This window comes from Duganella fentianensis, assembly GCF_009857835.1.
In the GTDB taxonomy this organism is placed as follows: Bacteria; Pseudomonadota; Gammaproteobacteria; order Burkholderiales; family Burkholderiaceae_D; genus Rugamonas; species Rugamonas fentianensis.
Genome location: NZ_WWCL01000001.1, coordinates 800,039 through 855,903 on the forward strand (window position 1 = coordinate 800,039; position 55,865 = coordinate 855,903).

Consider the following 55,865-nt stretch of genomic DNA (forward strand, 5'->3'; position numbering starts at 1 on the left):
AGGCTGGCGTGATCGTGAGCGACCGTGGTTTCATTCCGGTCGACAGCCAGATGCGCACCAACGTGCCTAACATCTTCGCCATCGGCGATCTGGTGGGCCAGCCTATGCTGGCACACAAGGCTGTGCACGAAGCGCACGTGGCAGCGGAAGCTGCTGCGGGCCAGAAGTCGCACTTCGATGTGAAGGTGATTCCGTCGGTGGCCTACACCGATCCGGAAGTGGCATGGGCCGGCATTACCGAAGACGAAGCCAAAGCCAAGGGCATCAAGGTCGAGAAGGGCCACTTCCCCTGGGCAGCTAGCGGCCGCGCTGTGGCCAATGGCCGCGCCGAAGGCTTCACCAAGGTATTGTTCGACGCTGAAACCCACCGCATCATCGGCGGCACCATCGTTGGTACCCATGCGGGCGACATGATCGGTGAAATCGCACTGGCCATCGAAATGGGCTGCGACGGCACCGACATCGGCAAGACCATCCACCCGCACCCAACGCTGGGCGAGTCTATCGGTATGGCTGCCGAAGTGTACGAAGGTACTTGTACCGACCTGCCGCCACCGCGCAAGCGCTAAGCTCGCGTAACAGGAAGCAGATAGAAGCCGGGACTAGTTCCCGGCTTTTTTTATTTCTTCCATGCCGATGTCGGCAGGCGACACCACGCGTCCTGAAGCGGCGCGGATCTGCACGGGCGGAATCACGCTACCGTCCTGCAGGTCGATCAGGCGAGCGGGCTGCTGGCAGTCGGCAAACAGCCAGCGGTCGCCCCACTGGCGCAGCGCCACCAGCGTGGTGACCAGATCCAGCCCCATGGGGGTGAGTACATATTCGAGGCGCTTGGCGTTTTCGGCGATGGGCTGGCGGATCAAGACCCCGCCTTCCACCAGTTTCTTCAGACGGGTGGTGAGCAGATTGCGCGACATCTGCAGATTCTGCTGGAAGTCGTCGAAGCGGCGTACGCCGGCGAAGGCTTCACGCAATATCAGTATGCTGCCCCATTCGCCTATCAGATCCACGGCCCGCGCCATCGGACAATTCTCTTCGGCCCATACCTTGCGCTGCATAGTCGGTTTTCGTGCGAGTGAAAAATACGAACAGTACCATAGATGACAGCTGCCAGTCGTCATGCCGCTGGCAGCTGCGCACCGCTTGCTGGCAGCCGGCTAGCCTCGAGCGGTCTGGCGCTGATGCTGCTGGTAGCGGCGGATTCTGCGCTGGTCGTTCAGCACGTGGCTCAGCAGGGCGCTGCGCGCGCCATATTCTGGTGCGGGCGGCTGTCCGGCAGCCAGTGCTTCGATCTGGTGGTAGTACCACGCCGCCTGCGCCAGATTGTTCAGCGTGCGCCACAGGTGGGCGCGGCTGTTCGGCCCGAAATAGCCCTGTCCCAGCACTAGCCGTGCTTCCGGTATCGGCAAGGTCTCCATCCGGCCTGCGATCAGCTGGCTGGCCAGATCGGGTTGCAGGCAGTAAGGCCGTGCCAGCCCGATGAAATCGGTGGCGCCATCCTGCAGCGCCTGCACCATGCCGCTACGTGTGCGGAAGCCGCCCGTCAGCATCACCGGCATCTGCGCCACGCGCTTGATGGCACTGGCGTAGTCGAGGAAGGTGGCGATGCGCTGGCGTGTGCTGGCGCGAATCTGTTCGGCGGGCAGCGCGTCGAACATCACCAGATTTTCGTAGGTTCCGCCCGATACTTCCAGCACATCCACCTGACAGTCGTTGAGCCACTCGACTACTTGCAGGCATTCCTGCTGGGTGAAGCCGCCCTGCACGAAATCGGCCGAGTTAAGCTTGACGGCAACGCACATGGCCGGACCGACGCGCTGGCGTACCGCGCGCACCACGGCCAGCAGCAGGCGGGCACGATTGGCCAGCGAGCCACCCCATTCATCGCTGCGCTGGTTGGTGCGCGGGGAGAGGAATTGCGATAGCAGATAGCCATGCGCGGCGTGGATCTGCACGCCGTCGAATCCAGCTCGCTGCAGAATGGCTGCCGTATTGGCAAAGCGTTCGATAATGTCGTGCAGTTCGGCGCTGCTGGCGGCGCGGGGCTGGCCGAAGCTGTGTGCAAGATCGAGCCGGACTGCGGAGGCAGACAGCGGCTGGGCGCAGATCTGGCGCGGGCACTGGCGTCCCGGATGGCTGATCTGCCCCCACAGCAGGCTGCCGCCCGCATGGACCACATCGGCCCATGCGCGCAGCTTATCCAGGCCGCTGTTGTCCTCCACGATGACATTGCCGGCGCGTTCCAGATAGCGCCGGTCTATCATGATATTGCCGCTGATGTGGGCGGCACTGCCGCCCGCACCCCAGCGCCGGTAAAGCTCCAGATGCGCGTTGCCGGGCCATCCTTCGGGCGTAGCCAGACCTTCTGTCATGGCAGCTTTGATGAAGCGGTTCGCCAGTTGCTGGCCGCAGGCGAGGGTGTAGGGCTGCTCTATCATCTCAGGCTTCCTTCTGATCGTTGCGGCGCATGTACGCATAGGTGCACGGCTGTGCCATGGTAGCGTAGTTGCACTTCATTGTGCATGGCCCTGGCCGGACTGGCCGCTGATATCGATGACGATTTTGCCGCGCGTATGGCCGCCAGCGAGCGCGCTGTAGGCCGCCGCCAGCTGGTCGAGTGGATAGATCCGGTCCAGTACGGGCTTGAGACGGCCAGCTTCTACCAGTGCTGCCAGTTCGGCGAGCTGGGCGCCATCGGGACGGGTCAGCGGGCCGTGGAATTCGCCATCGCGGGCGGCGGCTTGATCGACGTAGCGCTGCACCCCGGCTGCGGCCGCGCGGGCGATCGCTTCGGGCAAGCCGATGGACATCAGGGCGCTGGTATCGGACAGGCCTACCAGCCCGACGTAGCGGCCGCCGGGCGCCAGACTGGCGATGCCGCGCTCCGTCAGCGCACCGCAAACAGCATCGTACACCACGTCGTAGGGACCGAAATCTTCGAAGCGCTGGCTGCTGTAATCGATGGCCTGATCGGCGCCCAGCTGGCGCAGCAAGGCCTGATTGGCGCTGCCGGCGGTGGCGCTGACGTGTGCGCCCAGATATTTGGCCAGCTGGATGGCGATACTACCCACGCCGCCGGCGCCGGCCTGTATCAGCAAACGTTCGCCCGGCTGCAAGCGGGCCCGTTCCCGCAAGGCCTGCCACGTGGTCAGGGCCACAGTTGGCAGGCTGGCGGCCTCGTAATGAGTAAGGCCGGCAGGTTTGCGTGCCAGCAGCGCGGGAGCGATAGCGACCCGTTCCGCATAGGCCCCGGCGCTGTGGCTGGGCAGGCGGGCATAGACTTCATCGCCGCGCTGGAAGCCGCTACCGGCCGGAGCGGTAAGCACCACGCCGGATATATCGAAGCCGGGAATATGGGGGAAGTTCAGCGGCATCAGCTGCTGGTAATGGCCGGCACGGATAGCCAGTTCCACCGGATTGATGCTGGCGGCATGGACTTCCACCATGACCTGATGTTCCTGCGCTGCCGGTTCGGGCAGGCTGCCATAGGCCACCACTGACTGATCACCATAGCCGCTTAGATATGCTGCACGCATGTTTGCTACTCCTTAGGTTGAGATTTTAAAATTAGTCTCGTATTTGAACTAATCTTCCGGCTATTTTATATTGTTAGTCTCTTTATTGAACTAATTTTTGAAATTGTTGAGTGATTTAGTCTGGTATATGCGCGCACCTGGGCGAGGGCGCTCGGGTGCCGCAAAAGAGGGGGAGGAGGGGAGAGTATGGCGGCCACGCAGATCCGGCCGCCATGCGGGAGCGGGGTTAGCGGGTCAGGCGGTACAGCAGCAAGGCAGTGCGGATGGTGGCCCGTTCGATCGAGCTGATTTCCAGTTCTTCGTCAGGCGAGTGGGTGCCGCTGCCGGTGGCACCCAGACCGTCGAGGCTATCGAGCATGGGGGCAACGAACTGGATGTCGCCGGCGCCGCGCTCCCCGGGCGGGAAGGCGGGAATCTCGCCCAGCCCTGCATCGGCGCTGGTCTGCGAATAGATTTTCAGCAGGGCCAGATTGCCGGCCGTTGGCGCCATCGGCGGATAGTGCTCGTGGAATTCGATGCTGGCGCTGGTGCCGGGCAGGCTGGCTGCGACTATCGCACGCATCTTGGCATGGGCACGGTCGCGCTGTTCGTAGTTCAGGTAGCGCAGATCGCCTTTGACGCTGGCGTTCGGGGCGATGATGTTGTTCTTGCCCGCCACCTGTGCGCGGCTGCCTTCGACGCTGACGCCGGTGCCGCCGGCAATCAGGCCCGGGTTGAAGGTCAGATCCGGTTCGATGACCTGCTGGCGGAAACCATCGAGTATGCGGGCCGCTTCGTAGATGGCGCCAAAGCCGGCACGCTCGCTGAACACGCCGCTCGAGTGTCCCTGTCTGCCCTGCACGGTGACTTCCCAGTCGGACGAGGCGCGCCGGCCTACGGTGCCGGTATCGCCGCCCTGTTTGTTGCGCGCAGTGTTTTCGAATGCCAGCGCCAGATCGCTGTGCTTGGCCAGCGCGAGCATGTCGGCCCGCGAGATTTCGACCGGATTGCCGGCATTTTCCTCGTCGCCCGTGAAGATGATGCTGATGCGGGTGTTATCGAGTGCGCCGGCGCGCTTGAGCGCATGCAGGGCCTGGATCAGGATGACGTCGCCGCCCTTCATGTCCGTTACGCCCTGTCCGCGTACCCGGTCGCCATTGCGCTGCCATAGCGCGACGGGGCTGTCCTTTTCGAACACGGTATCGAGGTGGCCGATCAGCAGCAAGCGCTTGCCCTGCTTGCCTTCACGCGTGGCGATCAGGTGGCCGGCACGCTGCACGCTGGCCGGCATTTCGGCCCAGCGGGTCTGGAAGCCCAGCTGCTCGAACTGGGCGCGGAATAGCGCTCCCACGGCGCGCACACCTGCGTGATTCATGGTGCCGCTGTTGATGCTGACGGCGCGCTCGAGCAGTTGCAGGCCCTGTTCGTTGTGGGCTTTTACGTCGGCGACGATGCGCTGTTCGATAGGGGAGAGAGTGGCCGCCTGCACGGTGGCATAGGCCAGCGTGAGGACGGCAAACGCGATCTGCTTCAGGCTCATGGGCGCTCCGTCAGGGTGTAGTGAAGGACGCCGTAGCATAGCACTGTCAACGTGCCATGTTGTAGCCAGAATGCAGTCGCAGGGGAGGGCTTAGTTGATGGTCTTAGTTGACGGTGAACTGGGCGGGAATCTCGATGCCGCCGCTGCGGGCTGCTTCTGCATAGGCCTGCAGTTCCGCGATCACGGCTTGCAGCTGTTCCTGGCCGGGGTTGGCCTGAAACGATTTAATACGCTCGTTCATGAGCGTTACCTGTCTACTCCAGTCCAGTCGATTCGCTTTGCTCATATATCTGCTCCATGTAAAAAAAGCAGTATAGACCAAATGATAAAATTTTACAGCGCCGGACGCTGCACGCCATGCAGGAACAGTTGCAGCCCCTGTTTCACGCGCGCCTGCCGCACTTCCAGCGACAGTGCCGATTCCTGCGGGAACAGCACGCTGCACATGCCGTCGCCCAGTACGCAGTTCAGCAGGTGGAAGGCCAGTACATCGCTGGAGAACTCGCTGCGCAGCTGCGCGCGTACGTCCGGACGGTCGAAGTAGCGCGCCAGTTCGACGCGGGTGCGCTTGGGACCCGCTTCGTAGAAGGTCTCGGCCAGCTCGGGCGAGGTGCGCGATTCACCTACTACCATGCGGTACAGCTGATAGGATTTGGGCTGCGACAGCAGCTCCAGAAAACGCAGCGCGAAATCGGACAGCACCTGTTCCATCGGGCGCATATCGGTTTCCATGCTCTGCATGCCTTCGAAGAAGTGGGCGCGGCGGCTGGCGATGACGGCGTTGAACAGGCCCACTTTGCCGCCGAACTTCACATAGATGGTGCGCACGGCCACATGCGCTTCGCGCGCAATCATTTCCAGACTGACGCTGCCATAGCCTTTGTCGAGGAATAAACGGCCAGCCGTCTGCAACAGGGCCTGCTGGCGCGCTTCCTTGTCGGCGGCGCGCGGGCGGCCGGCACTTTTGCCGGCGCAAGGGGCGGTGTCAGGCAGGCTGGTGATTTCCTCGGGGTAATCAGTTTCGTCGAGGTCGTGGGCATTCATGATCGTGAGTGTAGAGAGCTTGGATACCTTCATCGTAGTGGAAAATAAAATGAAATGCAATCGTTTCATTTCTTGACTTTGCCAAGAAATGGGCCATAATGCACCTCTCTCATTTCATTTTTTATTGGAGCAGCACATGTCCACTCAGCAAAATCAGGAACAGAAAGTGCTCAGCGCTGTCCCCGCCGCCCCGGCTGCGACGCCGCCTGCCAACCGCCGTGTAGTGGTGATTGCCGCCGTGATCGGGCTGGTCGCGCTGGCTCTGGGTGGCCGCATGTGGTACCGCAGCCATTACTACGTCGAGACGGAAAACGCCTACGTGGCTGGCCATGTGCACAATGTTTCGGCGCGCATTGCCGGTACCGTGACCAAGGTGCTGATCGACGATAACCAGATGGTGCATGCCGGTGATGTGATCGCAGAACTTGATCCATTTGATCAGCAAGTGAAAGTGGAGCAGATCCAGGCGCAGATCGGTTCGGTCGAGCAGCAGATCGCCCAGGCCGACGCCCAGATTGCGCAAGTGCAGGCGCAGGCCAGCGCTGCAACTGCGCAGGTGGCCCAGTCTGAAGCCCAGCTGGTACGGGCCAAGCAGGACGCCGAGCGTTTCGGCCAGCTGTATAACAGCCAGATGAAAGCCGTGTCGAAAGCAGAACTCGATGCTGCCGTGGCAGCCCGCGCCAGCGCGACGGCCGATGTGACGGCCCGCAAGGATAGCGCGGCCGCCGCCAAAGCCCAGATCAGCGCCGCCCATGCCGCGCGTGATGTGCTCAAGGCGCAGGCTTCGGTGCTGCGTGTGCAGCTCAAGGACGCCCAGCAGCAGCTGGCTTACAACCGCGTGCTGGCCCCGGTCGATGGCCGCATCGGCAAGCGTACGGTGGAAGTGGGCCAGCGCGTCACGGCCGGCCAGCAGCTGACGGCCATCGTGCAGGAAAACGTCTGGCTGACGGCCAACTTCAAGGAAACCCAGCTGGCTGAACTCAAGCCGGGCCTGGAAGTAAAAGTCAGCATCGATGCAATTCCTGGCAAGGAGCTGATCGGCAAAGTGGAGAGCTTCGCTCCGGCCTCCGGCGCCCAGTTCGCGCTGCTGCCAGCCGATAACGCCACCGGTAACTTCACCAAGATCGTCCAGCGCGTGCCGGTGAAAATCGTCTTCAAACCGGAAGATGTGAAAGCCCTCGCTGGCCGTCTGGTGCCGGGCATGTCGGCCATTGCCGAAGTCTCGCTGAAAAATTCCGGCGCTGCTGCCCACTAAGGAGCTGCCTCATGGCTAGCACAACCCACGATACGCCAGCGGCGCTGAAGCCGTTTGCACCGCCGGCGCCGGGCGAGAAGGTCAGCGCCCGCACCTGGATGGCGGTAGCGGCAGGGATGCTGGGCGCCTTCATGGCGGTGCTCGATATCCAGATCACCAACTCCTCGCTCAAGGATATCCTCGGCACGCTCTCGGCCACGCAGGAAGAAGGTTCGTGGATCGCCACCGCCTATCTGGTGGCCGAAATCATCATCATCCCCATGACGGGTCTGATGACGCGCGTGTTCGGCATGCGCGCCTACATGATGGGCACGACTTCGCTGTTCCTGCTGTGCTCTACGCTGTGCGGCTTCGCCTGGAATCTGCCCAGCATGATCGTGTTCCGCATGATGCAGGGCTTTACCGGCGGTGCACTGATTCCGATGGCGATGACGCTGGTGATGGCCAAGCTGCCGGCCACCAAGCGCGCGACCGGTATGGCGATCTTCGGCCTGACGGCCACGCTGGCGCCTTCCATGGGCCCCACCTTCGGCGGCTACCTGAGCGAGCTGTATGGCTGGCCTTCGATCTTCTACATTAACTGGGGCCCCGGCCTGCTGCTGATCGCCGGTATCGCGCTGGGGCTGGACAAGGAAAAGCGCCAGCTCAATCTGCTCTACAACGCCGACTGGCTGGGCATCGCCTTCATGGCCGTGGGGCTGGGCAGCCTGACCATCTTCCTCGAAGAAGGCAATAGCAAGGACTGGTTCGAATCGAGCTTCATCATCACCTTTGCTGCGCTGGCGATTATCGGCCTGCTGGGCTGGGCCGTGACGGGCGCACTGCGCAAGCAGCCTTTCGTCAATCTGGGACTGTACGGCCAGCGTAACTTCTTCGCGGCCACGGCGCTGTCGATGGCGATGGGGATGGGCCTGTATGGTTCGTCCTTCCTGCTGCCGCTGTATCTGGGCCAGATCCCCGGCTACTCGCCCATGCAGATCGGTGAAGTGATCATGTGGGCCGGTCTGCCGCAGCTGTTCATCATGCCGTTCGTGGCCAAGCTGTCGTCCAAGGTAGATAACCGCATCCTGTGTACTTTCGGCCTGCTGCTGTTCGGCGGTTCCTGTTTCATGAATGCGTACATGGATGCTACTACCGGCTACGACCAGCTGCTGCTGTCGCAGATCGTGCGTGCGCTGGGCCAGCCCTTCGTGATGCTGACGCTGTCGAACTTCGCCATGAACGGTATCCAGCCTAAGGACATGCCTTCCGCTTCCAGCCTGATCAACATGACCCGTAATCTGGGCGGTTCCATCGGCATCGCTTTGCTGGCCACGGCGCTGACCTCGCGCGAGCATTTCCATTCGCAGCGTCTGGGCGAATCGGTGACGGGCTTTGCGGCTGCCACGCAGGAACGTCTGGCAGCGCTGACGCAGTCCTTCCTCAGCCGCGGTTTCGATAGCGCTACGGCAGGCGATATGGCGCTCAAGGCCATCGATGGCATCGTGCGGCGCGAAGCCTATGTGATGGCGTATAACGACGGCTTCTTCCTGGTGGGGGCCGTGCTGTTCGGCTGCATCGGCGTGCTGTGGTTCTCGGATAAAGTTAAAGCCCCTTCGGGTGGCGGTGGTGGTGCGCACTAAGTGCTCTGACCAGAGCCCGGTACTGCACCCGACAAATCAAATACAAGTGAGGTAACACCATGTTCCATTCCGCTTTACAGCGCCTGACTCTGGCCACTGCCGTTGCGCTGGCTGTCACTGGTTGCGCCACGGTCGGTAGCGATTTCTCTGCACCGCCGGCTGTCGCTGATGCCGGCTTCCGTCATCTGGCGCCTGGCGCCAGCAGCGAAGCACGTCTGCCGGCCAAGTGGTGGACCGTCTTCAACGACGCCACGCTGGACCGTCTGGAGCAAAGCGCGCTGCGCGACAATCCGGGTGTGAAAGCAGCGGCCCAGCGTCTGGTTCAGGCGCTCGAGCAGGCCGGTGTGACGCGCTCCAGCCAGCAGCCGCAGATCAATGCACGCAGCTCGATCGGCAACTCGCGTACGTCGGCCGAGACGTCGCAGGGGCTGGCGCTGGGTGGCCGCTCCATCAAGGGTAACGACTATCAGATCGGCGCCACGCTGTCGTATGAGGTAGACCTGCTCGGTCGCGTACGCCGTCTGGTGGAAGCATCCGATGCGCAGGCACTGGCTGCCGAAGCAGACCGCGATGGCGTGCTGTTGCTGCTGTCGTCGCAAGTGGCTACCACCTACTGGCAACTGCGCGGTCTCGATGCCGAGATGGCGATTCTGAACAGCGCGCTCGATACGCGGCGCGAATCGGAAGAGCTGGTGACGGCGCGCTTCAACGCCGGTCTGTCGAACGAACTCGATGTGTCGCGTGCCCGTATCGAACGGGCCAACGCGCAGGCCGATCTGCATGAAGTGCAGCGTCAGCGCAATCTGCTCGAACATAGTCTGGCGACGCTGGTCGGTGCTTCGCCTGCAGCGCTGCAACTGCCTGCCAGCAGCAATGCCGCCAGCCAGCCGCTGCCGCCAGCGATTCCGGTCGGTCTGCCAGCCAGCGTGCTGGCCCAGCGTCCGGATCTCGCTGGTAGCGTAGCGACGCTGCGCTCGGCCAACGCGCAGGTGGGCGTGGCCGAAGGCGCGTTCTATCCTTCTTTCAGCCTGACGGGTAACTTCGGCTTTGCATCGGAAAGCTTGCGCAATCTGAGCAAGGGCGGTGCGCGCCAGTTCAGTGCCGGCCCATTGGCGCTGTCGCTGCCGCTATTCGATGGTGGCCGCAACAAGTCGAATCTGGCCGTGGCCAAGGCACGCTACGAAGAAGCCGTGGCCAACCACCAGAGCAAGCTGCTGACGGCATTGCGCGAAGTGGAAGATGCACTGTCCGATGTGCAGCAGCGCCAGTTGCAGGGCGAGGCGCAGGCCACGTCACAGGTGGCGGCAGCACGCGGCTATCTGGTGGCGCGTGCCCGCTACGAGCGCGGTGTATCGACCTATCTGGATGTGACGGATGCCCAGCGCAGCGCGCTGGCCGCTGACCGTGCCGCCGTGCAGATCAACACCCAGCGTCTGCTGGCTGCGGTGTCGGTAGCCCGTGCACTGGGCGCAGGCTGGCAGCCTTCCGCGCAGCTGGCACAGGTGGCACAGAACGGTGCGCCGAACGGTGCGTTCAAGCCTGCCGCACACTAAGGCTGCTGGATTAGCGGGCGGACTAACGCAGTAGACTAAAATACTAGCCTCACCATTTCCGAGGCTAGTATGAAGAAAATTCTGCTCCCGCTGGCGCTGGCCAGCGCCTGTTTCGCTGCCTATGCTGCGCCGGCCAATGTGGCTGAGCTGCAGCGCATGACCAAGCGCTTTGCTCCTGTAGCGCTGACGGCCGATACCAGCGCCCTGTCGGCTGGCGACAGAAAAGCCATCGCCAAACTGATCGAAGCGGCCAAGATACTCGACGTGTTGCAACTGCGCCAGCGCTGGTCCGGCAACGAAGCCCTGTGGGCAGCGCTGCAAAAAGACCAGAGCCCGCTGGGCAAGGCGCGGCAGGAATACTTCTGGCTCAACAAAGGTCCATGGTCCATCCTCGACGACCACCAGCGTTTCCTGCCGGCCCAACTGGCCGGCATCACCATCCCGGAAAAGAAACCGGCAGCGGCCAATTTCTATCCTGAAGGCGCCAGCAAACAGGCGCTGGAAAGCTGGATCAACGCACTGCCAGCGACCGACAAGGAACAGGCCCAGTGGTTCTTCACCACCATCCGCCAGAATGCGGCCGGCCAGTTCGTCACCGTCAAATATTCGGACGAATACAAGCCCGAGCTGGAACGTGCGGCTGCCTTGCTGAAGCAGGCTGCCGCCGATACGGATAACGCCTCGCTGAAAAAATTCCTCACCCTGCGTGCCGACGCATTCCTCAGCAACGACTATCTGGCATCGGACTTCGCGTGGATGGATCTCGATGCGCCAGTCGATGTCACCATCGGCCCTTACGAGACGTATAACGATGAACTGTTCGGTTACAAGGCTGCGTTCGAAGCCTATGTGAATATTCGCGACGAGAAGGAAACCCGCAAGCTGGACTTCTTCGCCCGGCATATGCAGGAGCTGGAAGACAATCTGCCGCTCGATGCGCAATACCGCAATCCGAAAGTCGGTGCGGCTGCGCCTATGGTGGTGGTGAATCAGGTGTATGGTGCAGGCGATGGCAACATGGGCGTGCAGACGGCGGCCTACAATCTGCCTAACGACGAGCGCATCATCAGCCAGCGCGGTTCCAAGCGCGTGATGCTGAAGAACGTACAGGAAGCCAAGTTCAAGGCCACGCTGACGCCAATTTCCAAGCTGGTACTGAAGAAGGCCGATCAGCGCGATCTGGATTTCGATTCCTTCTTCACCCATATTCTGGCGCATGAAATCATGCATGGTCTGGGGCCGCACAGCACGCGCGTGAACGGTGCCGAATCGACGCCGCGTCAGGATCTGAAGGAAACCTATTCCACCATCGAGGAAGCCAAGGCCGATATCACCGGCCTGTATGCGCTGGCCTATATGATGGACAAAGGCCAGTTGTCCGGTACGCTGGGGCAGGGAGCTGCCGCCGAGCGCAAGCTGTACACCACCTTCCTCGCTTCGGCCTTCCGCACGCTGCATTTCGGCCTGACGGATTCGCATGCGCGCGGCATGGCGATACAGGTGAACTACCTGCTCGACAAGGGCGGCTTCGTGGCCCATGGCGACGGCACTTTCTCGGTCAACTTCAAGCAGATCAGGCAGGCCGTGACGGATCTCGACCGCGAGTTCCTGACTATCGAAGCGACGGGTGACTATGCGCGTGCCCAGGCCATGATCAGCAAGTATGTGGTGATCCGCCCTGAAGTGCAGAAGGCGCTGGACAAGATGAAAGTGGTGCCTAACGATATACGGCCAGCTTTCACCACGGCGGCCCAGCTGGTGAAATAAGGGCGCCAGCCAGCCGGAACGGCGCTTGCCGTTCCGGCATACTTTTTTTACTACGTAGAAATAAAGCGTTGTAGATCCTTCCATACGGCAATTTTTCTTGCCTTCCGCGTGCTACAGTCTGATCACCATGATCAAGCACTGTCTGCCCCTGTTAGCCCTGACCCTGTACGCTGCCAGCGTGCCTGCGGCCGAACTGACGGCGCAGGAAATCCGCTGGCTCAGCGCGGGCAGCAGCGTGCTGGCTTATGCCAAGCAGACTCTGCAGCTTCCGCTCGATATCACCGTGCAGCCGCAGGCGCGTGCCAGCGATGTGCCGCTGGCGCTCGGCTATCAGGACGGGCGCTGCAAGCTGGTGCTGTCGTTGCGCGGCAACCCGCATAGCGAAGATGTGCTGGCCGGTGTGCCGGCCGAGCAGCACAGCTGGATGATAGAGGCCATGGTGGCGCACGAAATCGGCCACTGCTGGCGCTATGTGCAGGGTGCATGGCACAGCTTGCCTGCGGGCTTTGAACAGGCCGCCAGTGCGCCCGAACTGGCGCTGCAGGAAACCCGGCGCGAAGAAGGCTATGCCGATCTGGTGGCGCTGGCCTGGACCGCGCAACGCCAGCCGCAGCGTTATGCGGCAGTGCTGGGCTGGATGCAGAAGGTGCGCCAGCCCGCCGCGACTGTGCAAGGCAGCCACAGCACGGCAGCATGGCTGCAACTGGCGCCCTCAGCCGGCGTATTCGGCGATGCCACGCTGTGGCAGCAGCGCGTCGACCAGTTATGGCTGCAAGGCTTGCAGCACGATCAGTGAGCTAGCCTGCGCTGGCGATTTTGCAACTTTGTACGTTTCCGCACAGATGCTCAGCGCGGAACGGCGTTTAATGTGCCCACCAACTACCATAAAGGGACACATCATGAACAAACTGCTCTTACTCGTGTTGGCGACGGCTACCAGTGCCAGTTTCGCTGCGTCGGCGCCGAACAACGATACCGTGGCTTACAAGAACGCCACCCAGAAGGCTGCGGCCGAATATAAATCGGCCAAAGATGCTTGCGATGCCCAGTCCGGCACGGGCAAGGATGTCTGCATCGAAACGGCCAAAGTCGCCCGCGCCAATAGCGAAGCGCAAGCGGCCATGCAGTACCGTAACGACAAGAAAACCATACAGAAGGCCCAGACCGAAGTGGCTGACGCCAACTACAATTTAGCCAAGGCCCGTTGCGCTCCCATGTCGGGCGCCGACAAGTCCGGCTGTCTGGATACTGCCAAGTCGGCCCATGTGGCAGCCATCAACGATGCCAAGGAAGGCCGTCAGATGGCCGATGCCGCCCAGACCGGCATCGATTGCAGCAATATGACGGGCGCCGATAAGGTGGGCTGCGAAACCCGTTCCAAAACGGCACAGGCACGCGATACCATGGCCGATACCATGATCACCACCAAGGTGAAAACGGAGCTGCTGGCCGAGCCTAGTCTGAAGTCGCTGGACGTGCATGTGGAAACCACCAACGGCACGGTGATGCTGAGCGGCTTCGTGCCTTCGCAGGCGGAAGTGGACAAGGCCGTGGATGTGGCACGCAATGTCAAAGGCGTCAACAAAGTGCAGAGTTCGCTGCGCATCAAGTAAGCGCAGGCCAGCTGCCGGATGGTAGCTGGTGTCCATAAAAAAAACGGGAGTGCCAGCCTGCTGGGCTGCACTCCCGTAGTCTTTTTCTGGCCGGATTACTTGAGGTATTTGGCCAGCCAGCCGTGCACTTCCTTGTAGAAGTAGCGGCTGTTTTCACCCTTCAGGATCCAGTGGTTTTCGTCGGGGAAGACCAGCAGCTTGGCCGGCACATTCAGGCGGTGCTGCAGCGCGTAATTCATCAGCGCATTATTTGCCGGTACGCGATAGTCGAGTTCGCCTACGGAGATCAGGATAGGAGCGGTGTAGCCCGTGCCTTTGGCGTGGTTACCCGCCTGTAGCACGGGGCTCTGTTCGCGCCACACGGGCTGGTCGCCCCAGACGGGGCCGCCGCTGTTGACTTCGCGGCCATGGATGCTGTCGCTAGTACCCCATTGCATGATCAGATCCATTTCGCCGGCGTGCGAGACGATGGCCTTGTAGCGCGTGCTGGTCGCCTGCAGCCAGTTGGCCAGATGGCCGCCATAGCTGGCACCGCCTGCGGCAAGGCGGCTGCCGTCGATATAACTGTATTTTTTGACTGCTTCATCAACGGCTTCGTTGATTTCATCAGCCGGGCCTTTGAGCGGATCGCCCTGGATGGCGCGGGCGAATTCTTCGCCGTAGCCGGTCGAGCCCTTGTAGTCCGTCAGCAGCACCACATAGCCGGGCTGGGCCAGCAGGTGGTAATTCCAGCGCAGCACGAACTGGTCGCGCCACATATTCGCCGCGCCACCATGGATGACGGCGAACAGCGGATATTTTTTGGCCGGATCGAAGTTGGCCGGTTTCACCAGCATATTGTGGATCATGCGGCCATCGCTGGCTTTGAACCAGAAGTGCTCGGGCGTTTGCCAGTCGATGCCGGCGGCGCGCTCCGTGTTGAAGCTGGTCAGGCGCTTGGGACCGTTCTGGCCGAAGGCATACACTTCGGGCGGATTGATGGACGATTCCCACACGCCCACCATGGCTTTGCCGCCAGCGGCCAGCGAGTTGATGCTGCCGGTCGGCAGCGATTTTTCAGCGCGCAGATCGCCGCCCTGCAGATTCATCGAGTGCAGCTGTTCCAGACCCGCGTGTTCGTAGCTGAACACCACGCGGTTGCTGCCGGCGGGCAGCACGTAGCGCGCGATCGAGCGGTCCAGCGTCGCCGTCAGGACTTTTGGCGTGGTGCTGGTGAAGGGCCACGTGAAGCTGATCAGGCGCGTCACGTCATACACCTTGCCTTCCTGCTCCGCTTCCGTCAGGGCAAACAGGGCTTTGCCTTCGTTGCCAAATTTCAGGCTGTGGTAGCTGTGGCGGTCGCGCGTGAGCTGCTGCGGTTCGCCGCCTGCCACGGGCATGCTGTAGATCTGGGTGTAGCCGCTGGCACGGGCCAGTTCATCGCGATTGGTGGAGGCAATAAACAGCACGGTTTTGCCGTCCGGCGCCCACAGCGCTTCCAGCGACTGGCCATCATCACCCTGGGCACCGCCAAAACCGGGCAGCGTCACCAGACGCGTGCTGCTGAGCAGGTCGCGCGGCTTGGCGCCGGGCTCGGCATCCATCACGAACAGGCGCACTTTCTTATCGTCCAGCCATTTGTCGAAATAGCGCGGCGGGAAGGTTTCATAGGCACGCGCCGAATACTTGCGTTCCTTGTGTTCCTTGGCCGATTTCTTGATGTCGTCTTCCGAGCCATTGCCCGGATAAATGTCGCTGACGAACAGCAGCTGCTTGCCGTCCGGGCTGTAGCGCGGCGCACGGGCACCCAGCGTCAGGCTGGTCAGGCGCTGCGCTTCGCCGCCCGTCTGCAGGTCGAGGCGGTAGATCTGGGCAGCCTCGTCGCCATCGCGTTTGGCGACGAACACCAGATAGCGGCTGTCAGGCGACCAGTTCAGGCTGCCTTCACTGCCTTTGCTGAAGGTCAGGCGGCGCGCCGGCGTGTCGTCGTTCAGGGCTTTGATCCACAGGTCGGACCACTGTTCTTTGCTGTCGTATGCGGGGTCGGTAACAGAAAATACGGCCCATTTACCGTCCGGACTAGGCAAGGGCGCGCCGACGCGCTTCATCAGCCACACATCTTCATGGGTGATAGCATGTTTGGCCGTATTGTCTTCGGTGGCGGCGAGCACAGCTTGGCTCAAGCCGACAGAAATTAACATGGCGATAAGGGAAAGTCGCGGTATAGTCATGACGAGTTCGCTGGTAAGTCGGTGAAATATCATAGTGGCCAACTCTCTCATTGCTGTCAATCAAGAAGCTTTTCCATTCACCCCTTTCTATGGAGAACCAGCTATGCAAACCATCATCAAAGTCCATCAGGTTGCTGCTTTTACCGCTGACGATCAGGGGGGCAATCCGGCCGGTGTGATGATACGTGCAGCCCTGCCGGACGAACGTGCCATGCAGGAAATTGCCAGAGAGATGGGGTATTCGGAAACCGTGTTTGCCGCACCGGCCGGCGAGGGCTGGCGCGTGCGCTATTTTTCGCCCGATGGCGAAGTGCCATTCTGCGGCCATGCCACCATAGCGCTCGGTACCGTGCTGGCCCAGCAGCATGGTGATGGCGTGTTCCCGCTGACGACCAACCATAGCCAGATAGTGGTGGAGGCGCAGGCGCGCAACGGTCTGGGTTTTGCCACCCTGCAGGCGCCCATGACCAGCAGCCTGCCGGCGCCACCGGCGCTGGTGCAGGCCGCGCTGCAACTGTTCGGCTACCGGCTGGCAGACCTGGACGACCGGATTCCGCCGGCCATTGCCAATGGCGGTGCCAGCCATCTGGTGCTGGCGCTGGCCAGCCGCGACAAGCTGCGCGCCATGCGCTACCAGCTCGCTGCCGGACGCAGCCTGATGCAGCAGCATGGCCTGACGACGATTTCGCTGATCTATGCCGAAACACCGCAGCGCTTCCATGCCCGCAATGCTTTCGCTTCCGGCGGCGTGTACGAAGATCCGGCCACGGGGGCGGCTGCCGCAGCGCTGGCCGGCTATTTGCGCGATCTCGACTGGCCGCACGGCGGCAGCATAGCCATCGAGCAAGGCGTGGATATGGGCGCGCCCTGCCACCTGCAGGCCAGCATACCGGACCAGCCGGGCGCAGCCATCCGCGTTTCGGGACGGGTGCGCATGATGGGGGAGTGAGCGGCACTAATCGCTGAGCAGGCTAGGCCGCCTGATCCTCTGGTCTTTAGTCCCACTTGCGGATCAGGCGTTCCAGTTCGCCGCTCTTTTCCAGCTGGTAGAGCGCCCGTTCCAGCCGCTCGCGGTTTTGCGGCGCCAGCAATTTACTGGTGGCGAAATATACGGGCGAGCTGAACATGATTTGCGGCAGGATGCGGACCTTGCTGCTATTGCCCGTGCGTTCGAGCAGCTTGCGCAGATCGCGGCCGCGGTGGAAGAACAGGCGCCCTCGTCCGGCCACCAGCTTTTGCAGGTTGAGGACCTGATTGGTAGCACTTTCGTCTATGGGGATGCCGCCTTGTGCGCGGATGATGTTGCCGGCGGCAAAACCCCGGTTGATCAGTACCGTGTTATCGGGCGCCAGCTGGCGCAAGTCGTCCCAGCTGCTGATTTTGACGGGGTCGTTGATGCGCGCCAGAAGATGGTATTCATTGTTGTACAGCGCAGGGCCGATAAACTGGAAGCGGTGCTCCCGTTCGCCTATGCGCTGGACGGCGCAGGCCACGTCGAGCTGGCCGTGTTCGAGTTCGGAATAGGCGCGGATCAGCGGTTTCCAGCTCTGGTCGCCCACTATCTGGAGTGCCGGATCGAGTTGTTCGATGGCGCGGAACAGGTCGACGCACATGCCGACGATGCGCTCGCCGCCGCCAGCGATGAATTTGGGTTCCGTGCCTTCCTGCGCAGCCGTGCGGATGATGATGGCTTGTGCGGGCAGACTGATGACCAGGAAAGCGAACGCAGCGAAGCTTGCCAGCCACAAGCCTAGTCTGCCACGCCATGCCGCCATGCTGTCTCCTTTGCACTAATAATTGTCTAGCTTACACCACTATGGGGTAGACGTCAGTGCTGGATGGGGCCGGCAGTGTTGCAATGTGTCCCCATGGCCGCGGGCGCGGAGGGGAGTGTTGCTGGCTAGTGTATAGACGTAAAAAAAGGAACTACGATCACTCGTAACTCCTTGATTTACTACAGCAAATTCGGTGGTAGGCCGTGCGGGATTCGAACCTGCGACCAACGGATTAAAAGTCCGCTGCTCTACCAGCTGAGCTAACGACCCCCGAAAGAGGCATTATTATATACAGGCTTGTGCAAACTGCAAAGCTCTTTTTTGAATAGCGACATTTTTTAGTTGTGGCTGGCGGGCATGCCGAGTGCGGCCGTGACTATCAGCACTTCGTCGGCGCTGGTCACGCCTTCCAGTATCTTGTGCGCACCGGCAATGCGCAGCGGTAGCATGCCATCGGCCAGACTCTGGCTGCGCAGCGCTTCCAGCTTGCTATCGGCCCGCACCAGCTGGCTGAAGCCCGGCGTGACGTGGAGCAGTTCGTACAGGCCGGTACGGCCGCGGTAGCCCGTCTGGCGGCATTCGGGACAACCCACGGGGCGGTACACGGTGGCCGGTTTGGGGATGTCCCAGCCGCCGGTCAGACTGTCCCAGATTTCGTCGCTGATGCTGCCGTCCGGCTGTTTGCAGTCGCTGCACAGCGTGCGCACCAGACGCTGGGCCATGATGCCGATCAGCGTGGCTTCCAGCAGATAGTAGGGCACGCCCAGTTCCAGCAGGCGCATCACGGCGGACGGCGCATCGTTGGTGTGCAGCGTGGATAGCACGAGGTGGCCGGTCAGGGCGGCCTGTATGGCCATTTCGGCCGTGGCCAGATCGCGGATCTCGCCCACCATGATGATGTCGGGGTCCTGCCGCATCAGGGCACGCACGCCGTCGGCAAACGACAGTTCGATGCCGGGCTGCACCTGCATCTGGTTGAACGCCGGTTCCACCATCTCGATCGGGTCTTCTACCGTGCAGACATTCACTTCCGGTGTGGCCAGCGCCTTGAGCGTGGTGTACAGCGTAGTAGTCTTACCGGAGCCGGTAGGGCCGGTAACGAGGATGATGCCGTGCGGGCGCTGGGTCAGCTGGTCCCAGCGCTGCGCTTCGGCGGGCGGGAAACCCAGTTCCGGCAGCGTCTTGACTACGACTTCGGGATCGAAAATCCGCATTACCAGTTTTTCGCCAAAGGCCGTGGGCAGGGTGGACAGGCGCAGTTCGATTTCCTGCCCGCCCGCCGTGCGGGTCTTGATACGGCCATCCTGCGGGCGGCGTTTTTCGATTACGTCCATGCGGCCCAGCAGCTTGATGCGCGCCGTCATGGCGATCATCACCACGGCCGGCACCTGATACACCTGATGCAGCACGCCATCGATACGGAAGCGGATGGCGGCCAGTTCGCGCTTGGGTTCCAGATGGATGTCGGAAGCGCGCTGCTCGAAGGCGTACTGCCACAGCCAGTCGACGATGTTGATCACATGCTGGTCGTTGGCATCGACCTGCTTGTTACTCTTGCCCATTTCGACCAGCTGTTCGAAATTATTGCGCAAGGCGAGGTCATTGCCCGTGTGCTTGTTGGCCTTCTTGATGGACTTGGCCAGACTGAAGAACTGGGTAATGTACTGGGCGATATCGAGCGGGTTGGCGATCACGCGGCGGATGGCGCGGCGTGAAATCTTGCCGATTTCATGTTCCCATTCCGTCACGTAGGGGTCGGCCGTGGCCACCACCAGCGTGTCGGCGCTGATTTCCAGCGGCAGGATGTTGAAGCGCGCCGCATAGCTGGCCGACATCACATCGGCCACACGGGTAAAGTCCACCTTGAGCGGATCGATGCGGGTAAAGCCCAGCCCGCAGCGGGCTGCCAGCCATTCGCACAGCAGATCGAGTGTCAGCAGTTTATGGGGCGGGCGGGCCGACAATATCTTGCTGTGGGCAATCGCGCACAGCGGGTGCATGCTGCCGACGGCGTTTTTTAGGATGCCCTGGCTGTGGGCATACATTTCCTTGACGTCGGTCTTGCGTATCATGCCGTCGGCCAGCAGCCAGCCATACAGTTGCTGCAGGTCGAGTGGCGCTGCGGGCGGCTGGGCAGAGGCTGGTGCAGTAGCAGGAGCGGAAGGTGCAGACATCGGGCGCCACTTTCAAAAGGAATTAGGTCGCTGCCAGACCTTTAACCCAGCTCTTGGCCGGTAATTTGGTGGCCGCCACGATCTCGGCTGAACGAAGTTTCAGGGCTTCCAGATCGATAGGGCGCTGGCGCTTGAAGGCGATGGCAATCACGTTACCATCATGCACGGGTGGCAGGCAAATCACTTGTGCAAAGGCGAACTTGATGGCTTTGGTATTGCGCGCATAGCTGGGGTGGTCGCCGAACAGGTTGACGGTCATGATGCCGTCGTCGTTCAGGCAGCTGGCGCAGGCCTGATAGAACTCGGCCGTGTCCAGCACGGGGCCGCGCGCCGTGGCGTCGTACAGGTCGACCTGCAGGGCGTCGAGCGTGCCGGCGTTGGCCGGGTCGTTGACGTAGTCGAGCGCATCCATTTCCAGTACCTGCAGGCGCGCATCATTGGGCGGCAGCTTGAACATGGAAGCGCAGATATTGATGACTGCGGGATTCAGTTCGACCGCCGTCACCGTGGCGTCAGGGAAGGTGGTGTAGCAGAACTTGGTCAGGGTGGCCGTGCCTAGACCCAGCTGGGCGATGTGGCGCGGCTGGGGCTGCCACAGCATCCAGGCCATCATCTGCTGGGCATATTCGAGTTCCGGCCAGTTGGGCTTGCGGATGCGCATGGCGCCCTGCACCCATTCCGTACCGAAGTGCAGATAACGTACGCCCTCCTGTTCCGACAGGGTCACGGGCGCATATTTGGGCTTGCGCGCAGGACGGGAGGATTCTTCTTTTTCGATGGATTTACGTTTGATCAGCATGGGACGGGTGGCGACAGAGTGAACTGGCATTATCCCGCGATGCTTTAGATCAAGGCAAGCCTGAAAACGGCACTGCCGGCTCAGAGGCCGGCAGTGCAGAGTAAAACGTGCTGAAATTAACGCTGGACAGGTTCCACCACCACGCGCAGACGTACGCGTTCGCCCGGGTCATAGGACATGACGGTGGTGTAGTTACGGCCACGGTAGTCGTAGGTCACTTCATAGCCGGCCGTACGCGATTCCCAGTGGTCCACGGTACGGCACTGTTTCACCTGCTGTTCCTGTACACCGCCGCTGCTAGGGGTGTTGGCGTTGTCGACGCGGTCGCCGACCAGGGCGCCGGCAATGGCGCCCGCTGCCGTGGCCACCGAGCGGCCCGTGCCGCCGCCGACCTGATTGCCGGCCAGACCGCCGATCAGACCACCGACGATGGCGCCACCTACGCCGCGCTGAGGCGCTGGCTGCTGGACTTGCACGTATTCCGTGCGGCATTCCTGACGTGGATGGTTGACTTGTTCAACCTGCGGGGTCACCCGAACCACACGGCCGAAATCTTCAAAATCGGCTGCTTGAGCGGTAAAAGGCAGGGCGCCCACGCACAGGACGGATGCGATCAGTTTGGCTTGCAAGTTCATTTGGTAACCTCGTTTCAATTTGGATGTCTTATCAGGGATTCTGATATTGCATGGAGAGTATGGTACCCCCCGTACAAGGCGACAACTAGTGCTGATTAAGTATCTATGGCAACAAATTGTAACATCGCCCCCGTTTGTCCGCCGCCACGCTGCCAGAGGGGAAGTGTGCCGAATTGGTCCACAATCTCGGCCAAAATGTTCTGTTTTTAACAAATATTGCGTGTGAAACCACAATCAAGTTGATCTGAAAGGAACAACACGTTACCCTAATGAGCGTAGGGAATTCGTGAAACATAGGATACCGCCGCGGTGAGACGCCGATCCGTACGCCGCGTAAAGTGCACAGGTGCTCAAATTATCTACTCATTAATTCACAAGCTAGGCACTCCCGACAAAAAAGTGGACACACCTTACATGCCAGCTCAAGCCGAAGGACCCGAGAGTTTGCTGATGAGCGTGCCAGCCAATCTGGTGCAATCGATACGCGCATTCCGCGTCAACGAATTGCAGGAAGAGGCGGCCCGGCTGGAGCAGCATTTTCTCTATGCCCATTGCATCGCCGGCCTGACCAAGCAGCAGGTGCTGGGTATTATTTCCGAGTCGTTCCGTTTTCCTAAAGGCGTGGGCAAGAATTTTGATGGTTTGCGGACAACTTTAACGGAGACCATGGCCGCCGCCGGCCACCAGAACGGTTTCCTCGTGGTGCTAGAGCAATTGCCGAATACCCAGAAATTCGACAAGGAAGCGCGCGAAACCCTGCTCGACGTGTTCCGCGATGCGGCCGATTACTGGGCCGAGAAAAAAGTGCCATTCCGGGTGTTCTACTCGTTCGAATAGGCCGCCACCCCTCTGTAAATCGGCGCGCCGGCCGCGCCGGGTAGTCCCGACCGCCTGAACAAGGTACAATGGCGGGCTATGAAAAATATCGTCATCCTGATTTCCGGTCGCGGCAGCAATATGGAAGCCGTGGTACGCGCCTGCCAGGAGCAGCGCTGGCCCGCCCGTATCGCTGCAGTGATCAGCAACCGCGCCGATGCCTCCGGGCTAGGTTTTGCGGCGGCGCAGGGAATCCCGACGGCTGTGGTCGCCAATAAAGACTATGCCAGTCGCGCCGAGTTCGACGCGGCCCTGCAGACTGTGATCGATGGCTATGCGCCCGATCTGGTGGTGCTGGCCGGCTTCATGCGGATACTCACGCCCCCGTTCGTGGAACATTACGCGGGGCGCATGCTCAATATCCACCCTTCGCTGCTGCCGCTGTTCCCCGGTCTCGATACCCACGGGCAGGCATTGCGGGCCGGGGTGGCCGAGCATGGTGCGACTGTGCACTTTGTCACCGCCGAACTCGATCATGGCCCGATGGTGGCGCAAGCTGCCGTGCCGGTCATGCCCGACGATACCGTAGACACCCTGTCCGCCCGGGTGCTCAAGCAGGAACATGTCATTTATCCGCAGGCAGTACGCTGGTTTGTCGAAGACCGGTTAACGATAGTGCAGGGCGCGGTCCAGGTCGACCACAGTAAGTAAAAACTAAACAAGGAACTCCATGAGATTGCCACCAGCGATACTCGCCAACGCCGAAGAAGTGTTGCGCGAGATTTTGCGCTTTTCCGCGCCAGCCGACACCACCCTGTCGCGCTACTTCAAAGATCACCCCCGTCTGGGCGGCCGCGAACGCGGCGCCATAGCCGAGTGTATCTACAACGTACTGCGTAACAAATCCTTCTACACCGACTTTTCCGAAGCGGGTGGCGGCGCCACCATGCGCCGTCTGACCCTGCTGGGCATGAGCGACGCCGTGGGCGTGGAATCGCTGGGCGGCCTGACGGAAGAGGAGGTGGCCTGGGTCGAGCGCATCATGCAGATCGACCGCAAGCTGATGCATAAATCGAGCCGTTCGAATATGCCGAAATGGCTGTTCGACAAGCTGGTCGAGCAGATGGGCGAAGAAGAAACCCTGCTGCTGGCAGACGGCATGAACAAGCCGGCGCCGCTCGATCTGCGTGTCAACGCGCTCAAGGATAACCGTGAAGACGTGGCCGCCAAGCTGCTGGAAGCACCGATCCGCAGCACGCCGACGCCGTTCGCGCCGCTGGGCCTGCGCGTGCTGCAGAAGCCTGCGCTGCAAAACCTGCCGCTGTTCAAGCAAGGCCACATCGAAGTACAGGATGAGGGTAGCCAGATTCTGTCGGCCATCGTCGGCGCCAAGCGTGGCGAAATGGTGGTGGACTTTTGCGCGGGTGCCGGCGGCAAGACGCTGGCGCTGGGCGCCACCATGCGCAACACGGGCCGCCTGTATGCCTTCGACGTATCGGAAAAACGTCTGTCCAAGCTGAAACCGCGTCTGGCCCGTAGTGGTCTGTCCAACGTACATCCGGTGCTGATCGCGCACGAGCGCGATGCCAAGATCAAGCGTCTGGCCGGCAAGATCGACCGCGTACTGGTCGATGCCCCATGCTCGGGTCTGGGCACCTTGCGCCGTAATCCGGACGTGAAATGGCGCCAGCAACCGGGCGCCATCGCCGAACTGCAGCAGAAGCAGGCCGCCATTCTCGATGGTGCGGCCCGTCTGCTGAAAGGCGGCGGCCGTCTGGTATATGCCACCTGCAGCTTCCTCGACGACGAGAACGACTTCATCGCCCAACAGTTCATCGAAACCCACCCGGATTTCGAACTGGTGCCGATGAGCAAAGTGCTGGCCGAACAGAAAATCGCGCTGGAAATGGGCGACTATCTGAAACTGCTGCCGCACAAGCATGAGACGGACGGCTTCTTCGCCGCCGTGTTCGAGCGCAAGCCGATGGCAAAAAAAGCCGCCAAGGAAGAAGCGCAGGATAGCGACGAGTAATTCGCCGCATGTGCTGCATAGCCGGTTCAGGGCGGCTTAAGCGGGGTTGCTCATACTGAGCGTCCGCACTACTGATCTGAAAAGGCCGGGTAACCGGCCTTTTTTACGTTAATCTAGCAATGTTTTTAACTCGCTCCGCATGAAGATGAATCCACAACAGCCGCTGCTGAACCTGATCGATGACCTGACGGGCGACCTGCAAGACCCTAGCCTGCTGTGGCAGCTGGGCGCCGTGCTGTTGTCCGTGGTGCTGGGCTTCGGGCTGGCGCGTTTGTTCCGGCGCCGCTTTGGCCGTGCGGATGGCCATAATGCCGTGATCGAGTGGGGCGTGGAAAGTTTCGGCCGTGTGCTGGCGCCGCTGGCCGTGGTGGGCTGGCTGTGGCTGGCCCGGCTGCTGTTCGTGAAATACCACCAGCATGTGAATCTGCTCAAGATTGCCTTGCCTATCTTCGGTTCGCTGGCGGTGATCCGCTTCACCTTCTATCTGCTGCGGCGCGTATTTGCCCGCGAGGGGCAGGTCAGTGCCACCATGCTGGCTTTCGAAAAAGTGTTCCAGCTGCTGGTGTGGCTAGCCTTCGTGCTGTATATCACCGGCCTGTGGGTGGAGGTGTTCGATTACATGGACAACACCATTCTGCCGCTGGGGAAATACAAAGTGTCGATCGCCGACATCCTGCAGGCCACCGTGTCGGTGGTGGTGCTGCTGATACTGGCCCTGTGGGCGGGCGCAGCGCTGGAAGAGCAGCTGATGAAAGTGCAGGGGATGCACACCAATCTGCGCGTGGTGGTGGCCCGTACTGCGCGCGCGCTGCTGATACTGGTCGCCGTGCTGGTCAGCCTGACGCTGGTGGGGATAGACCTGACGGTGCTGTCCGTGTTCGGCGGCGCGCTGGGCGTGGGGCTGGGGCTGGGCTTGCAGAAGATCGCCAGCAACTACGTATCCGGCTTCGTGATTCTGCTCGATCGCAGCCTGACCATAGGCGACATGATTACGGTCGATAAATATAGCGGCCGTGTTACCCAGATTAATACCCGCTACACCGTGCTACAGGGGCTGGACGGGGTGGAATCCATCGTACCGAATGAAATGCTGGTGTCGGGTGCCGTACAGAACTCATCGCTTTCGAACAGCCAGCTGTGGCTGTCCACCAAAGTCTCTGTTGCCTACGATACGGACGTCGATCAGGTGCTGCGCCTGCTGGAAGAGGCCGCACTGTCGGTGGAGCGTGTGCTGAAGGAAGAAAAACTGCCATCGGCCCAACTGCTCAGTTTTGGCGCTGACGGACTGGATCTGCAACTGGGTTTCTGGATCAACGATCCGCAAAACGGCCGCGGCGGTGTGATCTCGGACGTGAACCGCGCCGTCTGGCGCGCGCTCAAGGAACACAATATTTCTGTTCCTTTCCCGCAACGGGAGATGCGCATACTGGGCCCGGCCCTGCCGCCCTTCGCCCCTGCTGAAACCCCCTCTGTGCCTAAACAGAATTGATGTGGATCTGATGACGCAAGGAAAAAACCTTGCGTAAGTCAGCCATAATTCAGCGTACAATATTCGCCAAAAAGGACCAACATAGGCCTATGTATGCCTGTTAAATGCGCAAAATTGGCGTAACTGCCAGCCAGCGCAACACGCCCACCTTGGAGTAGTAATGAGCTTGAATTTAACCGACGTTTTAGATTTTCTGTCAAATGGCGTGACGCGCGCCAGTGCCTGGCAGGTCTTCGCCTACACCATGATCGTGACCCATATTACGATCGCCAGTGTGACCATCTTCCTGCACCGCCATCAGGCCCACCGTGCGCTCGATCTGCATGCCATCCCCAGCCACTTCTTCCGTTTCTGGCTGTGGCTGACGACGGGGCAGGTGACCAAGGAGTGGGCTTCGATCCACCGCAAGCACCATGCCAAATGCGACACCCAGGAAGATCCCCATAGCCCGGTTACGCGCGGCATTAATAAAGTGCTGCTGGAAGGTGCCGAGCTGTACCGTGCCGAATCGCTGAATCTGGAAACCATGGAGAAATATGGCCACGGCACACCGGACGACTGGATCGAGCGCCAGCTGTACACGGGGCTTAGCTGGATGGGCATCGTGCTGATGTTCATCATTAACTTCACCCTGTTCGGTGTGATCGGCATTACCGTCTGGGCGGTGCAGATGATGTGGATTCCTGTGATGGCGGCCGGCATCATCAACGGCATAGGCCACTACTGGGGCTACCGCAACTATGATTGCGCTGATGCTTCGACCAATATATTCCCGCTGGGCCTGCTGATCGGCGGCGAGGAACTGCACAACAACCACCACACTTTCGCCACCTCGGCCAAGCTGTCGTCGAAATGGTATGAATTCGATATCGGCTGGGGCTATATCCGCGCCATGGAAGTGGTGGGGCTGGCCAAAGTGAAGAAGCGCGCACCGGCACCGAAGTTCGCCAAGGGCAAGCTGGAAGCGGACTTCGATACCCTGCAATCGGTGATTACCAACCGCTACGATGTGATGGCCAAGTATGCCAAATCGCTCAAGCAGGCGTGGAAAGAGGAGCTGGTGCACCTCAAGCACAAGGCGGAACTGGAAGCACGCTTCCTCAAGTCTTCGCGCAAGCTGCTGCAGCGTGAACCGGGCAAGCTGGAAGCGCCACAGCAGCAGCAGCTTAGTGAGCTGTTCCAGCACAGCAAAGCGCTGGAAACCATGCATCTGATGCGGGTGGAGCTCGGTGTGATCTGGGAGCGTTCGCACTTTACCCGCGACCAGCTGCTGCAGAAGCTGCAGGACTGGTGCGACCGTGCCGAAGCGTCCGGCATCAAGGCACTGGAAGATTTCTCGCTGCGCTTACGTAGCTACGCCTAAGCCAGTTACCAGCAAATAGAACGGCACCTGCGGGTGCCGTTTTTATTTGCCCGCATGGGCAGAACATCGATTGCTGCGGGCAATAAAAAAGCCGCTGAGCAGATGCTGAGCGGCTTTTTCTGAAACGGGGATCGATTATTTGATCTTGGTTTCTTTGAACATTACGTGCTTGCGAGCTTTAGGATCAAACTTGATGATCTCCATTTTCGCTGGCATGGTGCGCTTGTTCTTGGTGGTGGTGTAGAAGAAACCCGTACCTGCGGTCGATTCCAGTTTGATTTTGTCGCGGCCAGTTTTTGCCATGGTAGCTCCCTAATTAGACTTTTTCGCCACGGGCGCGCATGTCGGCCAGTACGGCATCGATGCCGACTTTGTCGATTACGCGCAGACCAGCGTTGGACAGACGCAGGGAGACCCAGCGGTTTTCAGATTCAACAAAAATACGACGGTTCTGCAGGTTAGGCAGGAAACGACGCTTGGTTTTGTTGTTTGCATGGGAAACGTTGTTGCCGACCATCGGCTTCTTCCCAGTAACTTGGCAAACACGTGCCATAACGCACTCCTTAAAAGACATTCCAGAATTGGAAAAACAAGAGTATATCTAAAAAACTGAGCTTTTTCAATGACTTGTGAAAAACAATTGTGTCTCGATTTAGTTGAAAAATTTAACAATTGTGTATTCCCTGAGAAAGTGCGCGTAAACCCTTGAGCGCTTAGGGGTAAACCTAGAGTTGGCCATGCTCGGCAAACGAGTAAACCTGCTGGCCGGCCACAATGAAATGGTCGAGGATGCGGATATCGACCAGCGCCAGCGCCTGTATTAATGCGCGCGTCAGCAGCAGATCTGATTCGCTGGGCTCGGGTGAGCCGGACGGGTGGTTATGTGCCAGCATGACGCTGGCGGCATTGCTGGCCAGCGCCGCCTTGACCACTTCGCGCGGATACACGCTGGTATGGGTTAAAGTGCCACGAAACATTTCGCGTGCTTCTATCAGGCGATTCTTCACATCAAGAAACAGCACATGGAAGGCTTCGCGCGCCTGACCGCTGAAGGTGGCACGCAAATACTGTTTGACGGCGGGTGGCGAGCAGAGCGCAGCGCCGCTGCGGATTTCCTCGCCGATGGCGCGGCGTGCCAGCTCCATCACCGCCTGTAACTGGGTGTACTTGGCTGGCCCCAGTCCGTGCAGGGCGCAGAACTGGCTCAGGCTGGCACCGAACAGGGCTTGCAGCGAGCCGAAATGCTGCACCGTCAGTTGCGCCAGTTGTACGGCGTCGCAGCCCGGCACGCCGGTGCGCAGGAAGAGCGCCAGCAGTTCGGCATCGGACAGGGCGTGCGCGCCTTCGCGGATCAGGCGCTCGCGCGGACGTTGTTGCTGCGGCCATTGCTTGATCGGCATGGTCGATCTCCGTGCAATGCCAGCGATACGGGGCGTTTTGGCTGGCTTGGCTTACAATATAGCCTTCGTTAGCCTAACCAATCTCACGTCATGTCAAACGCGCAACCTGCTGTCGTCACCAAATCGGCTTATCTCACTCTGCATTACCGTCTGGCTTCGCTCGATGGCAAAGACATCGTTACCACCTTCAACGCCAATCCGGCCACGCTGATGCTGGGCCAGGGCCAGCTGGCTCCGGTGCTGGAAGAACTGCTGCTGGGTCTGCCGGAAGGCACGCACCGTACCTTCAATCTGGAGCCGGGTGTGGGCTTTGGTCCGCGCAACCCGGAACTGGTGCGTGAAGTGTCGCGCGCTACGCTGGATGAAAACTCCAGCCCGGACGCCGAATACAAGGTGGGCGATCTGGTCGATTTCGCTGCTCCGGGCGGTGGCCGCTTCGCCGGCGTGCTGCGCGAGCTGGGTGAGGAAGTCTGCTTGTTCGACTTCAACCACCCACTGGCTGGCGAGCCGCTGACCTTCGAAGTCAAGATTATCTCTGTGCTGTGAGGAACGGATGAGCGATAAAGAAGTTCTGCTAGCCCAGCCGCGCGGCTTCTGCGCCGGCGTCGACCGCGCTATCGAGATCGTCGAGCGTGCGCTGGTCCAGTTTGGTGCGCCGATCTATGTGCGCCACGAAATCGTGCACAACGCCTATGTGGTGGAAGATTTGCGCGCCAAGGGCGCCATCTTCATCGAGGAACTCGATGACGTACCAGCCGGCAACACGCTGGTGTTCTCGGCCCACGGTGTGTCGCGCGCAGTGCGGGCGGAAGCGGAAGCGCGCGGCCTGAGCATCTTCGATGCGACCTGCCCGCTGGTGACCAAGGTGCACGTGGAAGTGGCCAAGATGCGCAAGCAGGGCTGCGAGATCATCATGATCGGCCATCAGGGCCATCCGGAAGTGGAAGGCACGATGGGGCAGGCCGATGCCGGCATGTATCTGGTGGAAACCGTGGAAGATGTGGCCAAACTCAATGTGTCCAAGCCTGACCAGCTGGCCTATGTGTCGCAGACCACGCTGTCGGTGGACGATACGGCCGACATCATCGCTGCGCTGAAAGCGCGCTATCCGGCCATCATCGAGCCGAAGAAGGGCGATATCTGCTACGCCACCACTAACCGTCAGGATGCCGTGAAATTCATGGCGCCGCAGGTGGAGGTGGTGATCGTGGTGGGCAGCCCGAATAGCTCCAACTCGAATCGCCTGCGTGAAGTGGCGCAGAAGAAGGGCACGCCTGCATACATGGTGGATAACGCCAGCCTGATTCAGTCGGAATGGCTGGAGGGCAAGGCGCGCATCGGCGTCACGGCCGGTGCTTCGGCACCGGAAGTGCTGGTGCAAGCCGTGATCGACCGTCTCAAGGAACTGGGCGCACGCAGTGTCCGCACGCTGGACGGCGTGGAAGAAGCGGTCACCTTCCCCCTGCCCAAGGGGCTGGATGGCAACAAAGCCACAGAGGAGACGCATAGCGCCGTCTAAGGTGCTACCAGACGGATAACGGAATAATATTTAGCACTTTACGGATTATTCCGCCGTTCGTTTTCCTAAAATCTCGCTATCATTGCTTCGCCCTTTAGTAGATGAACTGTCAACTGGCAGTTCCACACGTAGAGGACGCGGCTCGCAGCGAGGTGCTGATTCAGGCATAGAACTTGCAACGTAAAAGCGTAGTCAACGGCGGCACTACGGAGACCACTTCTCCGGGTGCCGTTTTTGTTACTTGAACCGGCTGTGTAACACAATAGTAAAGGCACTCTGCATGGATACTTTTATCCAACAAATTATCAACGGACTGGTGCTAGGCAGCATGTATGCACTGGTTGCACTCGGCTACACCATGGTGTACGGCGTGCTCAACCTGATTAACTTTGCCCATGGCGATGTGCTGATGGTAGGCGCCATGACGGGCCTGACCATCCTCAAGTACCTCAACGAATACGCGCCGGACCTGCCCGGTTACGTCAAACTGGCGATTTCCATTGCCGGTGCGATTCCCGTCTGCATGCTGGTGAATGTGCTGATCGAGCGCGTGGCCTACCGTCGCCTGCGCAATGCACCGCGTCTGGCACCGCTGATTACGGCCATCGGCGTGTCCATCCTGCTGCAGACGGTGGCCATGATGATCTGGTCGCGCAACCCGCTGGCCTTCCCGCAACTGCTGTCGTCCGAGCCTATCATGATAGGCGGCGCGCTGATTTCGCAAACCCAGATTCTGCTGCTGGTGCTGGCTGCACTGTCCATGGTGGGACTGGTGCTGCTGGTGGAAAAAACCAAGATGGGCCGCGCCATGCGCGCCACGGCGGAAAATCCCCGCGTGGCCGGACTCATGGGCGTGGATGCCAATCGCGTCATCGTGACGACCTTCGCGCTGGGCGCCGCACTGGCTGCTGTGGCTGGTGTGATGTGGGGTGCTAACTATGCGTCCATCCAGTTTGCCATGGGCTTTGTGCCGGGCCTGAAAGCTTTCTCCGCTGCGGTGCTGGGCGGTATCGGCAATATCTACGGCGCCATGATAGGCGGCATCGTGCTGGGCATTATCGAAAGTCTGGGCGCCGGCTACATCGGCGACCTGACCGGCGGTTTCCTCGGCAGCCACTATCAGGATATTTTTGCCTTCGTGGTACTGATCATCGTGCTCACCGTGCGCCCCTCGGGCATCATGGGTGAACGCGTGGCCGATCGCGCTTGAGCAGGAGGGACGACCATGGCACTGCTGAATTTCGACACCTCCCGTAATCCCCGTCAGGCCTATGCCAGCATGGCAGTGGTGCTGATCGGTCTGCTGATCTTCCCGTTTGTGGCCGCACCGTTCGGCAACTCGTGGGTGCGCATCGTCGATATGGCGCTGCTGTACATCATGCTGGCGCTGGGTCTGAACATCGTGGTGGGTTTTGCTGGCCTGCTCGATCTGGGCTATATCGCCTTCTACGCCGTCGGTGCCTACATGACGGGCCTGCTGGCATCGCCCCAGTTCGCTACGCTGCTGGAATCGCTGATCAACGAGTATCCGGCCATCGGCAATACGCTGGTGGCGGTATTAGGACCGGAAATCCAGCAGAACGGTATCCACCTGTCGGTATGGGTCATCGTGCCGCTGGCAGCGGCCTTGGCCGGTCTGTTCGGTGCGCTGCTGGGTGCGCCTACGCTGAAACTGCGTGGCGATTATCTGGCCATCGTCACGCTGGGCTTCGGCGAGATCATCCGCATCTTCATGAACAACCTCAACGAGCCGATCAACTTTACCAACGGCCCGCAGGGCATCAACCTGATCGACCCTATCCGCGTGTTCGGCGTGAATCTGGCCGGCGAGGCCGGTTCGCGCGCCACGGTGACGGTGGCCGGCTTTGCCATGCCATCCGTGAACGCCTATTACTTCCTGTTCCTGTTCCTGTGCGTGGCCGTGGTGTTCGTCACCACCCGTCTGCAGCACTCGCGTCTGGGCCGCGCCTGGGTGGCGATCCGAGAAGATGAGATCGCCGCCAAGGCCATGGGCATCAACACCCGTAACGTCAAGCTGCTGGCGTTCTCCATGGGCGCTTCGTTCGGCGGGATTGCTGGCGCCATGTTTGCCTCGTTCCAGGGCTTTGTGTCGCCCGAATCGTTCTCGCTGACGGAGTCCATCGCCGTGCTGGCCATGGTGGTGCTCGGTGGTATCGGCCATATTCCCGGCGTGATCATGGGCGGTGCCTTGCTGGCTGCCCTGCCGGAAGTGCTGCGCCATGTGGTGGAGCCGCTGCAGGAGCGCCTGTTCGGCCATGTGGTGGTGGAAGCGGAAGTGCTGCGCCAGCTGCTGTACGGTCTGGCCATGGTGCTGATCATGCTGAACCGTCCGGCCGGCCTGTGGCCAGCGCCCAAGCACGAAGATCGCCCGGATGGCGATTCCGACGCCAAACAACAATCGTCCGGCACGATGGCAGCCTGAGGAAAGACAGATGAGCGAACCAGTAATCCTCCACATCGCCGGTGTGAACAAGCGCTTCGGCGGCCTGCAGGCGCTGACCGATGTGGGCATCAAGATCATGCGGGGCCAGATCTATGGCCTGATCGGCCCTAATGGCGCCGGTAAAACCACTTTCTTTAACGTCATCACCGGCCTGTACCAGCCTGATACGGGCACCTTCGAGCTGGCCGGCAAGCCGTATTCGCCATCGGCGCCGCATGAAGTGGCCAAGGCCGGTATTGCCCGTACCTTCCAGAACATCCGCTTGTTCGGCGAAATGACGGCGCTGGAAAACGTCATGGTGGGCTGCCATGTGCGTACCCGTCAGGGCGTGTTCGGCGCCATCTTCCGCCACAAGGCAGCACGCGAGGAAGAAGCGGCGATCCGCCGCCGCGCGCAGGAGTTGCTGGACTTCGTAGGCATAGGTCAGTTCGCCAGCCGTACGGCCAAGTTCCTCTCCTATGGCGACCAGCGCCGGCTCGAAATCGCCCGTGCACTGGCGACGGAACCGCAGCTGCTGGCGCTGGACGAACCGGCCGCCGGCATGAACGCCACGGAAAAACTGGCGCTGCGCGAACTGCTGGTGAAAATCAAAAACGAAGGCAAGACCGTGCTGCTGATCGAGCACGATGTGAAGATGATGATGAGCTTGTGTGACCGGCTGATGGTGCTGGAATACGGCAAACCTATCGCCGAAGGCTTGCCGGCAGAAATACAGAGCAATCAGGCAGTGATAGACGCCTATCTGGGAGGATCGCACTAATGAGCGACAATGTTCTTAAAGTATCGGGACTGAAAGTCGCGTACGGTGGCATCAAGGCCGTCAAAGGCATCGATCTGGAAGTCAACAAAGGCGAGCTGGTGGCGCTGATCGGTGCCAACGGCGCCGGCAAGACCACCACCCTGAAAGCCATCACTGGCACGCTGCCTGCGTGCAAGGTGGAAGGCACGGTGGCTTACAAGGGCGCCTCGCTGAAAGGCAGCCAGTCCTTCCATCTGGTGGAGAAAAAACTGGCCATGGTGCCGGAAGGGCGGGGCGTCTTCACCCGCATGACCATCCATGAAAACCTGATGATGGGCGCTTACACCCGCAACGATCAGGCTGGCATCGATGCCGACATCGCCAAATGGTACGAAACTTTCCCGCGCCTCAAGGAGCGCTCTAGCCAATTGGCCGGCACTCTGTCCGGCGGCGAACAGCAGATGCTGGCCATGGCGCGCGCGCTGATGTCGCATCCGGAACTGCTGCTGCTCGATGAACCGTCGATGGGTCTGTCGCCCATCATGGTGGAAAAGATCTTTGAAGTGATCCGTGCCGTTTCGGCGCAGGGCGTGACCATCCTGCTGGTGGAGCAGAATGCCAAGCTGGCGCTGCAGGCCGCGCACCGCGGCTACGTGATGGATTCGGGCGTGATTACCATGACGGGCAACGCCGCCGACATGCTCGATGATCCCCGCGTGAAGGCGGCCTATCTGGGCGAATAAAAAAAAAGCCCCGGCAGGGCCGGGGCGATCAACCGCTAGGGTTGAGCAGTATTACTTCTTGGCAGTTGCTTTGGAAGCAGCAGCGGTGAACTGATTAACAGCCTGGTTCAGGTTCGATTCCAGCGATTCAACAGCTTGCTTGGCGGTCTTGGCGAACTGCTCGTAACCAGCGTTGGCGTTGCCGATGGCCGATTTGAAAGCGGCAACAGCGTTTTCGGTGCCGGCTGGGGCGTTTTTGCTCACTTCGTCAACCAGCGAGATGACTTTGCGGTTGGTTTCAGCGATCTGGGTTTCAGCGGCTTTGCTGAACTCGGCGCCAGTGCTGGAAGCGATGCTGGCCAGATGACGGCCGTAGGCCAGGGTTTTTTCAGCGGCTGGCTGGGCTTGTGCGGTAGCCAGCGAGAAGAATTCTTGTGGGTCTTTGGCAGCCAGCAGTTGCTTGGCGGTAGCCGACGACTCTTCCAGCGAAGCTTTGGCAGCGTTCAGGTTCAGGTCGACGAATTTCTCTACGCCTTCGAACGCCTTGTTGGTCAGGGTCGAGAAGATGGCGAATTGCGATTCAAAGTTTGCTTTGGTCGCATTGGAAAATTGCTCAGGGATCGAAAACATGTGACTCTCCAGTAGTAGGGTATTGTTTAGGTACTGCTGTTTCTTACAGCCGGCTAGAAACAAAGCAGCGACGTTTCAGACCGAACAACATAATTGTGCAACGCAACAAGGCGAATTCTACGGGCTTCAAAAATTAAGTCAAGCATTTTTTGTGCGTTGCATCAAAGCATGTGAAGTTGACATCTTGCAGGGCTTTCCGCAGGGCGCTTGCGGCCGTGTTAGACTCGTACGATGACTACCCTTAGCCCGCCTTCACGCAGCGCAACACGCGCCTCTTTCCTGTCGCCGCTGCCGCTGTTTTTTGTGCTGCTGTGGAGTAGCGGGTTTATCGTGGCCAAGTTCGGCCTGCCGTATGCGCCGCCGCTGACTTTTCTGGTGCTGCGCTTCCTCGGTGTGCTGCTGTTTCTGCTTCCTGCCGTGCTGGTGCTGCGCGCGCCATGGCCGCACGGCCGCATAGCACATATCGCCCTGGCCGGTCTGCTGGTGCAGGCCGGGTATCTGATCGGCGTCTGGTGCGCCATCAAACAGGGTATGCCGGCCGGCCTGTCGGCCCTGATCGTGGGCATGCAGCCCATCCTGACGGCGCTGTCGGCCCGCCTGATCGGCGAACGGGTGCGCCCGCGCCAGTGGCTGGGGCTGGTATTTGGGCTGGGCGGGGTGGCGCTGGTGGTAGCGGCCAAAATCCGGCTGGTGGGGCTGACCACGCCAGCCATCCTGCTCTGCGTGATGGCGTTGCTGTCGATTACGGCCGGCACGCTGTACCAGAAGCGCTATTGCGCTCAATTTGATCTACGTACGGGGACGGTGATCCAGTTCTCGGCTTCATTGTTGCTAGTTCTGCCGCTGGCTATCTGGCTGGAAGGCCTGGGGCTGGATTTTGCTGCGGTGCAATGGACGCCGCGTTTCCTGATCGCCTTGCTATGGTCGGTGCTGGGCCTGTCCATAGGCGCAATCTTCCTGCTGTTTGCCCTGATCCGCCGCAGCCATGCCACGGAAGTGACCAGCCTGATGTACCTGACTCCGCCCACCACGGCCATCATGGCCTGGCTGATGTTCGGTGAAGCCTTTAATAGCCTCGGTATTCTGGGGATGGGTTTGGCCGTGACTGGTGTTATATTTGTCGTGAAGAAACCTAACTAGCGCCCGTGCGCACCCAGAGCGAGACCGTATGATTTCCAGTTCTAACCAGCAGGCGGTGGATGCTGCCATTACCAGCCGCCGTTCCATCCGCGCCTTTCTGCCGCAAGAAGTGGCCCGTGCAGACATCGAGCAGCTTTTGCAGGTAGCAGGGCGGGCACCATCGGGCACCAATACCCAGCCATGGAAAGTGTATGTGCTGACGGGCCAGCGCAAGGTCCAGCTGACGGCAGCCATACTTGCCGCCCATAATGATCCGGCCGTGGCGGCCCAGCACACGGAAGAATATGCCTACTACCCCAGTCAGTGGGTATCGCCCTTCATCGACCGGCGCCGCAAAGTGGGCTGGGATCTGTACGCGCTGCTGGGCCTGACGCGTGACAACAAGGCCGGTATGGCCGCCCAGCATGGCAAGAATTACGATTTCTTCGGCGCGCCCGTGGGCCTGATTTTCACCATCGACCGTGTTATGGAGCAAGGTTCGTGGCTGGACTATGGCATGTTTTTGCAGAACATCATGGTGGCGGCCCGTGGCCGTGGTCTGGATACCTGCCCGCAGGCCGCATTTACCCAGTATCACCGCATCATTACGGAACAATTACAGCTGCCGGATCAGGAAACTGTGGTGTGCGGGATGGCACTGGGCTATGCTGATCACAGCAAGGTAGAAAATAGTTTGCAGACGGAGCGCATGGCGCTTCAAGAGTTTGTGAAATTTGTCGAATAGTTTTATAGGGGCAAGGCTTGTGCAAACTTGGCAATTTGCTAAACTGCAAGTAGTTGCTCCTTGTTGATATAGGTTTAGCGGGGATAGGAATGGTTAAGAGAACGCTCATTTCGAAAGCTGGCGGCGCGCTGATCGCGCTGATGCTGGTGTCCGGTGTGGCCCATGCTGCTCATGGCAGCGTGGCCAAGAAACACGGCAAGAAGTCCAAGACGCAGAGCAGCAAGGTGGTTGCGGCGGCGTCGGCCGAACGCACCGTCAAGCGCGTGATGATGGTCAATGGCAAGCGCAAGGTGGTGTACCAGCGCATGATGGTGGCGGCACCGGCCGTGCCGACCATGGGCGATCTGGCCGGTCTGAGCCAGACCCATGATCCGCTCGATCTGAAATCGAACGTGGCGCTGGTGCTGGATCAGTCGAATGCCGAAGTGCTGTTCGAAAAAAATTCCGATGTGGCCCTGCCGATCGCCTCCATCACCAAGATGATGACGGGGCTGGTCGTAGTGGAAGCGGGGCAGGACATGGATGAAGTCCTGACCGTGACGGATGAAGACGTGGACCGCGAAAAATTCAGCAGCTCGCGCCTGAAAGTGGGCAGCAAACTGACGCGCGCTAATATGCTGCACATCGCCCTGATGAGTTCGGAAAACCGTGCGGCCTCGGCACTGGGGCGTCACTATCCGGGTGGCAAGCCGGCCTTCGTGGAAGCCATGAATGCCAAGGCACGCGAGCTGGGCATGACGGATACCCATTATGTGGATTCCAGCGGCCTGTCGAAGATGAATGTGGCCAGCGCACGCGATCTGGCCAAGCTGGCCATGGCGGCCTACCAGCAGCCGTTGCTGCGCCAGTATTCGACCGACGTGAAAGCCATCGTGGAAACCAATGGCAAGCCTATGCAGTTCGGCACCACCAACCATCTGGTGGCCAGCCCCGACTGGTCGATTGGCTTGCAGAAAACCGGCTTTATCAATGAGGCCGGGCGTTGTCTGATGATGCAGGCCGTGATCGAAGGCCGTGCCGTGATCATGGTATTCCTCGATTCCAAAGGCAAGCAGGCGCGTGCTGCCGATGCCGGCCGCATGCGCAAGTGGCTGGAAGCGCTCAAGCCTGCAGCGCTCAGCTCGCCTTCTTATTCGACGGGGATGTAACCGAGCGTGGCCGAGATCTGGTTGGCCGTCGTGACCAGATCTTCCAGCCACTCTTCCTGCAGACGGTCGGCCGGCGCCGAGATGGACAGGCCGGCGATCAGCTTGCCGCTATCATCATGGATGCCGGCGGCCATGCAGCGCACGCCCAGCTCCAGTTCCTCGTTATCGCGCGCATAGCCGCGCGACTTCACCAGATTCAGTTCACGCTCCAGTTTCGGCAGATCCGTAATCGAGTTCTTGTTATGGCCGGCCAGCCCCGTACGGGTGGCATAGGCGCGGATGGCTTTAGGCTCATCCACCGACAGGAACAGCTTGCCCGTCGAGGTCAGGTGCAGCGGAGCGCGGCCACCGATGGCGCGCACCACCTGCATGCCGGAACGCTCGGAGAAGGAACGGTCGATGTAGACGATCTCGTCGCCCTGGCGAACTGATAAATTGATCGTTTGCTGGGTTCTTTTGTGCAGTGCACGCATAAAGTCCACGGCAGCTTCCCGTACGGACAGGCGGCTCTTGACCACATTGCCCAGTTCCAGCAAGCGCATACCGAGCCGGTAGGTGCCCGGTTCGATCCGGTCGACGAAGCGGGTGAGCACCAGATCGTTCAGAATCCGGTGGGCCGTCGAAGGGTGTAGCCCCGAGACTTTGGATAATTCCTTGAGGCTGACAGGGTCGGGATATTTGGCGAGCGCATCGAGTAAAGCCACCATACGTTCGATCACCTGTATGGTGGTTTTTTGTTCGGGTACCGATTCGATTTTCATGATGTGGTTGGTGCGGTGCGGTATGCGATGACTTCTTTATACCATAATGTGAAAACAATGTGAAATAATGCATAATGAGGCTTCCTTCTAATGTGGCAAATCCATGCAACCTACCAGTGAATTCAAAAGCAAACCGGGTCTGAAACGGCTGTTCGCAGCCTTGCGCTACTCCAGAGATGGCTTCCGTTCAGCCTGGCGCCACGAGGCCGCGTTCCGGCAGGAAGTGGCGCTGCTGGTGGTGGGCAGCAGCATCGCGCTGGCGCTGCGCATTTCAGCTTTTGAAAAATTGATGCTGATCGGTGTGCTGGTGCTGATTCTGATCGTGGAACTGATTAATTCCTCGATCGAAGCCGTGGTGGACCGGGTGTCGCTCGAACGTCACCCCCTGTCCAAGAATGCCAAGGACTTCGGCAGTGCCGCCGTGCTGCTGGCCTGTCTGCTGGCGGCTGCCGCATGGGGCGTGGTGCTGGTCAACCGCTTTTACTGACCATATATGAAGTTTTGGTATATTGAACTGCTAAAAGCTTCGTTTTAAATTATAAAGGACAGCAGTAATCTGGAGACCTTCATTCACAGGGGAATCCTATGCTGTCCAAAAAAATTATCGCTGCTGCTGTTTTTGCTTTGTCCGCTGCCGTTCCTGCTCTGGCAGCAGAAATCTCCCTGCTCAACGTTTCCTACGATCCGACCCGCGAGCTGTATCAGGACGTGAACGCCGAGTTTGCCAAGCAATGGAAGGCCAAGACGGGTGATACGGTGAAAATCAAGCAGTCGCACGGTGGTTCGGGCAAGCAGGGCCGTGCCGTGATCGACGGACTGGAAGCTGATGTAGTGTCGCTGGCGCTGGCCTACGATATCGACGCCATCGCCGAGCACAAGCTGCTGGGCGCCGACTGGCAGAAAAAACTTTCGCACAACAGCACGCCTTACACCTCGACCATCGTGTTCCTCGTGCGTAAAGGCAATCCGAAAGGCATCAAGGACTGGAGCGATCTGGTAAAGCCGGGCGTGGCCGTGATTACGCCGAATCCTAAAACCTCGGGCGGTGCGCGCTGGAACCATCTGGCCGCCTACGGTTATGCGCTGCGCCAGCCAGGCGGCAGCGAAGCCTCGGCCAAGGAATTCCTGAGCAAGCTGTACAAGAACGTGCCGGTGCTCGATTCCGGTGCCCGCGGCGCCACCACCACCTTTGTGGAACGCGGCATAGGCGATGTGCTGATCGCCTGGGAAAACGAGGCGCTGCTGGCCATCAAGGAACTGGGTCCGACCAAGTTCGACATCGTGGCGCCATCTGTTTCGATACTGGCCGAGCCGCCGGTGGCCATCGTCGATAAAGTGGTCGACAAACACGGCACCCGCAAAGTGGCCGAAGCCTATCTGAACTTCCTCTACACGGATGAAGCGCAGGACATCATCGCCAAGAATTACTACCGTCCTGTGGTCGACAAGTACGCCAAGAAATACGCCAGCCAGTTCCCTAACGTGAAGCTGTTCACGCTGGCGCAGGTGGCCGGCGACTGGACCCGCGCGCAAAAGACCCACTTCGCTGACGGTGGCCTGTTCGACCAGATCTACCAGCCAAAATAATCATGGCCAGCGCACTCGACCAATTTCGCGTGCTGATTGCCCCCGGTCTGCATAACAGCGGGCCGGGCCACTGGCAAAGCCGCTGGCAGCTGCACAATCCCGCGTTCGAGCGGGTGCGGCAGGAAGACTGGGCCCAGCCTGATCTGGACCGCTGGGCCGGGCGCATCGACCATCACCGCCGCCATGGCCGTGATGGCCGGCCCGTGCTGATCGTGGCGCACAGCTTCGGCGCGCTGGCCAGCGTGCATAGCGTGGCGCGCGATCCGGCCGGCGTAGCCGGTGTACTGCTGGTGGCGCCGGCCGATCCCGACAAGTTCGGCGTGGCACAGCGGCTACCGCTGCTGGCTCTGGCCGTGCCGTCCATCGTGGTGGGCAGCCGCAACGATCCGTGGATGACGCTGGAGAAGGCGACCAGCTGGGCGCAGCGCTGGGGCAGTGTGCTGGTCGATGCCGGGGCGCTGGGCCACATCAATGCCGAGTCGAATCTCGGTGACTGGCCCCAAGGTCTGGAAACATTGTATTTTTTAGCAGAAAAGGCGCAGAATAAGAGAGCTGTAGCCTATGATTTCTGTGTGTAACTGATGACGATCTGGAGCAGAACATGACCATACGACTGGGCGATATCGCCCCTGATTTCGAGCAGGACTCTTCCATCGGACCGCTGCGTTTCCATGAGTGGGCAGGCGATTCCTGGGTAGTACTGTTTTCCCATCCGGCCGACTTTACGCCGGTCTGCACCACCGAGCTGGGCCTGACGGCCAAGCTGAAACCGGAATTCGACAAGCGCAACGTCAAGGCCATTGCCCTGTCGGTCGATCCGGCCGAGTCGCACAAGGAGTGGATCGCCGATATCGAAGCGACCCAGAACACGGTCGTGGGCTTCCCCATCATCGCCGATGCGGATCGCAAGGTCTCGACGTTGTACGACATGATCCACCCCAACGCTTCCGCTACGGCCACCGTGCGTACGCTGTTCGTGATCGATCCGGCCAAGAAAGTGCGCCTGAACATCACTTACCCGATGAGCACGGGCCGCAATTTCGATGAAGTGCTGCGCGTAATCGACGCCCTGCAGCTGACGGACGGCTACACGGTGGCCACACCGGGCAACTGGAAAGATGGCGATGATGTCATCATTCCACTGACAGTGCAGGATCCGGAAGTGCTGAAGCAGAAGTACCCGAAAGGCTATACGGCGGCCCGTCCTTACCTGCGCGTGACCCCTCAGCCTAATAAATAACGCATAAGCAAATAAAAACTGCGTTGTTTGGTTCTCCCCCAAGAGTCTGTACTCTGCGGTCTACTCTTGGGGGAATGTATGGATTTGTCGTTTGTCGCATCCGGGTTTGCCGTAGGTCTGCTGGTCGGAATGACGGGCGTGGGCGGTGGCTCGCTGATGACGCCTCTGCTGACGCTGCTGTTCGGGGTGTCGCCCGCTGTGGCCGTCGGTACCGATCTGGCCTTTGCTTCGCTCACCAAAGGCGTGGGCACCTTCACACACCGCCTGCGCGGCACGGTGCACTGGGAAATCGTGCGCCGTCTCTGTCTGGGCGCCTTGCCCGCAGCCCTGCTGGCCAGCTATTCCCTCAAGCACTTCGGCAACCTCAACAAGGAAATCGGCCAGATCATCCGCTATATGATTGCCGGTTCCGTGCTGCTGACCGTGGTCGCCATCCTGTTCCGCCGCAAAATGCTGGCCTGGATTAATGCCCACCCTGAGCGCCAGCTGCAGGGCGACAAGCTGGTCTGGGCGACCATCATTTCCGGTGCCGTACTGGGCACGCTCGTGACCATTTCCTCTATCGGTGCCGGTGCCATCGGCGCCACGCTGCTGGTGATGCTGTATCCGCGCCTGACGCCCGCTGAAGTGGCAGGCACCGATATCGCCTATGCCGTGCCGCTGACGGCGATCGCTGCCATTGGTCACTGGTGGCTGGGCTCGATCGACTGGAGCCTGCTGCTGACCCTGCTGGTAGGCTCCGTGCCCGGCATTACCATAGGTTCGTATGCGGCCCGCGCCGTGCCGGAACGCCTGCTGCGCGGCCTGCTGGCTTTCACCCTGGTGGCGGTGGCGGCCAAGCTGGTGTCGTGAGTCAGAGGCGCTTCGCTATATAGCGGAAACATCTAATTAAATGATAAAAGCTTCGTTTGGATTATGAAGCATCAGTGAGAATATGACGCCCTTATAGAAGAATTTGTAATAAGGGAGCATTTATGTCTGCAGTTCTCGCTGCGCCCGCACTAGCGAAGCAGGGTGCGCCATTTCGCGTCATGCCGGGCTTCCGGCTGTCACTGGGGTTCACGATCCTGTATCTGACCCTGATCGTGCTGATACCCCTGTCGGCCGTTTTCCTCAAAACCTTTACGCTGAGCTGGGAGGGTTTCTGGCATGCCGTCACCAACGAGCGTGTGATGGCGTCCTACCGGCTGACCTTCGGCGCTTCGCTGCTGGGCGCGGCCATCAACGCCGTATTCGGTCTGGTGGTGGCGTGGGTGCTGGTGCGCTACGAATTCCCCGGCAAGCGCATCGTCGATGCACTGGTGGACCTGCCATTTGCACTGCCGACGGCCGTCGCCGGTATCACGCTGACAGCGCTGTACTCGGCCAACGGCTGGTTCGGCCGCGTGCTGGAAGGGCAGTTCGGCCTGAAAGTGGCGTTCACACCCATCGGTGTGGTGATCGCGCTGACCTTTATTGGTCTGCCGTTCGTGGTGCGTACCGTGCAGCCGGTGCTGGAAGACGCCGAACGCGAACTGGAAGAAGCGGCGGCCAGTCTGGGCGCCAGCGCACTGCAGACTTTTACCCGCGTGGTGTTCCCCACCATCCTGCCTTCGCTGATGACCGGCTTCGCGCTGGCGTTTGCACGTGCTACCGGCGAATACGGTTCGGTGATTTTCATCGCCGGGAATATGCCCATGATCTCCGAGATCACGCCGCTGTTCATCATCACCAAGCTGGAACAGTATGACTATGCCGGCGCGACGGCGATTGCCGTGGTGATGCTGGTGGTGTCCTTCCTTATGCTGCTCAGTATTAATCTGCTGCAGGCCTGGGCACGCGGCAAAGGAGGTAAAGCATGAGCGCCTTGCCGAATACGCCCGTGCGTCGTGGCGAACTGCCATCGCCGCCGCAGATACTGGAACCGCGCTGGGTGCGCGCTGTGCTGATCGCCGTTGCGCTGACCTTCCTCACGCTGTTCCTGTTCGTGCCGCTGGTGGCCGTGTTTGTCGAAGCCTTCCGCAAAGGCTGGGATGCCTACGCGGCGGCCATCGTGGAAGAAGATGCGCTGGCAGCGATCAAACTGACCTTGCTGACGGCCGTGATCGCCGTGCCACTGAATCTGGTGTTCGGTGTGGCGGCATCGTGGTGTATCGCCAAATTCGATTTCCGCGGCAAGAGCATACTGCTGACGCTGATCGATCTGCCGTTCTCCGTTTCGCCGGTGATTTCGGGCCTGATCTACGTGCTGCTGTTTGGCGCGCAGGGCTGGTTCGGCCCATGGCTGCAGGAACACGAGATCAAGATTCTGTTTGCCGTACCGGGCATCGTGCTGGCGACCATTTTCGTCACCTTCCCGTTCGTGGCGCGCGAACTGATTCCGCTGATGCAGGCACAGGGCAGCGAGGAAGAAGAAGCGGCCATCGTACTCGGTGCTTCGGGCTGGGATACCTTCCGCCGTGTCACGCTGCCGAATATCAAATGGGGCCTGCTGTATGGCGTGATTCTGTGTAACGCCCGCGCCATGGGCGAGTTTGGCGCCGTGTCGGTAGTGTCCGGCCACATTCGCGGCGAGACCAACACCATTCCGCTGCAGGTAGAGATTCTCTACAACGAATATAACTTTGCTGCCGCCTTTGCCGTGGCCTCCTTGCTGGCGCTGCTGGCACTGGTCACGCTGGCACTGAAAACCTTTGTCGCCTGGCGCCTGAATGAAAACCGCGCCGACGATGTTCGCCCTATGGAGTAATCATGACGATCGAAGTTAAAAATATCCACAAGCGTTTTGGCGAATTCACTGCCCTGAACAATGTGTCGCTGGATTTTCCGAACGGCGAACTGACCGCGCTGCTGGGCCCATCGGGCTGCGGCAAGACCACGCTGCTGCGTATCATCGCCGGCCTCGAGCATCCCGATTCCGGTCAGGTGCTGCTCGATGCGGAAGACGCTTCGCAGCGCCATGTGCGCGAGCGTCAGGTGGGTTTCGTGTTCCAGCACTATGCGCTGTTCAAGCACATGACGGTGTTCGAGAACGTGGCTTTTGGCCTGCGTGTGAAACCACGCGCCCAGCGTCCATCGGAAGCGCAGATACGCGACAAGGTTAAGCAGCTGCTGGAGCTGGTGCAGCTGGACTGGCTGGCCGACCGTTATCCGCCGCAGCTGTCCGGTGGCCAGCGTCAGCGTATCGCGCTGGCGCGCGCACTGGCGGTGGAACCGCGCGTGCTGCTGCTGGATGAGCCGTTCGGCGCGCTCGATGCCAAGGTGCGCAAGGAGTTGCGCCGCTGGCTGCGCCGTCTGCACGACGAACTGCATGTGACCTCGATCTTTGTCACCCACGATCAGGAAGAAGCGCTGGAAGTGGCCGATCAGGTCGTGCTGATGAATAAAGGACAGGTGGAGCAGATCGGCACGCCCGATCAGGTCTACAACCATCCGGCTTCGCCGTTCGTGTACAGCTTCCTCGGCAATGTGAACATGTTCCATGGCCGCGTGCAGGATGGCGTGCTGGCCAGCGGTGACGCCAGCTTTGCCGTGCCCGGGCAGGCCGGTAATGCCGGCAAGGGCACCGCTTATGTGCGTCCGCATGATCTGGAAATCGAACGCTATACGCCCGGTGCCGAAGGCATCGTGGTCAAGCTGCTGCGCGGCCATGCCATCGGCCCGCTGGCGCAGCTGGAACTGGAGCGCGCCGATACGGGGGAGCTGATCGAAGCCGTACTGGGTAACGAGCGTTATAGCGCGCTGCAGTTACGCGAAGGTGAAACGCTGGTGGTGCGGCCCAAGCGCTTGCAGGTGTTCGTTGATGCGGGAGTGGCGATATGAATTTCCAACAATTGCGTTCCATTCGCGAAGCAGCGCGGCGCGGCTATAACCTGACGGAAGTGGCGAATGCGCTGTTTACTTCGCAACCCGGTGTGAGCCGCCAGATCCGCGAGCTGGAAGATGAACTCGGTGTGGTGATCTTCGAGCGTAATGGCAAACGCCTGACGGGCATGACGGAGCCGGGCAAAGGCATCCTGAAGATTATCGACCGTTTGCTGATCGAAGCGGAAAATCTGCAGCAGGCCAGCCTGGAATATACGGGCCAGCAGAGCGGCACACTGAGCGTGGCCGCCACCCACACGCAGGCACGTTATGCGCTGCCGAAAGTGGTACAGAGCTTCCGCACGGCCTATCCTGATGTGCGTATCGCCTTGCAGCAGAGCGCACCGGAACACATCGCCGAATGGATTTTGTCGGGCAAGACGGATATCGGCATCGCTACCGAGGGCCTGTCGCAGTTCCCGGATCTGGTGTCCTTCCCTTGCTACCGCTGGAGCCATTTGATCGTGGTGCCGGATGGCCACCCGCTGCTGACGCGCAGCCCGATCCGGCTGGAAGATCTGGCCGAGTTCCCGCTGATTACCTACGACGTCGGTTTCACCGGGCGTGGCCATATCGATGCGGCGTTCGCACAGGCGGGAGTGAAGCCTGATATCGTGCTGACAGCGATGGATTCGGACGTGATCAAGCAGTACGTGGCGCTGGGCCTGGGTGTGGGCATCGTTGCCTCGATGGCTTTCGATCATGGCCGTGACAAGGGTATGCGTGCAGTGGAAGCCTCGCACCTGTTCGCGCAGAACACCACGCGGCTGGCGGTGCGCCGTGGCGCCTATCTGCGCTCCTATGCCTATCACTTCATCCAGCAGTTTGCGCCCGATCTGACCCGCGCCGATATCGACGCGGCGCTCAATGGTGGCGAGCTTGCCGCATAGCGTGGCAGGCATCTCCGACCCCTTGCACCCCATGCAAGTACGCTAGCGCCGACAGCAAATTGCGGCGATGAATGTAAAAAAGCCGGCAAGCAGGGAAATCCCGCTTGCCGGCTTTTTGACGTCTAAGGCTTACCAGTTGTAGGCTGCCTTGGCGTAGTAGTAGCGGCCATTGAAGCCGTTCGGTGCAAAGCCGCTATACGGGTTGATACCGTTGTTGTTCAGGTTACCGGCCGAAGTAACCTGATCCGGATAGCGGTTGGTGACGTTATCGATACCCGCGCTCAGACGCCAGTTCTTGTTCAGCTTCACGCTGGTCGACAGATCGAGCACCCATTGCGGATCATAGGTCTGATCCAGCGTGGCGTTGTTCTGCGGGACCGTGAAGCTGCCGTAGCGGGTAACCACGCCACGCGCCGACCATGCACCCCAGTTGGCATCTGTGGCCAGACTCAGTTTGTCCTTAGGCGAGCCCACCGTCAGACGGTTGATGGTCTGGCGATCGATCAGCGTCAGGTTGTTAGCCGTGAGGATAGCCGGATTGGCGTTCACATGCTCGAGCGAGTTCTTGTTGTGGTTGTAGGCCAGCGTGAAATCGTAGCGGCCGGCGCTAGCCAGATCGAGACGATAGGAGCTGACCACATCCACGCCCGTGGTGCGGGTATCGATGGCGTTGGTGAAGTAGCGGCCAGCGCCCACCAGTATGTTCTGCTTGGCCAGCGCCGCTTGCAGCGCAGGCGACAGCGTCATATTGGCCGACAGGGCGATGCGGTCATCGATGTCGATGCGGTAGGCATCCACCGTGGTGCTCCAGTTACTGAGCGGGGAGAACTGCAAACCGAGGCTGTAGTTACGGGCTTTCTCGGCTTTCAGGGGAGTCGCTCCCAGCGCTGCGGCGGCAGCGCTACCCACGGCGAATGTTCCGGTCTCGATAGGCGTATTGACGCCGTTGACCACCGAGAAGTTGGTGGTGGTGATGGTGTAGAACTGCTGCGCCAGCGATGGCGCGCGGAAGCCCGAGGAAGCCGTGCCGCGCAGCGAGAATGCTTCGCTGAAGGCGTAGCGCGCCGAACCTTTGGCCGAAGTGGTGCTGCCGAAATCGCTATAGCGTTCGTGGCGCAGCGCGGCCGAAGTGGAGAACTGGCGCGAGACGTCGGCTTCCAGATTCAGGTAGACCGATTCGTTGTGGCGGCTGTTGCGGCCTGCATTGACGGGGCGGAAACCGGAGAAACCTTGTGCGCCCGTGCCGATGTAGGAAGCTTCGTCGCCAGCGCCGATCTCGTAGCTTTCGTGGCGTGCTTCGGCACCTACGGCCACTGTCAGCGGGCCGCTGAAGGCGGCCACCGGATATTCGCGCGCCAGATCCACATTGAACAGCTGCTGGGTGTTGAGCAGCTTGCCGGCGTAGAAGTGGGTAGGGCTGGCCGCACCCAGAGTCTGATTGACGGTGTGATCCAGGTCGAGCTGGAATTCATTGCGGCCGTAGTTCAGGCTGACGTCCCAGCGCCATCCCGATGCTTCGCCGCGCAGGCCAGTGACCAGCGAGGTATCCTGCGATTCGCTGTTCTCCAGCGGCAGGAAGCCTTCCGGATACAGCGGCGTACGCTGGGCCGTGCCGTTGAGGGCAGTGCGCCAGGTGGCAGCAGCCGAGGTATTGCGCTGGCCATAGTTGGCGAAGGCGTACCAGTCGATATCGTCGTTGACGCGGTACTGGCTGTTGACGAAGACGCTGCGCGGACGGGTTTCCGGATCGCCGAAGCGCTGATTGACTTTGCCGTAGCGTGGTTCGGCCGGATTGCGGAAATCGGCACCGGCGCGGTTGGTCGGATCGCGGTCGGCTGCTTCCAGTGCGACCCGTACCCAGCCCTGATCACCAAGGCTAAAGCCGGTGGAGCCGCGCACGGTCAGCTGCTTGCCGTCGCGCTTCTGGTACTCGCCCACGCCCACTTCAGCATCGCCACCACCAGCGCCTTTTTTCAGAATGATGTTGATCACACCGGCAATCGCATCCGAGCCATACTGGGCAGCGGCGCCATCGCGCAGCACTTCAATGTGGTCGATGGCGGACAGGGGGATCGCATTCAGATCGACCGGGGCCGAACCGCGGCCCTGCGTGCCGTTGACGTTGACTACGGCGGAGCTATGGCGGCGCTTGCCGTTTACCAGTACCAGCGTCTGGTCGGGCGACAGGCCGCGCAGCTGGGCCGGACGAACTGCATCGCTGGCATCGGCGCCGGACGGACGGGGGAAGTTCATCGATGGCAGCAGGCGCCCCAGCACGGTGGCCAGTTCGGTCGAGCCGCTGGCCTGCAGTTCGCGTGCGCCGATGATGTCGATCGGCGATTCGGAATCCACGGTGCGGCGGTTCTTGGCGTAGGTGCCCGTGACGACGACGGATTGCAGTTCACCTTCAGCCGGCAGTTGCTGGGCGAAGGCAGGAATGACGATGGTGGAAATCAGGCTGCTTAACAGCAGGGGACGGCGGATGCGCATGAGACGAACTTTCTACGTTGAGGATGAAGAAAATCTTACCAGTGTGCTAGCGGATTGCCCACGAATGGATATGTCTAATGATATGCAAGTTTTGGATATCGTGCAGAACAATGCCCTGTTTTCTGTTGGTGGCAGAGAACAGGGCGCGCTCGATACGGGTAATACGGACCGCGTTTACTGGCCCGGATTGGTGATGCTGGCGTGGATGGCATCCACCGCCGCAATGACGTCGGCTGGTAATTTGATCTGGTAGGCGTCGATGTTCTGCCTGAGCTGATCGAGATTGGTGGCGCCGATGATGGTGGAAGCGACAAACCAGCGCGAGTAGCACCACGCCAGTGCCAGCTGGGTAGGTGTGAGGCCGTTGTCGCGTGCCAGTTTAGCGTAGCGGCCTACGGCTTCCAGCACGGATGGACGCAGGTAGCGCGGGCTCCACGTGGGCGGGAAGATGGTCAGGCGGCCATGGGCTTGCGGGTTGTCGTGGTACTTGGCCGTGAGCTGGCCGAACGCCAGCGGGCTGTAGGCCAGCAGGCTGACCTGCTCGCGGAAGCAGGTTTCGTCCAGCAGGCTGGTTTCGAAATGGCGCGCCGTCAGGTTGTACAGGTTCTGGATGGTGGCGATGCGCGGCAAGCCTTTCATCTCGGACTGCTTGATGAATTCGCTCACGCCCCAGCACGATTCGTTGGAGACGCCGATCGCACCGATCTTGCCTTCCTTGATCAGATCACCCAGTGCGGCTAGTGTTTCTTCGATGGCCACGTGCTTACGCTCGTTATCGGGTTTGAACACGCTGGCGCCAAAGATAGGCACGTTACGGCTAGGCCAGTGCAATTGGTATAAATCGATATGGTCGGTCTGCAGGCGCTGCAAGCTGGTTTCCACGGCCGCGCGCAGATTGGCGGCATCGAAGTTCTGCTTGCCGCCGCGTACCCATGTCATCTGCTTGTTCGGGCCGGCCGCCTTGGTCGCCAGCACCACCCTGCTGCGTGCCCCCGTTTTTTTCAGCCACGTGCCGATATAGCGTTCGGTTGAACCCTGCGTGGCGGCACTAGGCATGACGGGATACATCTCCGCTGTGTCGATGAAGTTGATGCCGCGTTCGAGCGCGTAATCGAGCTGGCTGTGCGCTTCGGCTTCCGTGTTCTGTTCGCCAAAGGTCATGGTGCCCAGGCAGATGCGGCTAACTTCAAGGGCGCTCTGGCCCAGTTGTACTTTGTCCATGCTATTCCTTATCGGGTGCGGTGGGCTCAGGCTTGGCGCTGGCGCAGCGCATCGGCGCAATCGCGCACCAGTGCCGGACCGGCGTAAATCAGACCGCTATACAGCTGCACCAGCTGTGCGCCACAGGCGATTTTGGCCTTGGCATCTGCGCCGCGCATGATGCCGCCTACGCCGATAATCGGCAGCGCATCGCCCAGTTCCGCTTTCAGCAGACGGATGACGGTGTTCGAAAATTCGAACACGGGCGCGCCGGACAGGCCACCCGTTTCGGCGCCGTGCAGCATGCCCGTCACGGCATCGCGGTTGAGCGTGGTGTTGGTCGCGATTACGCCATCGATGCGGTGGCGGATCAGCGCATCGGCGATGTTTTTCACCTGTTCGCCATCCATGTCCGGTGCGATTTTCAGGGCCAGCGGTACATAGCGCTTGTGCTGGTCGGCCAGACGCGACTGGGCGTCTTTCAGCTGGCCGAGCAGGCCATCGAGTTCCGAGCCACCCTGCAACTGGCGCAGGTTCTTGGTGTTGGGCGAGGAAATGTTCACCGTCACATAGCTGGCGTAAGGGTAGACTTTTTCCAGACAGTGCAGGTAGTCGTCAGCCGCGCGTTCGATCGGCGTGTCGGCGTTCTTGCCGATGTTCAGCCCCAGTATGCCCAGTTTGTCCTGATAGAAGCGCGACGACTGTACGTTGGCCACGAAGGCATCCACACCGCCATTGTTGAAGCCCATGCGGTTGATGATGCCTTGCGCGGCCGGCAGGCGGAAGATGCGTGGCTTGGGGTTGCCCGGCTGCGGGCGCGGCGTCACGGTACCCACTTCGATGGAGCCGAAGCCCAGTGCAGCCAGCCCGTCGATGTAGGCGCCATCCTTGTCCAGACCGGCGGCAAGGCCGACCGGATTGTTAAACGTCAGCCCCATCACCGTGCGCGGATCGGCCGCTGGTTTGCTGATCAAAGAGGTCAGGCCCAGTGCGTGGGCGCGTTTCAGGGCAGGCAGGGTGAAGTTGTGGGCTGCTTCCGGATCCATGGAAAACAGCAGGGGACGGGTAAGCGAATACAGGGAATGTGCGGACATGGGCAGGGCTCGGTTGATGTTTAGCCCGTATTTTATCAGGCGTCCAGCACGCTCCAGTGGCCTTTGATACGCGCTTCCAGTGGCTGGAAGTTGGTTTTGTAGGACATTTTCGGACTCTGGCGTATCCAGTAACCGAGGTAGACATAGGGTAGCTGCAAGTCCTGCGTCTGGGCGATCTGCCACAGGATGTTGTAGGTGCCATAGGAAGCACCGGCCACATCGGGGTCGAAAAAGGTGTAGACGGAGGACAGTCCATCGGACAGCACATCGATGATGCTGACCATGCGCAGCGTACCGTCCGGATCGCGGAACTCCACCAGCCGCGTGTTGACGCGGCTTTGCAGCAGGAACTGGGCATACTGGTCGCGGCTATCCTGATCCATGCCGCCGCCGGCGTGACGGCGGTTCTGGTAGCGCAGATACAGTTCGTAGTGCTCGTCCGAGAACGCCAGTGCAGCCACCGAGGCGATCAGCTCGCTATGGCGGGCCCAGGCGCGGCGCTGGTTACGGTTGGGCTGGAACTGCTGGCTGACTACGCGCACAGGGATGCAGGCCTGACAGCCATCGCAATACGGGCGGTAGGTAAAGATGCCGCTGCGGCGGAAGCCGTTGCGCACCAGTTCGGAATATACGTCGGCGTTGATCAGGTGCGAGGGCGTGGCCACCTGCGAGCGGGCCTGCCGTGCATCGAGATAGCTGCACGGATAGGGCGCTGTCGTATAAAACTGCAGCGTGGCAAATGGCAATTCGTTGAGTTGCGTCATGCACGTCCTGTCGGGCACGGTTCGGTTGAAATCCATGATAGCGCAAGCGGCGCGTTTGCGCTGCCTGTGGCGCATCGCGGCCAGTGCTACTCTGCTGCCGGTAAGGCTGGCGCTGCAAGGCGCATCGCGTATGGCTAGCTTAACCGGCTGCGGGCAGCGGTGCAATCACTTGCCAGTCGTGGATCTGCGGCAGCGTGATGCTGTGGCGTAGATGCGCCAGAAACGCCGTGCGCGCGATGGGCGCGGCGCCCAGCGAGGCCAGATGGCCGGTTTCCTGCTGGCAGTCGATCATCTGCACGCCATGCTGGCGTAGGAAGGCTACCAGATAGGCCAGCGCGATCTTGGATGCATCGGTGACGCGGGCGAACATCGATTCGCCATAGAACATTTTGCCGATCGATACGCCATAAGCGCCACCCACCAGATGGCCGTCCAGCCAGACTTCGGCCGAGTGAGCATAGCCCAGCCGGTGCAGGCCGCAATAGCCGGCGATGATGTCGTCCGAAATCCAGGTGCCGGGGCCGTCCTTGCGCGGGGCGGCGCAGGCGCGCATCACCTGCTCGAAGGCGCTATCGAAGCGCACTTGCCAGCGGCCACCGGCCAGCCGGTCTTTTTCCACCTTGCGCAGGGTTTTTCTGAGGCTGTCGGAAATCCGGAACTGCGCCGTTTTCAGCACCATGCGCGGGTCCGTACTCCACCACAGGATGGGCTGGCCTTCCGAGAACCACGGGAAGATGCCGTGCTGGTAGGCCAGCAGCAAACGCTCGGGCGACAGGTCGGCACCGGCAGCCAGCAGGCCGGGCGCATCCTGCGTCAGCGCTGTGCTGACATCAGGGAAGGGCGTATCGTGGTCTAGCCAGGGGATCACTTGGTATCGGCGTCCGAGCGCATGGGGCGGGTCAGGTCCTGCGTGTGGAAACCGTAGTCGCCACCCTCGCGGATTTTGACGCGGTCGGCGAAGAACAGTTCCAGCGTGGTCTGGATGGTGGGGAAGGCCAGATCCTCCCACGGGATTTCGCTTTCGCTGAACATCTGCACGTCCAGACTCTCCTCGCCGGGGGCAAAGTCGAGATCCTGCAGCGTTGCCAGATAGAACATGTGGACCTGATGGACGCGCGCGACATTGAGCAGGGTGAACAGCTTGCCCAGCGTGACGTTGGCACCGGCTTCTTCGCGCGTTTCGCGTAGGGCCGCTTCGCCCGTGGTCTCATTGTTTTCCATGAAACCGGCCGGCAGCGTCCAGTAGCCATAGCGCGGTTCGATGGCGCGCTTGCACAGCAGCACCTTGAGTTCGCCATCCTGTTCCCACACGGGCACCGTGCCCAGCACCATTTTCGGGTTCTGGTAATGGATCGCTTCGCAGCTGTCGCAGACGTAGCGGGGGCGGTTGTCACCTGCCGGAATCTTCAGACTGACAGGGGAGGCGCATTCGGAACAGAATTTCATAGAGGATAGCCGGGGATGATAAGGATGCTCACGCCAGCTACTTTACACTGAATGGGGCCGCTACGGCATGACCGCGGAGGGCAGGGGGCTGCATTTATTCGGGCTATCGTCAGCGATTTCGGGATTAATATTGCCTAAATTGCCGATCTAGCCTATAATACTCGCATCAGACGCGGGGTGGAGCAGTCTGGCAGCTCGTCGGGCTCATAACCCGAAGGTCACAGGTTCAAATCCTGTCCCCGCAACCAAATTCCAAGCCGTTGATATCGTCAGGTATCAGCGGTTTTTGCGTTTCTGGTGTAGTTAATCCAACCGTATCGTTTAACGGATAGGGCGTATCTGCAGCGTGGATACGAGCTTATCCCAGAGGGCTACTGCCTCGGTGTCGTTCAGGCTGGTATGGACTGCGCCCTGACGGTTGCCTTTAACGCCAGTATTCAGTTCGATGTCGAGACGGGTGTAGTAGCGATCGTTCTTCGCACCGCTGCTGGTAAAGTGGAATTCATGCGATTCAGTAGCGGTTTTCTGCGGCGGCAAGTGAGCCAGCACTTCCGAGCCTTTCCAGTGTGCGATCTGGCGCGGCGCGCGGCGTAGAAAGTCGACTCTTGAGTACCATGTGCCAGGACCGTGGGGTGTGTCCTCCTGTGCCTCTTTCATCCGGTCTTCGATATCGTCACCTTCGACGAGGAAGTCGCCGTTTTTTAAGGACATGATCGAGAGATGGACATCCGGGAATTCCTTTAAGCGGATGCCGATCGATGCTTTCTCGTAATCGTATTCAGATTTGGCAAAGCCGCCCTCGATGCATAGACCTGATTCTGTGGGTATTTCATCGTCTGCGCGTATGCGGATGTTTTTTGCTGCGTTGTTCAGGACGCCCACATTTTCTTCAATTTCGTTGAAGTCGGTACGCCCATCTTGTATGTATAGGTGATCTCCCAGTGGAATGAAAGACGCGATTGTTAAATTTGAAAAAAGTTTTGAACCGAACACGAATTTTTGCCCAGCTACAGCACCATCCACCACTTTGCCGTACATTGCAAAATCAATCGGACTGAGGTTTTTTATCATGTAGCGCTCCTTCTCGTATTTCTCGACTTCCTTTGCAACATGCACATTGATTCGCTGGGCTTCATTGGCAATATATGCAATGGGGAAATCGACATCCGTAGGCCCGTATACCACTGTCGCGGTAGATGGTACGTCGATTATCAGGCGGCCGAAGCAGACACGTTTTGTGTGTTCAAAAAGTGGGATGAGGCGTGTGGGTAGCTCGGTCATATTGGGCCTTGTATAAGTAAAGCGATGGTAGGCGTTTGCTTTTAAAAACACGACGACGAAAAAGAGTGTCAGGAGGTCGAGCCATACCCAATCTGGATGAGAGGATCGCCTTAGCCCTATCATTTGCTCCACCTCATAGTTTCGGCTATACGGACTAGGCTATAGAGTGTCGAATGCAGGACTTTATTATTGTTGTAGCTGTCCTGATGTTCATATCCTGTCTGGCGGAATATTCCTTTGAATTTTCCGCTACTGAGCTGATGGTCGGCGGAATGCGTAGGTACAGTCTGGTCGCCGGAATCTTCTGGTGGCATTAAGTGGGCCGATAAGGCCTTGCAATCACCGATAGTTCTTCGGTTCTCGACAGGAACGGTAAGACGTAGTCTGCCCTGCATATTGTCGCGCTCAATTGTGAGCTTACTGATATCGGTGAATTGAGAACTGCCTTCGAGTAACCATACGACACGATGCCATGCGGCTTTAGTCTGGTCTGCACCGTAATGAGCATAGCTTTGATCGTGGTATGTGCCGGCTATATCTGAGTGGAATTTTTTGGCCTTTTTCAGCATTTTTAAGGTGGAATCGAATCCGACGCCACGAGAAAGCGCTGGATTAATCCAATCATTTTTCAGTAGCCCATACCAGACGTCTTTGAGTTTATAAATTTCTTCGTAGGGATCGCCATGCACTGGCAGGCTCAATAGCGTCTGATCATCGCGTGTGACCTGCAGCCAGCCGTTTCCATAGCTTTGGCTGGGCAGTAATTCTAAAGCGCCGGGAGCATTTGCTAAGATTGAAGTAACTTTGTTGCCATAGTTACCTAGGACTTTGGGCGTAAGCTTAAATAGGCTGTCTTCAAAGCCGCAACGCATACGCTTATAGGTCGCACCGGCGCCTATTGCCGGCATCACGCCATGTACCATGCCTAGTATCTTATCTTTCATGTTGCCCATTGCCGGATGTATTAGTGCGCGGGCCACAAGTCCTCCCATGGAATGCGTGACGATGATGACCTTCTCGCACTGGAATCCCTGTTCCTGATAGCGTTGCATGAGGCTGTTAATCCGCTCCGCTAAGCGGCAGGCGGAGGCACTGCTGGCCTTCAGCCAGTTGTAGCCCATCGCATGAACGGGAAACCAGATGTTTTCTATCGCAGCGCGGAGCGTGTTGCGTTCCAGCGGAGCTAGAAGAGGCTGAGTATGTGCTTGCCAGACTGTAGGTGATACATCAATGATCTGCTTCCAGTAATCGTTCATGACGCCATATTGGAAAGCTGTGTTCAGTTGTAATTCGCAGCTCTCAAGTAGCGTCCGGTAGCAATCGAAATACACTTCGCCCCACCCGCGTTCACGCGCCTTCTGATCTTTGCTCTTGCATGGCGAGGCGGTAGGCGGGTCATCCATTAACAAAGGGGTTTCTATACTGACGTTCAGGGCGTAGAAGAAATCGACCTTGGCATTGCTGTGGCGCTCGTCGGCGCTTTCATCCGGATCGCCGGTCGGGTTGGTGAGTGGATCATATTCATCGACTTCGGTCTGTTCAGGATCGAGTTGGAGCTGACGCTGTATTGCGTCGGCCCGG

General features: G+C 60.0%; 55 protein-coding genes and 2 tRNA genes (2 of these 57 running past the window's edge). 32 read left to right on the top strand and 25 right to left on the bottom strand.

All coding sequences use genetic code 11. The features are described 5' to 3' along the window. Window positions 1–569 carry the 3' end of a dihydrolipoyl dehydrogenase gene (gene lpdA, locus GTP23_RS03430; protein WP_161033868.1) on the top strand. The gene continues 1,213 nt to the left of window position 1, outside the view, so only the last 569 of its 1,782 coding nucleotides appear in the window; its start codon lies off the left edge, out of view; it ends in the stop codon at window positions 567–569. 33 nt (window positions 570–602) lie between these two features. Here lpdA and GTP23_RS03435 read toward each other — a convergent pair whose 3' ends face one another. The 6 genes from GTP23_RS03435 to GTP23_RS03455 form a co-directional block, all read right to left on the bottom strand. Next, window positions 603–1,058: a winged helix-turn-helix transcriptional regulator gene (locus GTP23_RS03435; protein ID WP_161033869.1), complete on the bottom strand. Its 456-nt coding sequence runs from the start codon at window positions 1,056–1,058 to the stop codon at window positions 603–605. A 99-nt stretch (window positions 1,059–1,157) separates the two neighbouring features. Beyond that, the gene (locus GTP23_RS03440; RefSeq protein WP_161033870.1) at window positions 1,158–2,438 is read right to left on the bottom strand and encodes an NADH:flavin oxidoreductase/NADH oxidase family protein; all 1,281 of its coding nucleotides are present in this window, start codon (window positions 2,436–2,438) and stop codon (window positions 1,158–1,160) included. Between the two features lie 75 nt (window positions 2,439–2,513). Continuing rightward, complete coding sequence (locus tag GTP23_RS03445; RefSeq protein ID WP_161033871.1) at window positions 2,514–3,536, bottom strand: NADP-dependent oxidoreductase; 1,023 nt, start codon at window positions 3,534–3,536, stop codon at window positions 2,514–2,516. Between the two features lie 226 nt (window positions 3,537–3,762). Then, a complete protein-coding gene (locus tag GTP23_RS03450; RefSeq protein WP_161033872.1) occupies window positions 3,763–5,055 on the bottom strand; it encodes a M20/M25/M40 family metallo-hydrolase in 1,293 nt (430 codons plus the stop codon). 103 nt (window positions 5,056–5,158) lie between these two features. Then, complete coding sequence (locus tag GTP23_RS22550) at window positions 5,159–5,296, bottom strand: hypothetical protein (protein ID WP_202411904.1); 138 nt, start codon at window positions 5,294–5,296, stop codon at window positions 5,159–5,161. A gap of 92 nt (window positions 5,297–5,388) precedes the next feature. Further along, window positions 5,389–6,099, bottom strand: a complete 711-nt coding sequence (locus GTP23_RS03455) for a TetR/AcrR family transcriptional regulator (RefSeq protein ID WP_161033873.1) — start codon at window positions 6,097–6,099, stop codon at window positions 5,389–5,391. A gap of 136 nt (window positions 6,100–6,235) precedes the next feature. Here GTP23_RS03455 and GTP23_RS03460 point away from each other — a divergent pair, with 136 nt between their 5' ends. The 6 genes from GTP23_RS03460 (at window position 6,236) to GTP23_RS03485 (ending at window position 13,909) form a co-directional block, all read left to right on the top strand. Then, entirely contained in the window at window positions 6,236–7,354 is a 1,119-nt protein-coding gene (locus GTP23_RS03460) for an HlyD family secretion protein (RefSeq protein WP_161033874.1), read from the top strand. Between the two features lie 11 nt (window positions 7,355–7,365). Further along, window positions 7,366–8,976 carry a DHA2 family efflux MFS transporter permease subunit gene (locus tag GTP23_RS03465; RefSeq protein ID WP_161033875.1) on the top strand — a complete coding sequence of 537 codons (1,611 nt, stop codon included), beginning with the start codon at window positions 7,366–7,368 and terminating at the stop codon, window positions 8,974–8,976. A 59-nt stretch (window positions 8,977–9,035) separates the two neighbouring features. After that, the gene (locus GTP23_RS03470) at window positions 9,036–10,529 is read left to right on the top strand and encodes an efflux transporter outer membrane subunit (protein WP_161033876.1); all 1,494 of its coding nucleotides are present in this window, start codon (window positions 9,036–9,038) and stop codon (window positions 10,527–10,529) included. A gap of 69 nt (window positions 10,530–10,598) precedes the next feature. Beyond that, window positions 10,599–12,296, top strand: a complete 1,698-nt coding sequence (locus GTP23_RS03475; protein WP_161033877.1) for a dipeptidyl-peptidase 3 family protein — start codon at window positions 10,599–10,601, stop codon at window positions 12,294–12,296. A gap of 127 nt (window positions 12,297–12,423) precedes the next feature. Continuing rightward, window positions 12,424–13,092, top strand: coding sequence for a hypothetical protein (locus GTP23_RS03480; RefSeq protein WP_161033878.1), 669 nt, complete (start codon window positions 12,424–12,426; stop codon window positions 13,090–13,092). Between the two features lie 103 nt (window positions 13,093–13,195). Next, window positions 13,196–13,909, top strand: a complete 714-nt coding sequence (locus GTP23_RS03485; protein ID WP_161033879.1) for a BON domain-containing protein — start codon at window positions 13,196–13,198, stop codon at window positions 13,907–13,909. A gap of 95 nt (window positions 13,910–14,004) precedes the next feature. On the opposite strand, the gene GTP23_RS03490 is transcribed toward GTP23_RS03485, so the two are convergent. Then, on the bottom strand, window positions 14,005–16,059 hold the full coding sequence (locus tag GTP23_RS03490; RefSeq protein WP_371866802.1) for a S9 family peptidase: 2,055 nt from the start codon (window positions 16,057–16,059) through the stop codon (window positions 14,005–14,007). A gap of 163 nt (window positions 16,060–16,222) precedes the next feature. On the opposite strand from GTP23_RS03490, the gene GTP23_RS03495 reads away from it, so the two are divergent. Continuing rightward, window positions 16,223–17,068 (top strand): PhzF family phenazine biosynthesis protein, encoded by an 846-nt coding sequence (locus GTP23_RS03495; RefSeq protein ID WP_161033881.1) that lies wholly within the window; start codon window positions 16,223–16,225, stop codon window positions 17,066–17,068. 46 nt (window positions 17,069–17,114) lie between these two features. Here the strand turns inward: GTP23_RS03495 and GTP23_RS03500 are convergent, their stop codons facing one another. The 5 genes from GTP23_RS03500 to GTP23_RS03520 all read right to left on the bottom strand — a co-directional run bounded on the left by GTP23_RS03500 (window position 17,115) and on the right by GTP23_RS03520 (window position 21,502). Beyond that, the gene (locus tag GTP23_RS03500; protein WP_161033882.1) at window positions 17,115–17,894 is read right to left on the bottom strand and encodes a substrate-binding periplasmic protein; all 780 of its coding nucleotides are present in this window, start codon (window positions 17,892–17,894) and stop codon (window positions 17,115–17,117) included. Between the two features lie 194 nt (window positions 17,895–18,088). Next, window positions 18,089–18,164: transfer RNA gene (locus GTP23_RS03505), tRNA-Lys, on the bottom strand. A gap of 68 nt (window positions 18,165–18,232) precedes the next feature. Then, window positions 18,233–20,068: a type IV pilus assembly ATPase TfpB gene (gene tfpB / locus GTP23_RS03510; RefSeq protein ID WP_161033883.1), complete on the bottom strand. Its 1,836-nt coding sequence runs from the start codon at window positions 20,066–20,068 to the stop codon at window positions 18,233–18,235. Window positions 20,069–20,090: 22 nt separating this feature from the next. Continuing rightward, window positions 20,091–20,867, bottom strand: coding sequence for a spermine/spermidine synthase domain-containing protein (locus tag GTP23_RS03515; RefSeq protein WP_161034616.1), 777 nt, complete (start codon window positions 20,865–20,867; stop codon window positions 20,091–20,093). Window positions 20,868–20,983: 116 nt separating this feature from the next. Further along, window positions 20,984–21,502, bottom strand: coding sequence for a glycine zipper 2TM domain-containing protein (locus tag GTP23_RS03520; protein ID WP_161033884.1), 519 nt, complete (start codon window positions 21,500–21,502; stop codon window positions 20,984–20,986). Window positions 21,503–21,952: 450 nt separating this feature from the next. Here GTP23_RS03520 and GTP23_RS03525 point away from each other — a divergent pair, with 450 nt between their 5' ends. The 5 genes from GTP23_RS03525 (at window position 21,953) to GTP23_RS03545 (ending at window position 27,202) form a co-directional block, all read left to right on the top strand. Next, window positions 21,953–22,339, top strand: a complete 387-nt coding sequence (locus GTP23_RS03525) for a barstar family protein (protein ID WP_155434104.1) — start codon at window positions 21,953–21,955, stop codon at window positions 22,337–22,339. A 78-nt stretch (window positions 22,340–22,417) separates the two neighbouring features. Beyond that, complete coding sequence (purN, locus tag GTP23_RS03530; protein WP_155433174.1) at window positions 22,418–23,029, top strand: phosphoribosylglycinamide formyltransferase; 612 nt, start codon at window positions 22,418–22,420, stop codon at window positions 23,027–23,029. 19 nt (window positions 23,030–23,048) lie between these two features. Further along, on the top strand, window positions 23,049–24,350 hold the full coding sequence (locus GTP23_RS03535; RefSeq protein ID WP_161033885.1) for an RsmB/NOP family class I SAM-dependent RNA methyltransferase: 1,302 nt from the start codon (window positions 23,049–23,051) through the stop codon (window positions 24,348–24,350). A gap of 145 nt (window positions 24,351–24,495) precedes the next feature. Continuing rightward, entirely contained in the window at window positions 24,496–25,839 is a 1,344-nt protein-coding gene (locus GTP23_RS03540) for a mechanosensitive ion channel family protein (protein WP_161033886.1), read from the top strand. Window positions 25,840–25,999: 160 nt separating this feature from the next. Further along, window positions 26,000–27,202 carry a DesA family fatty acid desaturase gene (locus tag GTP23_RS03545; RefSeq protein WP_202411906.1) on the top strand — a complete coding sequence of 401 codons (1,203 nt, stop codon included), beginning with the start codon at window positions 26,000–26,002 and terminating at the stop codon, window positions 27,200–27,202. 135 nt (window positions 27,203–27,337) lie between these two features. Here GTP23_RS03545 and rpmG read toward each other — a convergent pair whose 3' ends face one another. The 3 genes from rpmG to radC form a co-directional block, all read right to left on the bottom strand. Next, entirely contained in the window at window positions 27,338–27,505 is a 168-nt protein-coding gene (gene rpmG / locus GTP23_RS03550) for a 50S ribosomal protein L33 (RefSeq protein WP_155433177.1), read from the bottom strand. Between the two features lie 13 nt (window positions 27,506–27,518). Next, window positions 27,519–27,755, bottom strand: coding sequence for a 50S ribosomal protein L28 (rpmB, locus tag GTP23_RS03555; protein WP_008451488.1), 237 nt, complete (start codon window positions 27,753–27,755; stop codon window positions 27,519–27,521). A 172-nt stretch (window positions 27,756–27,927) separates the two neighbouring features. Continuing rightward, window positions 27,928–28,602 carry a RadC family protein gene (gene radC, locus GTP23_RS03560; RefSeq protein WP_161033887.1) on the bottom strand — a complete coding sequence of 225 codons (675 nt, stop codon included), beginning with the start codon at window positions 28,600–28,602 and terminating at the stop codon, window positions 27,928–27,930. 90 nt (window positions 28,603–28,692) lie between these two features. On the opposite strand from radC, the gene GTP23_RS03565 reads away from it, so the two are divergent. The 6 genes from GTP23_RS03565 to GTP23_RS03590 all read left to right on the top strand — a co-directional run bounded on the left by GTP23_RS03565 (window position 28,693) and on the right by GTP23_RS03590 (window position 34,067). Then, complete coding sequence (locus GTP23_RS03565) at window positions 28,693–29,148, top strand: FKBP-type peptidyl-prolyl cis-trans isomerase (RefSeq protein ID WP_161033888.1); 456 nt, start codon at window positions 28,693–28,695, stop codon at window positions 29,146–29,148. 7 nt (window positions 29,149–29,155) lie between these two features. Continuing rightward, entirely contained in the window at window positions 29,156–30,121 is a 966-nt protein-coding gene (gene ispH, locus GTP23_RS03570; protein WP_161033889.1) for a 4-hydroxy-3-methylbut-2-enyl diphosphate reductase, read from the top strand. A 280-nt stretch (window positions 30,122–30,401) separates the two neighbouring features. Continuing rightward, window positions 30,402–31,331 (top strand): branched-chain amino acid ABC transporter permease, encoded by a 930-nt coding sequence (locus GTP23_RS03575; RefSeq protein WP_161033890.1) that lies wholly within the window; start codon window positions 30,402–30,404, stop codon window positions 31,329–31,331. Window positions 31,332–31,346: 15 nt separating this feature from the next. Next, window positions 31,347–32,564 carry an ABC transporter permease subunit gene (locus tag GTP23_RS03580; RefSeq protein WP_155433183.1) on the top strand — a complete coding sequence of 406 codons (1,218 nt, stop codon included), beginning with the start codon at window positions 31,347–31,349 and terminating at the stop codon, window positions 32,562–32,564. 10 nt (window positions 32,565–32,574) lie between these two features. Beyond that, a complete protein-coding gene (locus tag GTP23_RS03585) occupies window positions 32,575–33,345 on the top strand; it encodes an ABC transporter ATP-binding protein (RefSeq protein WP_155433184.1) in 771 nt (256 codons plus the stop codon). Beyond that, a complete protein-coding gene (locus GTP23_RS03590) occupies window positions 33,345–34,067 on the top strand; it encodes an ABC transporter ATP-binding protein (protein WP_161033891.1) in 723 nt (240 codons plus the stop codon). The genes GTP23_RS03585 and GTP23_RS03590 overlap by 1 nt, the downstream gene beginning before the upstream one ends. 51 nt (window positions 34,068–34,118) lie before the next feature. Here the strand turns inward: GTP23_RS03590 and GTP23_RS03595 are convergent, their stop codons facing one another. Beyond that, window positions 34,119–34,676 (bottom strand): phasin family protein, encoded by a 558-nt coding sequence (locus GTP23_RS03595; RefSeq protein WP_155433186.1) that lies wholly within the window; start codon window positions 34,674–34,676, stop codon window positions 34,119–34,121. Window positions 34,677–34,907: 231 nt separating this feature from the next. Here GTP23_RS03595 and GTP23_RS03600 point away from each other — a divergent pair, with 231 nt between their 5' ends. From GTP23_RS03600 to pbpG, 3 genes are all read left to right on the top strand, one after another. After that, window positions 34,908–35,816 (top strand): DMT family transporter, encoded by a 909-nt coding sequence (locus GTP23_RS03600; protein WP_161033892.1) that lies wholly within the window; start codon window positions 34,908–34,910, stop codon window positions 35,814–35,816. A 28-nt stretch (window positions 35,817–35,844) separates the two neighbouring features. Further along, window positions 35,845–36,540, top strand: a complete 696-nt coding sequence (locus tag GTP23_RS03605) for a nitroreductase (RefSeq protein ID WP_161033893.1) — start codon at window positions 35,845–35,847, stop codon at window positions 36,538–36,540. Window positions 36,541–36,629: 89 nt separating this feature from the next. Then, a complete protein-coding gene (gene pbpG, locus GTP23_RS03610; RefSeq protein WP_371866697.1) occupies window positions 36,630–37,688 on the top strand; it encodes a D-alanyl-D-alanine endopeptidase in 1,059 nt (352 codons plus the stop codon). Here pbpG and GTP23_RS03615 read toward each other — a convergent pair. Continuing rightward, window positions 37,670–38,449, bottom strand: a complete 780-nt coding sequence (locus tag GTP23_RS03615; protein ID WP_161033894.1) for an IclR family transcriptional regulator — start codon at window positions 38,447–38,449, stop codon at window positions 37,670–37,672. The genes pbpG and GTP23_RS03615 overlap by 19 nt on opposite strands. Window positions 38,450–38,552: 103 nt before the next feature. Here GTP23_RS03615 and GTP23_RS03620 point away from each other — a divergent pair, with 103 nt between their 5' ends. The 9 genes from GTP23_RS03620 (at window position 38,553) to GTP23_RS03660 (ending at window position 46,009) form a co-directional block, all read left to right on the top strand. Continuing rightward, window positions 38,553–38,936 carry a diacylglycerol kinase gene (locus GTP23_RS03620; RefSeq protein ID WP_155433190.1) on the top strand — a complete coding sequence of 128 codons (384 nt, stop codon included), beginning with the start codon at window positions 38,553–38,555 and terminating at the stop codon, window positions 38,934–38,936. Window positions 38,937–39,034: 98 nt separating this feature from the next. Next, entirely contained in the window at window positions 39,035–40,036 is a 1,002-nt protein-coding gene (locus GTP23_RS03625) for a sulfate ABC transporter substrate-binding protein (RefSeq protein WP_161033895.1), read from the top strand. Window positions 40,037–40,038: 2 nt separating this feature from the next. Next, window positions 40,039–40,614 carry an RBBP9/YdeN family alpha/beta hydrolase gene (locus GTP23_RS03630; protein WP_161033896.1) on the top strand — a complete coding sequence of 192 codons (576 nt, stop codon included), beginning with the start codon at window positions 40,039–40,041 and terminating at the stop codon, window positions 40,612–40,614. 23 nt (window positions 40,615–40,637) lie between these two features. After that, window positions 40,638–41,276 (top strand): peroxiredoxin, encoded by a 639-nt coding sequence (locus tag GTP23_RS03635; protein WP_155433193.1) that lies wholly within the window; start codon window positions 40,638–40,640, stop codon window positions 41,274–41,276. Between the two features lie 78 nt (window positions 41,277–41,354). Next, entirely contained in the window at window positions 41,355–42,128 is a 774-nt protein-coding gene (locus GTP23_RS03640; protein ID WP_155433194.1) for a sulfite exporter TauE/SafE family protein, read from the top strand. A gap of 122 nt (window positions 42,129–42,250) precedes the next feature. Then, window positions 42,251–43,117: a sulfate ABC transporter permease subunit CysT gene (gene cysT / locus GTP23_RS03645; protein WP_161033897.1), complete on the top strand. Its 867-nt coding sequence runs from the start codon at window positions 42,251–42,253 to the stop codon at window positions 43,115–43,117. Further along, window positions 43,114–44,004, top strand: coding sequence for a sulfate ABC transporter permease subunit CysW (gene cysW, locus GTP23_RS03650; RefSeq protein WP_161033898.1), 891 nt, complete (start codon window positions 43,114–43,116; stop codon window positions 44,002–44,004). The genes cysT and cysW overlap by 4 nt, the downstream gene beginning before the upstream one ends. 2 nt (window positions 44,005–44,006) lie before the next feature. After that, window positions 44,007–45,077, top strand: coding sequence for a sulfate/molybdate ABC transporter ATP-binding protein (locus GTP23_RS03655; RefSeq protein WP_161033899.1), 1,071 nt, complete (start codon window positions 44,007–44,009; stop codon window positions 45,075–45,077). Further along, window positions 45,074–46,009, top strand: coding sequence for a CysB family HTH-type transcriptional regulator (locus tag GTP23_RS03660; RefSeq protein ID WP_161033900.1), 936 nt, complete (start codon window positions 45,074–45,076; stop codon window positions 46,007–46,009). Before GTP23_RS03655 ends, GTP23_RS03660 begins: the two co-directional genes overlap by 4 nt. A 129-nt stretch (window positions 46,010–46,138) precedes the next feature. Here the strand turns inward: GTP23_RS03660 and GTP23_RS03665 are convergent, their stop codons facing one another. From GTP23_RS03665 to GTP23_RS03690, 6 genes are all read right to left on the bottom strand, one after another. After that, a complete protein-coding gene (locus GTP23_RS03665) occupies window positions 46,139–48,499 on the bottom strand; it encodes a TonB-dependent receptor plug domain-containing protein (protein WP_161033901.1) in 2,361 nt (786 codons plus the stop codon). Window positions 48,500–48,673: 174 nt separating this feature from the next. Further along, window positions 48,674–49,720 (bottom strand): aldo/keto reductase, encoded by a 1,047-nt coding sequence (locus tag GTP23_RS03670; RefSeq protein WP_161033902.1) that lies wholly within the window; start codon window positions 49,718–49,720, stop codon window positions 48,674–48,676. 26 nt (window positions 49,721–49,746) lie between these two features. Beyond that, window positions 49,747–50,793 carry a quinone-dependent dihydroorotate dehydrogenase gene (locus GTP23_RS03675; RefSeq protein ID WP_161033903.1) on the bottom strand — a complete coding sequence of 349 codons (1,047 nt, stop codon included), beginning with the start codon at window positions 50,791–50,793 and terminating at the stop codon, window positions 49,747–49,749. A 35-nt stretch (window positions 50,794–50,828) separates the two neighbouring features. Further along, window positions 50,829–51,557, bottom strand: coding sequence for an arginyltransferase (locus tag GTP23_RS03680; RefSeq protein WP_161033904.1), 729 nt, complete (start codon window positions 51,555–51,557; stop codon window positions 50,829–50,831). 139 nt (window positions 51,558–51,696) lie between these two features. Continuing rightward, on the bottom strand, window positions 51,697–52,425 hold the full coding sequence (gene aat, locus GTP23_RS03685) for a leucyl/phenylalanyl-tRNA--protein transferase (RefSeq protein WP_161033905.1): 729 nt from the start codon (window positions 52,423–52,425) through the stop codon (window positions 51,697–51,699). Then, window positions 52,422–53,003 carry an NUDIX hydrolase gene (locus GTP23_RS03690; protein ID WP_161033906.1) on the bottom strand — a complete coding sequence of 194 codons (582 nt, stop codon included), beginning with the start codon at window positions 53,001–53,003 and terminating at the stop codon, window positions 52,422–52,424. Before GTP23_RS03690 ends, aat begins: the two co-directional genes overlap by 4 nt. A gap of 171 nt (window positions 53,004–53,174) precedes the next feature. On the opposite strand from GTP23_RS03690, the gene GTP23_RS03695 reads away from it, so the two are divergent. Next, window positions 53,175–53,251, top strand: a tRNA-Met gene (locus tag GTP23_RS03695). Window positions 53,252–53,324: 73 nt separating this feature from the next. Here GTP23_RS03695 and GTP23_RS03700 read toward each other — a convergent pair. Next, entirely contained in the window at window positions 53,325–54,284 is a 960-nt protein-coding gene (locus GTP23_RS03700) for a T6SS immunity protein Tli4 family protein (protein ID WP_161033907.1), read from the bottom strand. A gap of 119 nt (window positions 54,285–54,403) precedes the next feature. After that, a protein-coding gene (locus GTP23_RS03705; protein ID WP_161033908.1) for an esterase/lipase family protein crosses the window boundary here: on the bottom strand, window positions 54,404–55,865 show its 3' portion. 269 nt of this gene lie beyond the right edge of the window; the window shows 1,462 of its 1,731 coding nt (coding positions 270–1,731); the start codon falls outside the window, past its right edge; it ends in the stop codon at window positions 54,404–54,406.

Bases quoted from the DNA above. Each gene is read 5' to 3' on its own strand.
- GTP23_RS03435 (WP_161033869.1), bottom strand. From the start codon at position 1,058: ATGCAGCGCAAGGTATGGGCCGAAGAGAATTGTCCGATGGCGCGGGCC.
- GTP23_RS03440 (WP_161033870.1), bottom strand. From the start codon at position 2,438: ATGATAGAGCAGCCCTACACCCTCGCCTGCGGCCAGCAACTGGCGAAC.
- GTP23_RS03445 (WP_161033871.1), bottom strand. From the start codon at position 3,536: ATGCGTGCAGCATATCTAAGCGGCTATGGTGATCAGTCAGTGGTGGCC.
- GTP23_RS03450 (WP_161033872.1), bottom strand. From the start codon at position 5,055: ATGAGCCTGAAGCAGATCGCGTTTGCCGTCCTCACGCTGGCCTATGCC.
- GTP23_RS22550 (WP_202411904.1), bottom strand. From the start codon at position 5,296: ATGAACGAGCGTATTAAATCGTTTCAGGCCAACCCCGGCCAGGAACAG.
- GTP23_RS03455 (WP_161033873.1), bottom strand. From the start codon at position 6,099: ATGAATGCCCACGACCTCGACGAAACTGATTACCCCGAGGAAATCACC.
- GTP23_RS03460 (WP_161033874.1), top strand. From the start codon at position 6,236: ATGTCCACTCAGCAAAATCAGGAACAGAAAGTGCTCAGCGCTGTCCCC.
- GTP23_RS03465 (WP_161033875.1), top strand. From the start codon at position 7,366: ATGGCTAGCACAACCCACGATACGCCAGCGGCGCTGAAGCCGTTTGCA.
- GTP23_RS03470 (WP_161033876.1), top strand. From the start codon at position 9,036: ATGTTCCATTCCGCTTTACAGCGCCTGACTCTGGCCACTGCCGTTGCG.
- GTP23_RS03475 (WP_161033877.1), top strand. From the start codon at position 10,599: ATGAAGAAAATTCTGCTCCCGCTGGCGCTGGCCAGCGCCTGTTTCGCT.
- GTP23_RS03480 (WP_161033878.1), top strand. From the start codon at position 12,424: ATGATCAAGCACTGTCTGCCCCTGTTAGCCCTGACCCTGTACGCTGCC.
- GTP23_RS03485 (WP_161033879.1), top strand. From the start codon at position 13,196: ATGAACAAACTGCTCTTACTCGTGTTGGCGACGGCTACCAGTGCCAGT.
- GTP23_RS03495 (WP_161033881.1), top strand. From the start codon at position 16,223: ATGCAAACCATCATCAAAGTCCATCAGGTTGCTGCTTTTACCGCTGAC.
- GTP23_RS03500 (WP_161033882.1), bottom strand. From the start codon at position 17,894: ATGGCGGCATGGCGTGGCAGACTAGGCTTGTGGCTGGCAAGCTTCGCT.
- tfpB (WP_161033883.1), bottom strand. From the start codon at position 20,068: ATGTCTGCACCTTCCGCTCCTGCTACTGCACCAGCCTCTGCCCAGCCG.
- GTP23_RS03515 (WP_161034616.1), bottom strand. From the start codon at position 20,867: ATGCTGATCAAACGTAAATCCATCGAAAAAGAAGAATCCTCCCGTCCT.
- GTP23_RS03520 (WP_161033884.1), bottom strand. From the start codon at position 21,502: ATGAACTTGCAAGCCAAACTGATCGCATCCGTCCTGTGCGTGGGCGCC.
- GTP23_RS03525 (WP_155434104.1), top strand. From the start codon at position 21,953: ATGAGCGTGCCAGCCAATCTGGTGCAATCGATACGCGCATTCCGCGTC.
- purN (WP_155433174.1), top strand. From the start codon at position 22,418: ATGAAAAATATCGTCATCCTGATTTCCGGTCGCGGCAGCAATATGGAA.
- GTP23_RS03535 (WP_161033885.1), top strand. From the start codon at position 23,049: ATGAGATTGCCACCAGCGATACTCGCCAACGCCGAAGAAGTGTTGCGC.
- GTP23_RS03540 (WP_161033886.1), top strand. From the start codon at position 24,496: ATGAATCCACAACAGCCGCTGCTGAACCTGATCGATGACCTGACGGGC.
- GTP23_RS03545 (WP_202411906.1), top strand. From the start codon at position 26,000: ATGAGCTTGAATTTAACCGACGTTTTAGATTTTCTGTCAAATGGCGTG.
- rpmG (WP_155433177.1), bottom strand. From the start codon at position 27,505: ATGGCAAAAACTGGCCGCGACAAAATCAAACTGGAATCGACCGCAGGT.
- rpmB (WP_008451488.1), bottom strand. From the start codon at position 27,755: ATGGCACGTGTTTGCCAAGTTACTGGGAAGAAGCCGATGGTCGGCAAC.
- radC (WP_161033887.1), bottom strand. From the start codon at position 28,602: ATGCCGATCAAGCAATGGCCGCAGCAACAACGTCCGCGCGAGCGCCTG.
- GTP23_RS03565 (WP_161033888.1), top strand. From the start codon at position 28,693: ATGTCAAACGCGCAACCTGCTGTCGTCACCAAATCGGCTTATCTCACT.
- ispH (WP_161033889.1), top strand. From the start codon at position 29,156: ATGAGCGATAAAGAAGTTCTGCTAGCCCAGCCGCGCGGCTTCTGCGCC.
- GTP23_RS03575 (WP_161033890.1), top strand. From the start codon at position 30,402: ATGGATACTTTTATCCAACAAATTATCAACGGACTGGTGCTAGGCAGC.
- GTP23_RS03580 (WP_155433183.1), top strand. From the start codon at position 31,347: ATGGCACTGCTGAATTTCGACACCTCCCGTAATCCCCGTCAGGCCTAT.
- GTP23_RS03585 (WP_155433184.1), top strand. From the start codon at position 32,575: ATGAGCGAACCAGTAATCCTCCACATCGCCGGTGTGAACAAGCGCTTC.
- GTP23_RS03590 (WP_161033891.1), top strand. From the start codon at position 33,345: ATGAGCGACAATGTTCTTAAAGTATCGGGACTGAAAGTCGCGTACGGT.
- GTP23_RS03595 (WP_155433186.1), bottom strand. From the start codon at position 34,676: ATGTTTTCGATCCCTGAGCAATTTTCCAATGCGACCAAAGCAAACTTT.
- GTP23_RS03600 (WP_161033892.1), top strand. From the start codon at position 34,908: ATGACTACCCTTAGCCCGCCTTCACGCAGCGCAACACGCGCCTCTTTC.
- GTP23_RS03605 (WP_161033893.1), top strand. From the start codon at position 35,845: ATGATTTCCAGTTCTAACCAGCAGGCGGTGGATGCTGCCATTACCAGC.
- pbpG (WP_371866697.1), top strand. From the start codon at position 36,630: ATGGTTAAGAGAACGCTCATTTCGAAAGCTGGCGGCGCGCTGATCGCG.
- GTP23_RS03615 (WP_161033894.1), bottom strand. From the start codon at position 38,449: ATGAAAATCGAATCGGTACCCGAACAAAAAACCACCATACAGGTGATC.
- GTP23_RS03620 (WP_155433190.1), top strand. From the start codon at position 38,553: ATGCAACCTACCAGTGAATTCAAAAGCAAACCGGGTCTGAAACGGCTG.
- GTP23_RS03625 (WP_161033895.1), top strand. From the start codon at position 39,035: ATGCTGTCCAAAAAAATTATCGCTGCTGCTGTTTTTGCTTTGTCCGCT.
- GTP23_RS03630 (WP_161033896.1), top strand. From the start codon at position 40,039: ATGGCCAGCGCACTCGACCAATTTCGCGTGCTGATTGCCCCCGGTCTG.
- GTP23_RS03635 (WP_155433193.1), top strand. From the start codon at position 40,638: ATGACCATACGACTGGGCGATATCGCCCCTGATTTCGAGCAGGACTCT.
- GTP23_RS03640 (WP_155433194.1), top strand. From the start codon at position 41,355: ATGGATTTGTCGTTTGTCGCATCCGGGTTTGCCGTAGGTCTGCTGGTC.
- cysT (WP_161033897.1), top strand. From the start codon at position 42,251: ATGTCTGCAGTTCTCGCTGCGCCCGCACTAGCGAAGCAGGGTGCGCCA.
- cysW (WP_161033898.1), top strand. From the start codon at position 43,114: ATGAGCGCCTTGCCGAATACGCCCGTGCGTCGTGGCGAACTGCCATCG.
- GTP23_RS03655 (WP_161033899.1), top strand. From the start codon at position 44,007: ATGACGATCGAAGTTAAAAATATCCACAAGCGTTTTGGCGAATTCACT.
- GTP23_RS03660 (WP_161033900.1), top strand. From the start codon at position 45,074: ATGAATTTCCAACAATTGCGTTCCATTCGCGAAGCAGCGCGGCGCGGC.
- GTP23_RS03665 (WP_161033901.1), bottom strand. From the start codon at position 48,499: ATGCGCATCCGCCGTCCCCTGCTGTTAAGCAGCCTGATTTCCACCATC.
- GTP23_RS03670 (WP_161033902.1), bottom strand. From the start codon at position 49,720: ATGGACAAAGTACAACTGGGCCAGAGCGCCCTTGAAGTTAGCCGCATC.
- GTP23_RS03675 (WP_161033903.1), bottom strand. From the start codon at position 50,793: ATGTCCGCACATTCCCTGTATTCGCTTACCCGTCCCCTGCTGTTTTCC.
- GTP23_RS03680 (WP_161033904.1), bottom strand. From the start codon at position 51,557: ATGACGCAACTCAACGAATTGCCATTTGCCACGCTGCAGTTTTATACG.
- GTP23_RS03690 (WP_161033906.1), bottom strand. From the start codon at position 53,003: ATGAAATTCTGTTCCGAATGCGCCTCCCCTGTCAGTCTGAAGATTCCG.
- GTP23_RS03700 (WP_161033907.1), bottom strand. From the start codon at position 54,284: ATGACCGAGCTACCCACACGCCTCATCCCACTTTTTGAACACACAAAA.